Below are 55,309 nucleotides of genomic sequence, written 5' to 3'. Positions count from 1 at the left end.
CTGGGCTGGGAACCGAAGGTCGGTTTCGAGGAACTGATCGCGATGATGGTCGACTCGGACCTCGTCCTGGAGTCCGAACTGGCGGGCAAGGCGCTGACGATCCGGTGAACACCGGTCCCCGGACGAACCACACCACCCGCCACCCGCCAGGGGTGAAACGGCCGCGGGTGGGGTATTCCGTGGCACCGGTCGGGGACCATGTCCGGGTGTCTCGTCGGGGAGGGCTCTCGTGAACCGCAACGCGGTGCCGCCGGGGGACGAATCGGCCGCCACCCGGCGAGCAACACCACACCGCACCACGGGCCGGCGGCCCCATCGCCCCCTCGGTCTCCCCCGACGCGCCCCCGGCGCGCTCGTCGACGAACAGGGCACCGACGAGGCGAGCGTCGCCGAAGTGAGCACCGACGAGGTGGGCACAGACGAGGACGCCGGCCAGGTGGACGCCGGCCAGGTGGACGCCGACGGCCAGTCGGCCGGCCTGCTGGCCGTCATCCCCGGTCCGCTGGCGGACCGGTACCCCCACCACCCCGGCCTCGCTCCCCCGCCACCGGCGGTCGACCGCACAGGTTCCGGCCGTGGTGCGGCGCTGGCCCGGCGGCTGCGGCAGACCCGTGGGACCCGGCTGCGGGGGGCGCTGCGCGGCGCCATCCCGCTGGCCATGGCCGGTCTCGTGGCCAACGCGGCCAACATGGGGGTCACGCTGCTCATCGCCCGCGCGATGAGCACCCGCTCCTACGGCGCCGTGGCCCAGCTCATCGCGATCTTCTTCGTCGTGTCGATGCCAGGCAGCGCGCTGCTCGTCGGCGTCGTCCGCCGGATCACGACCTGGCAGCACAGCGGTCAGCTGGACCTGGTCTCCGGCTGGGTGCGCCGGGTCCGGCGGGCCGGGGTCGCGACGGTTCTGATCGTCGCGGTGCTGGCCGTCGTGGGCCGGGGGATCGTGGCGCACGAACTGTCCCTGCCCGGCCCGGGCGGCGTCGCCGAGATCATCACTGCGGGCGCGGCCTGGTGCCTGCTGTGCGTCGACCGCGGCCTGCTCCAGTGCGCCCGGCTCTACCCGGCCCTGGCCGTGAACCTGCTGGCCGACGCCGCGATCAAGTCCATGGTGACGATCGGTCTGGTACTGGCCGGCCTGGACGAGTCCGGCGTGGCGATCGGCGTCCTGTGCGGCGTGCTGGCGGCGCTGCTGCACGCCCGCTGGTCGTTGGCCCGTCATCCGCACGCCCTCGGCCCAGCTCACGCGGCCGCTCCCGGGACGGCGAGCACGCCCGCCGCGCCACCGGGCCCGGCCGCCAGCCCGAACCCGCTGGCCGTGCCGGCCGTGCCGGGCGCGGGGCCGGCGCCCGCGCGGCTGGCCGCGGAGGTGGGGGCCGCGCTGGTCGCGCTCGCCCTGCTGGCGCTGCTCCAGAACGTCGACGTGCTGGTGCAGGGCCGGCTGGCGCCGGACCGGTCGGGGTCGTACGCCGCCGTCTCGGTCGCCAGCAAGGTGCTGGTACTCGCCGCGGTGGTGCTGGCCGGCTTCCTGCTGCCCGAGGCCGCCGATCGGCGCCATCTCGGGCAGCACGCCCTGCATCAACTTGGCGCAACCATCGCAATACTCCTCGTACCCGCGGTGGGGCTGCTCGGCGCCGCCCTCGCCGGACCCGACAAACTTCTTGCTCTGGCCTTCGGCCCCCGCTTCACCGACGCCTCCGGCGCGCTCCTCCCCCTGGCCGCAGCGATGACCTGTCTCGGAGCTACCGTGCTGTTCACTCATTACCTGCTCGCCCTCGGCGAGCGCGGCGTGCTGCTGGCTCTGGGCCTCGCCGCCGCGGTGGCCGTCCCCCTGCTGTTGTGGGCGGACGGATCGCCGACGTCGACCGCTCGCGTCGACTTCGCGGTCCAGGCGGCGCTGACCATCGTCACCGGCCTGTGCGTGCTGGCCGCGGCCCGCCGGACGGAGCGGGCATGACCGCGCCGAGCAACGGCCGGCGCCCCGGCGCGACGATCCCGCCCACCCCGTCGGGACTGATCCTGCCGGCCGGGCCCGCGGCGCCCGGTAGCGGCGGCCCAGCGGGCAGGCCGTCCGCGACCGGCGGCGCCGCGGTGCCCGCGGGGCTGCTCACCCCGCAGGTCGGCGCGCCCGGCATCGAGGGAATCGGGCCGCGGCGTCCGTCCCTGGCGGAGCTGGTCGAGACCTCGGGCCTGCGCCGGGTGCACATGCTGGCCTGGCGGGACCTCGACGATCCCGAGTCCGGCGGCTCGGAGCTGCACGCCGACAAGGTCGCGGAGCAGTGGGCGCAGGCTGGCGTCGAGGTGAGCCTGCGCACGGCGATGGCACCGGGGCACCCCGAGACGGTGCGCCGCAACGGCTACGCGGTCGTGCGCAAGGCCGGGCGCTACTCCGTCTTCCCCCGCACGGCGTTCTCCGGCGCGGCGGGCCGGGGCGGGCCGTGGGACGGCCTGGTCGAGATCTGGAACGGAATGCCGTTCTTCTCCCCCGTGTGGGCTCGTTGCCCGCGGGTGGTGTTCCTGCACCATGTGCACGCGGAGATGTGGCGGATGGTGCTCTCGCCCCGGCTCGCGAAGGTCGGCGAGACGATGGAGTTCCGGGTGGCCCCGCCGATGTACCGGCGGACCCGGATCCTGACGCTGTCCCAGTCGTCCCGCCACGAGATCATCGAGCTGCTGGGCCTGCCGCCGCGCAACATCACGGTGGTGCCGCCGGGCATCGACCCGGCCTACACCCCGGCGGGTGAGCGCTCGCCGCATCCGCTGGTGCTCTCGGTGGGCCGCCTCGTCCCGGTGAAGCGGTTCGGCCTGCTCATCGACGCCCTCCTGCGGGCCCGCACGGAGCACCCGACGATGGAGGCGGTCATCGTCGGCGAGGGCTATGAGCGGCCGGAGCTGGAGAAGAAGATCCGCGCGGCCGGCGCGGCCGACTGGCTGCACCTCGTCGGTCGGGTGGACGACGACGAGCTGCGCGCGCTCTACCAGCGGTCCTGGGTGCTCACCTCGGCGTCGGCCCGCGAGGGCTGGGGCATGACGATCACCGAGGCGGCGGCGTGCGGGGTGCCGTCGGTGGCGACCCGCATCGCCGGGCACACCGACGCGGTCATCGACGGCGAGACCGGCCTGCTCGTGGAGGCCGACGAGCTCGGCCGGACGCTGGCCGGCGTGCTCACCGACCGGGACCTGCACGCCCGCCTCGCCGCCGGGGCGCTGGCCCACGCGGCGACGTTCACCTGGGAGGAGACGGCCCGGTCGACGTTCGCCGCGCTCGTCCGCGAGGCGGCCCGCCGCAACGGTCCCGGCTCGGCGGCGGCCCGCGCCGCCCACCAGCACACCGTGAGCAGCCCGGCGTTACGTACCACCAGCAGCAGACTCAGCACGATCCGTCCCTGGATCACGTCGTTGTACCGCCACGGATAGATCACCTGGCTCAGCAGCGCGACGGCCAGCAGCGCCACCGCCAGGCGGCGGTCGCGGCCCGGCCAGCCGCCCCGGTCCAGCCGACAGGCCACCGCCGGCGGCTCCCCCGGCGCGGGCAGGGCGCTGACCGCGAGCCCGGCGGCGGCGAGCGCGAGCAGCCAGACGAGGTACTGCGGGCTCAGCACCCGGGCGGTCACCACCACCACCGTGACCAGCGCGAGGGACCGGGCGGCCAGGGTCGCGCCGACCGCGGCCGATTCGTCCGCGTCCCCGCTCCCCGCCGCCACCGGCCGGGAGCGCAGCCACCACCACACCGCGACGAGGATGATCAAGACCGCCTCGACCGCCGAGCAGGCCGTCGCGACGGCGCGGGCCGCCGGGCTGTCGAACTGCAACGCGCCGTACGAGTAGGTGGGCGCATCTCCCCCGACCATGTGGGCGAGGACGAACGGGGTCGCGGCGACCGCCTCCACCTGCAGCCCACGGGCCCGCTGCGCGCCGACGAAGCCGAACACGTCCCGCCACCATCCGGTCAGCGCGACGAGGACGGCGAGCGCCGCCACCGCGCACGCCAGCCCGCCGACGACCCGGACCAACGCGGCCCACGACCAGACCCGGCCCCGCCCGGCCGGCCGCGGCAGGGCGACGAGCAGCAGCCCCGGCCACACCTTCAGCAGCGCCCCGGCACCGAGGTGGACCCCGGCACGACCGGGCCGCCCGGTGGCGATCGCGAGCACGGCGCCGAGGGCCGTCGCCGCCGGCAGCAGGTCGAACCGGGCCAGCGCCACCGGGCCGAGCGCGGTGATCCCGGCCACCCAGAACAGCGCCGCGCCGCGGTCGCGGCGGGCCAGCACGGCCGTCGCAACGGCGTCGGTAAGGATCATCAGCGCCACGAACCCCACCCGATAGGGCACCACCAAGAGGGAGTGCGCGAACTCGGGGAGGACGAAGGCGACGGCCGCCGCAGGCGGGTACTGCCACCGGTCGTCGCCGATCGGCAGCCCGCCGCCGTGCCCGAGCTGGTGGGCCCAGCCGGCGTAGATCCGAAGGTCTCCCTGCACGTTCTGCTGGGCACCGAACGTCTGACCCGTCAGCACGCCGACGACGAGCACAGCCCGGGTGACCAGCCAGGCGATCCACAGCCGCGACGCGCCCGGTCGGGCGGTACCCGGACCGGTCCGGGCTGTGGCCACCGCGAGCCCCGGGGCGCGCGGCGCCGGCGCCGCAGCGGCCGGCGCCGGGCGGCGCGGACGGGCAGTGGAGGACGACCGATCCGCGCGCACGACGGCGACCGTACCGGCCCGTGTGGGTGGGCCGAGGCTCACCCCGCGTGCGCCCGGCGGAGACCCGCCAGTGTCACCTATTGTTTGCGCCATATCGAGTCACTGCCATGGCACGCAACGGAGCGTGTCGTGGCCGGCGGACCCGGCGGCGCGTCCGGCGGCGGAGGGTGGCTCGAAACGCGCCGCGGAGGTGCCTGTGATCCTCGGATCCGGCTCAGCATGGGACACGGCCTGCGTTCAACTGGCGAACGCGGCCCGTCATCTGGGCCTCGACGACGGCCTGCACGAACTGCTCCGCACACCCCGACGGTCGATCACCGTCAGCGTGCCCCTGCTACGGGACGACGGGCAGCTGATGGTGCTGACCGGCTACCGCGTCCAGCACAATCTCGCCCGCGGCCCCGGCAAGGGCGGCATCCGCTACCACCCCGACACCGACCTCGACGAGGTCAAGGCGTTGGCGATGTGGATGACCTGGAAGTGCGCGCTGATGGGGATCCCCTACGGCGGTGCCAAGGGCGGCATCGCCGTCGAGCCGGCGATGCTGTCGCGCCAGGAGCGCGAGCGGATGACTCGCCGCTACGCGGCCGAGCTCGTCCCCCTGATCGGGCCGGAGAAGGACATCCCCGCCCCTGACGTGGGCACCGACGAGCAGACCATGGCCTGGATCATGGACACCTACTCGGCCCACACCGGCCACACCGCCACCGGCGTCGTCACCGGCAAGCCGATGTCGATCGGCGGCTCGGCCGGCCGTGCCGGCGCGACCAGCCGCGGGGTGCAGCTCGCGCTGTTCGCCGCGCTGCGCCAGACCGGCCGGGACCCGCACACGACGACGGTCGCGATCCAGGGCTTCGGCAAGGTCGGGGCGCTGGCCGCCCAGTACCTGCACGACGCCGGCTGCCGGGTCGTCGCCGTCTCCGACGTCAAGGGCGGCGTCCACAACCGGCGGGGGCTCAACCCGGCGGCGCTCATCCGCCACCTCGCCGACGGCGCGGAGACCGTCGTGGGCTTCCCGGGGACGGACTCGATCACCAACGACGACCTGCTCGAACTGGACGTCGACGTGCTGGTCCCCGCGGCCCTCGAAGGTGTGATCACCGTCGAGAACGCCGACCGGATCCGGGCCGGGATCATCGTCGAGGGCGCCAACGGCCCCGTCACCGCCGAGGCCGACCAGATCCTCGAGGACCGGGGCGTGCTCGTGGTGCCGGACATCCTCGCCAACGGCGGCGGCGTCGCGGTGTCCTACTTCGAGTGGGTGCAGGACATGCAGGCGTACTTCTGGTCCGAGGACGAGGTCAACGACCGGTTGCGAACCCTGATGGAACGCGCCTACGGCGAGGTCGCCGCGGTCGCCGCCACGCAGGGCATCAGCATGCGCGGCGCGGCGCACATCATCGGGGTGAGCCGGGTCGCGGAGGCGCATCGGACCCGCGGCCTGTACCCCTGACCCAGCCCACCCCCACAGCGGCCGTGCCGGGTGACGCCCGGGCCTGCGAGCCCTGGACGTCCCCGGCCGGTACCGGTCGCCGAGTTGCCGAGGGTGATCTCGGTCAAGGCCACCGATCGGGCGAACCTTCGGCAACTCGCGCGGCTACCCGCCAGCACCGCTCTGGCCGCCAATACCGCCCGGGGGGGCGCCCCCCGGCGGCCCCCCCCCCCCCCCCCCCGCGCCCCCCCCCCCCCCCCCCGCCCCCCCCCGCCCCCCCCCCGGCGCCCCCCCGGCGGCCATCGGATCGGCGCGGACCGCGGCTGTCGCGGCCGCGGTCGCGACGGTCCGCAGGGCATCGCCGTCGTCCGCCGGCCCGGTGCGGTTACGGCGACGGTGGCCACACCGGTCACAGACGTGCGTGAGCACGGTGTCGTGCGCGCGGGCCTCGACGGCGACGGGCCGCATCACCCCGCCGCAGTCGGCCGCGCGGTCACCGGGATGCACGTCGACGTGCCGGGAACACAGGCAGCGCGGGCAGTGGTTGGTGTAGCCGTCACCGCGCACCGACGCGCCGCAGACGAGGCAGTCGAAGTCCTCGGTCGTGCGGGTGAAGCGTCGGCTCATCGGACCAGCCTAGAACGGTCCCGGCGAGGGCGGTCCCGGTTGCGCGGGATCGTCCCTGTACGGCGCGGGTGGGCCCGCGGCGGCCCATGGAGGGGGACGAGCGGGATTGTCGGACCCAGGGGGTGAAATAGTGGGCGGCGCACCATACCGGGCGTGGCAACTCCACGCCTGGCCGCGCCCGTTGTCCCCGCCGCGTCCCGAGGAGGTCCCGCTGTGCAGGCAGCCGCACCCCTGCCACCCGAGCAGCCCCGCGGGGCCGGTGGGCCGCCCACCGGGCTGTCCGACCGGGACCGCCGCGTTCTCGCCTTCGAGCAGGGCTGGTGGCGCCATCCCGGCGCCAAGGAGGAGGCGATCCGCGCCGAATTCAGCCTGTCCTCCACGCGTTACTACCAGATCCTCAACCGGCTGATCGACTCGGAGGCCGCGATGATCGCCGATCCCATGCTGGTCCGGCGGCTGCGGCGGCTGCGCGACCAGCGCCGGGCGGCCCGGTCCGGCCGCCGGGACCAGGGCGGGGAGTAGAGCAACTCATGACGCACGGCACACACGCCCCGGGACGGCGCCGGTCCCCGTCGCCCGGCCCCGAGCGGCTGCGCGGCGTCTGGGCGGGCGTCATCGCGATCCTCGCTGTGCTCGCCGGCATCCTGCTCGTCAACCTGCTCAACGGCGCACCGGATCCGAAGCACCCGGCCAGCCCGGTGGCCGCCGCGACCCGCACGGCGGACAGCGCGACGCTCGGCGCGACCCGTTCGGCCACACCCTCCGCGTCCCCCTCCCCGCGGCCGAGCCCGTCGGCGACCCGTCCGGCCGAGAAGCCGCCGTCGCCGGCGCCGACGTCCGCTCCGCCGGCAACCGAACGTCCGCCGCCCGTGGCGACCGCGCCGGTCGTCGTGTTGAACAACTCCCGGATCGGCGGCCTGGCCGAGTCCGCGGCCCGCCAGGTCGAGGCGGCCGGCTTCCCCGTCACGCGGACGGGTAACTACCTGGCGACCTACAACGTGCCGGTGCCCACCGTCTTCTATGACGACGCGCACCGGGATGCCGCCCAGGCGCTCATGGACGCCATCCCCGGGATCAAGAAGATCGCGCCCCGGTCGCAGACCCAGATCGCCATCTCCGACCCACTGATCCTCGTCATCACGCGGGACTTCCCCGCCGACCCGGAAAAATGATCATTGCGTGACCGTCCCGCCCTGATCTCCGTGGTGGGCACGATCGCCGGCCCTCGACCATCTCGACGACACGAACCCGGGAAGGCCCTGTGACCGACTCCACCCACCACGACTCCGCCACCTCTGCTGCGGCCTCGCCCGCGCCGCGCACCCCCGCCGGTGGTGCCGGTCTGGCCGCGCTGCTCACCGCGCCCGACCGGGCCCTGATCGCCCTCGACTTCGACGGCACGCTGTCGCCGATCGTCGCCCGACCGGCCGACGCCGCGCCGGCCCCTGGCGCGCTGGCCGCGCTGAGCAGGATCTCCCACCAGGTGGGCACCCTCGCGATCATCACTGGCCGGCCCGTGGACGCGCTGCTCGAACTGACCGGCGTCGAGAAGCTGCCCGACCTCGGCGAGCTGATCATTCTTGGCCAGTACGGGCTGCAGCGCTGGGACTCGCAGACCCGCGAGATCACCAGTCCCGAGCCGCTGCCCGGCGTCGCCGCCGTCCGCGCCGCCCTGCCGGACCTGCTGCGCGACGCGCCGGCCGGCACCGTCGTCGAGGACAAACACCACGCGCTCGTCGTGCACGTGCGCCGCGCCGCCGACCCCGACTCGGCGCTGGGCGCGCTGGCCCCGGCGCTGACCACGCTGGCCGAGGAACACGGTCTGGAGGCCGCGCCCGGCAAGAAGGTGCTCGAGCTGCGCCCACCCGGCCACGACAAGGGCGGCGCGCTGCGCGGGCTCGTCGCGGAGCGCGGCGCCCGCAGCGTCCTCGTCGCCGGCGACGACTACGGCGACCTGCCCGCGTTCACCGCCGTGGACGAACTACGCGCCACCGGCATCCCCGGCATCACGGTGTGCAGCGACAGCCCGGAGGTGCCCGACGTGCTGCGGGAACGGGCGGATCTCGTGGTCGGCGGGCCCGCCGGCATGGTCTCGCTGCTGGAGGTGCTCGCCGACCGCCTCGGCGGCTGAGCCCCTCCACCGCCCGGCCGGCCCGTCGCGTCGCCGGTCCAGCCGGGTCGGCCGGACCAGTGGTCGGCCGGATCAGTGGTCGGCGGCCAACGCGGCGAGCTGGTCGGTGAACCAGGTCCGCGGTGGCAGCCGGCCGGCTACCGCGGCGAGCTCGCCGGCGCGGCGCCGCCGGTCGGCCGGCGCCATCATGAGCGCGTCGTGCAACGCCTGCGCGGTCGCCTGGATGTCGAACGGATTGATCACCAGCGCCGCCGCGCCCAGCTCCGCGCAGGCGCCCGCCTCCCGGGACAGGACCAGAACGGCGTCGCGTCGGGACAACACCGGTCCTTCCTTGGCGACCAGGTTCATCCCGTCCCGGATCGGGTTCACCACGAGCACCTCCGCGAGACAGAGCGCCGCGATCGACCGAGGGTAGTCGTCGGACAGTTCCAGGCGCAGCGGCCGCCAGCCGTCCGCGGCGAACTCGTCGTCGATCTCGGCGGCGAGCCGCTGCACCGCCGCGGTGTACTCACGGTATTCGGGCAGGTCATGCCGGGACGGGTAGGCACAGACCAGATGCACCACCTTCCCGCGCCACTGCGGCCAGGACCGCAGCAGCTCGCGGTACGCGGCCAGGCCCCGCACGATGTTCTTGGACAGTTCGGTGCGGTCCACCCGCACGATCAGCCGCCGGCCCTCGGCGAGTTTCTCCAGCTCCGCGACCCGGGCGGCGACGTCGGCCGCCGCCGCCCGCCCGCGTAGCTCGCCGGCGTCCACGCCCAGCGGGTGCACCCCGATCCGCACCACCCGTGGATCGGGTGGCGGCCCGGTCCGGGGCGCCACCGGGGACGCCACCACCAGTTCCCTCGGCTCGACCCGGACCCCGGGCAGCCCGCGGGCGCACTCCTCGAACGCGTCGGCCCACACGTCGGTGAGGAACCCGAGCCGGTCGGCGCCGAGCATGCCGCGCAGGATCTGCTCGCCCACGTCGTCCGGAAGCATCCGGAAGTACCCGGCCGGCGCCCACGGCGTGTGACTGAAGTGCGCGATGCGCAGGTCCGGACGCAGTCGGCGCAGCCGGCCGGCGACCAGCGTCAGGTGGTAGTCCTGCACGATCACCGAGGCGCCCGGCGCGGCCTCGTGCGCCAGCGCCTCGGCGAACATCGTGTTGTACGTCTCGTACGCCGCCCAGTCGCGGCGGAACGTCGGCCCGAAGACCGGCTGCGACGCCGGCGCGTACAGCAGATGCTGGACGAACCACAGGACGCGGTTGGCCACCGCGTTGTAGGCCCGGTCGAACACCGTCCGGTCGATGTCGAGCATCCGCACGGCCGCCCCGCCGGTGTCGTGTCCGGCGAGGTCGAGCCGCCCGCCGGGAGCGGCGCGAGCCGCCCGCCGATCCGCGTCGGAGAGCGCCGCACACACCCAGACCATCGGCCCGGTCTCGGCCGGGGCGTCGGCCGCCGCCTGACTCAGACCGCTGACCAGGCCGCCGGCGCCGCGGCGCAGCACCAGCTCGCCGTCGGGGGCGGCGGGGGCCCCCCCCCCCCCCCCCCCCGCGGGCGCCCCCCCCCCCCCCCCCCCCCCCCCGATCCGGGGTACCCCGGCGCCGTTCGGCCCCAGATCGAGGGGCGGGAGAACATCCAGATCGATCGCGGCGTCGCCGCCGCGCGTGGTGGACTCGGCCCGCTGCGCCGCCACGGCCAGCCGCTCGGCGTGCAGCTCGTTCAGCCGGGCACACAGTCGCTCCGCCAGCCGGCGGGAGTTCGCGAACACGATCGTCGAGGAGTGCGCGAGCACCAGGTCGAGCACCCGCTCCTCGACCGCCGGCCAGATGGAGGCGCGGGGCGGCGCGGCGGCGGCCGAGCCGTCGGCGGTGGCGTCGGAGACCGGTTCGCCGAGACTCGCCATGTCCTCGACCGGCACCACGACCTGCAGTTCGAGCGTCTTGCTCGACGGCGGACGCACGACCGTGACCGGAGCCGGGCCGCCAAGGAACCGGGCGACCTCGTCGATCGGCCGCACCGTGGCCGACAGTCCGACCCGCTGCGCGGGACGGTCGAGCAGCGCGTCCAGGCGCTCCAGACTGACCGCCAGGTGCGCGCCCCGCTTGGTGCCGGCGACCGCGTGCACCTCGTCGATGATCACTGCGGTCACGCCCCGCAGCGCTTCTCGGGCCGCGCTGGTGAGCACGAGAAACAAGGATTCCGGCGTGGTGATCAGGACGTCGGGCGGGCTCGTTCCGAAGCTGCGCCGGGCGGCGGCCGGGGTGTCGCCCGAACGGATACCGACGGTGATCTCGGGTAGCGGAAGGCCGAGGCGCTGCGCCGCCGCGCGCATGCCTGCCAGGGGGGCCCGCAGGTTGCGCTCCACGTCGACAGCCAGCGCCTTGAGCGGGCTGACGTAGAGCACCCGGCAGCGGCGGGTGCGTTCGGCCGGCAGCGGCGCGCGTGCCAGCGCGTCCAGTGACCACAGGAAGGCCGCGAGGGTCTTGCCCGAGCCCGTCGGGGCGACGACCAGGGCGTTGCCGCCGGCGCGGATGGCCTCCCACGCGCCTCGCTGGGCTGGTGTGGGGGCGGCGAAGGCGGCACGGAACCACTCCCGCGTCGGTGCGGAGAACGACGCGAGCGGGTCCTGCGGGTCGTCCGGGCTGTCCAGGCTCACGTCGTCCAGTCTGCGTCGTGGCTCCGACAGGTTTCCTCGGCCGGCCTTGCGGCGGCTGGTCCGGCGGTTGGTCCAACATCTGTCGTCGGCCGCCGTCGGCCGCCGTCGGGGCGTCCGGGGCAGCCGGCCGCCGTGGACCCGTCGCGGCGGCGGGAGCTTCGGCCAGCGCGGGGGCGGATGTGGTTGACCGGGTCGCTTCCGGCCGGTGCACACTGGCGGGGTGCGGTTGACCGAGTTCTGGGCGAAGATGAGCGACCGGTTCGGCTCTGCCTACGCGGAGTCGTTCGCCCACGATCATGTTCTTGCCGAGCTCGGCGGGGTGACGGTCGAGGCGGCGCTGGCCCGTGGGGACGACGCGAAGGTCGTCTGGCGGGCGGTGTGCGAGCAGTTCGACGTGCCCGCGCGGGAGCGCTGAGGGCCCCCGCCCGGCGTGTCGTTCGCTGGTCGAACGCCTGTTCGGCTAGAGTTATCCCCATGATGCTCCTTGTCCACAGCGTCCGCGTCGCGGCCGTCCACAGATCGGCCCCGGCTCTCGAAACTGTCGGACCCCCGGCCTAACGTCATCTCCGTGGCCAAGAATCGACGACCCCAGCATGGAGTGACCTCAATGGCGGCAGGGCTCGACCGCGAGAAGGCGTTGGAAAACGCGCTCGCCCAGATCGACAAGGCGTTCGGCAAGGGTTCGGTCATGCGGCTGGGAGACGACACCCGGCCCCCGATTCAGGCCATCCCCACGGGTTCGATCGCGCTGGATGTCGCGCTCGGTATCGGTGGGCTTCCGCGCGGGCGCATCATCGAGGTGTACGGCCCGGAGTCCTCCGGTAAGACGACCGTCGCGTTGCACGTGGTGGCCAACGCGCAGGCGCTCGGGGGGATCGCGGCGTTCATCGACGCCGAGCACGCCCTGGACCCGGACTACGCGGGGAAGCTCGGCGTGGACACCGACAGCCTGCTGGTCTCCCAGCCGGACACCGGTGAGCAGGCGCTGGAGATCGCGGACATGCTCGTGCGGTCCGGTGCGCTGGACATCATCGTCATCGACTCGGTGGCCGCGCTCGTGCCGCGGGCCGAGATCGAGGGTGAGATGGGCGACAGCCACGTCGGTCTCCAGGCCCGGTTGATGTCGCAGGCGCTGCGCAAGATGACGGGCGCGCTGGCGAACTCCGGCACGACCGCCATCTTCATCAACCAGCTGCGCGAGAAGATCGGCGTCATGTTCGGCTCGCCGGAGACGACGACCGGTGGAAAGGCGCTGAAGTTCTACGCCTCGGTGCGGCTCGATGTGCGCCGTATCGAGACGCTGAAGGATGGCGCGGAGGCTGTGGGTAACCGCACCCGGGTGAAGGTGGTGAAGAACAAGGTGGCTCCGCCGTTCCGGACCGCCGAATTCGACATCGTCTATGGCGGGGGTATCAGCCGTGAGGGTTCCCTGATCGACATGGGCGTCGAACACGGCATCATTCGCAAGTCCGGTGCCTGGTACACCTATGACGGAGATCAGCTCGGTCAGGGCAAGGAGAATGCCCGGTCGTTCCTTCGGGACAATCCCGACCTGGCCAACGAGGTCGAAAAGAAGATCAAGGAGAAGCTCGGCATCCTGCCCACCCTCGAGGCCGACGCCGAGGCGCCGGTCCCGATCGACCTGTAGCCGATGCCGGCCGGTCGGCGCGACGCCGAACGCCGACCTACCACCGGTCTCGGTGCCGGGCCCGCCGACAACGCCGGCCAGCCGACCGATCCGGTGGCGGTCGCGCGAGAGATCTGCCTACACCAACTGGCCGCGCGGGCGCGCAGTCGCGCCGAGCTCGCCGTGACCCTGCGTCGCCGGGGAGTGTCTGAGGACGTCGCGGAGACAGTCCTCGATCGTCTGACTGCTGTCGGGCTCGTCGACGACGACGCCTTCGCCGCCGCCTACGTCAGTTCCGCGCGGGAGCGGCGCGGGCTCGGGCGTCAGGCGCTGGCAGCCGAGCTGCGTCGGCGCGGAGTCGAGCCGGACGTTGTCGACGCGGCCACCGGGGTCATCGATGAGGCGGACGAGGCGGAGGTCGCTCGCGATCTTGTCCGGCGCCGGCTGGTGAGCATGGATCGGCTACCGGAGCAGGCCCGGGTCCGCCGCCTGGTGGCCATGCTGATGCGGCGGGGCTACTCGGGGGAGCTGGCGGCCCGGGTCGTGCGTGAACAGCTCGCTGTCGCCGATCACGAGGACGAGGTGGAGCCCTCGCCCGAGTGGGACTAGTCCGCGTGGGCGCCGCGGGTAGATTGCGGCGTCGCTGTCAATGTGATGAATTTCTTGACCCAGGAATCCGTCCCGATCTACTCTTTTGAAAAGGTGGCAGGATCCCGCGGTGACGCGGTGTAGATAGCTCGCTCAACTTCACACGCAGGCAGCCGTCCCGCGGGTGCCCAGTTCAGAATGCCCGGTGCCCGGCCGTCGATGATGATCAGGCTGTGGTGTTGCTGGTGCCATTGTGTAACTCTGGGCTTTCGCGTTCTCTGCGGCTGTGATCGTGCCCGGTCGTGGGTCCTTCGCCGCTCCGGTCCAGCTCGCTTCGGCGGGCCTGACGACAGCAGAGGGAGCAGCGATGGAGGGCGTGTTAGTCATCCTCCTGTCGCTGGTGCTCGTCGTCCTGGTCGGCATGGTCGCCGCGGTGGGCTGGCTGATGCGCTCGGAGGGGCGTCCGTCGGCGCAGTTTCACGGCGCGGCGACCCGACGTCGCGCCCGCTCCCTGGTTCCCCTCGCGCCATCGGAGGCCGACGACCTCCTCCGTGACGACTCCGCGTTGGATGACGGGGAGCCCATGGTCCGGGTGCTACCGCCCGCTCCAGCCGGTGAGACCACGACGGCAGACGGAGACGAGCCTGGCGTGGTTCAGCCAGCGGCTCCGATCCCGCGCGAGAAGACGCCGGCGGCTGAGCGGGCTGTGGCGGCCGAGCGGGCGGGCGGTGAACTGCGGGCGGAATCCCGGCGGTCGGTCCTCGCGGCCGAGGCGGAGGCGGCGCAGGTCCTCATCCGTGTGGAGCGAGAGGTGCGAGAGCGCCTCGCCCGTGCGGAGCGGGAGGCCGCGGAGATCCGCCGCCGAGGCGCGGAGGAAGCCACGTCACTGCGTGAGCGCGCGCAGGCTCAGGTGGCGAAGGAGGCGGCCCGGGCCGAGTCGGCGGCGCGGGAGGCGGCGCGTTCCGAGCTGGCCGCGGCCCGCGCGGAGATCGCCGAGGCGCGATCCGCCTTCGAGCGCGACGCCCGGGTCAGCCGTACCGAGCTGCAGGGACGGCAGGCGGCGCTCGACACCCGTGAGCAGCAGGCCGCCGAACGCGTCGCCGACCTGGACAAGCAGGCGCACCGGCTGGCGCGACGGGAGCAGGACCTGCGAGACCAGGCCGCCGAGGTGGAGCGACGCACGGCCGAGGTGGCCGATGCCGAGGCAGCCCGGCGGCAGGCCCTCGAACAGGTCGCGGGTCTGACCGCCACTGCGGCCCGCGCCGAGCTGGTGTCGACCATGGAGCAGGACGCCAGGCGCGAGGCGGCGCTGCTGGTACGGGAGATCGAGACCCAGGCCCAGGAGGAGGGCGAGGAGCGCGCCCGGCGGATCGTCACCACCGCCATCCAGCGCATCGCCTCCGAGCAGACCACCGAGAGCGTCGTGACCGTGGTTCACCTGCCGGGCGACGAGATGAAGGGACGGATCATCGGCCGCGAAGGCCGCAACATCCGTGCCTTCGAATCCGTCACGGGAGTGAACGTCCTCATCGACGACACGCCGGAGGCCGTTCTGCTCAGCTGCTTCGACCCGGTTCGCCGGGAGATCGGCCGGATCACGCTGGCCGCGCTGGTGTCCGACGGCCGCATCCATCCGCACCGCATCGAGGAGGAGTACGCGCGAGCGCAGGTCGAGGTCGAGCAGCTCTGCGTGCGGGCGGGTGAGGACGCCCTGTTGGAAACGGGTGTCGACGAGATGCATCCGGAGCTGGTGACCCTGCTCGGGCGGCTACGGTACCGCACCAGTTACGGCCAGAACGTGCTCGCGCACCTGATCGAAAGCGCCCACCTGGCCGGGATCATGGCGGCGGAGCTGCGGATGGCCCTGCCGCTGGCGAAACGGGCCGCCCTGCTCCACGACCTTGGCAAGGCGCTGACCCACGAGGTGCCGGGTTCGCACGCCATCATCGGCGCCGACATGGCCCGGCGCTACGGGGAGAACGAAGAGGTCGTGCACGCCATCGAGGCGCATCACAACGAGGTCGCGCCGCGTTCGCTGTGCGCCGTGCTCACCCAGGCGGCGGACCAGATCTCCGGCGGTCGGCCGGGTGCCCGGCGGGACAGCCTGGAGTCCTACGTGAAGCGGCTCGAACGCATCGAGCAGATAGCGGGCGACCGCCCGGGCGTGGATCGGGTGTTCGCCATGCAGGCCGGCCGCGAGGTGCGGGTCATGGTCGTCCCCGAGGAGGTCGACGACGCCGCGGCCCACCTGCTCGCCCGCGACGTCGCCCGGCAGATCGAGGACGAGCTCACCTACCCCGGCCAGATCCGAGTCACCGTCGTGCGGGAAACCCGCGCGGTGGGCACCGCCCGCTGAGTCGGTACCGTCCCGACGGTGCCGCGCCCGCGCGCCGGGGGAACGACGTCAGCTGCCGCCGGGCGGGCCGGTCCCGGCGGCGGAATCGATCACCAGGTCCGCGTGCCCGCGGTCGAGGCGGCGGCTCTGCCGGCGGTCCAGCCACCGGGCCAGCAGCGACAGTGAACCGTTCGTGACGATGTATATCAACGCGATCATCGTGTAGATCGGCAGCGCGTAGCGGCTGCCGAGGAACTCCACGGCGCCCCGGCCGGTGCGTAGCAACTCGCTGTAGGCGATCACGAAGCCCAGTGAGGTGTCCTTGAGGAGGGTCACCAGCTGGGTGACCAGGGTCGGACTCATCCGCCGCACCGCCTGCGGGAACTGGACGAGCCGGAAGACCTGCATCGGTCGCAGGCCGATCGCGGCGGCGGCCTCCGTCTGGCCCCGGTCGAGAGAGCCGATGCCGGCGCGGATGATCTCGCTGAGCACGGCGCCGTTGTACGCGGTCAGCCCGAGCACCAGCGCCCAGAACGCCGAGAGCTGCCAGCCCAGAGCGGGCAACCCCAGGTAGGCGAACAGGATCAGCATCAGCACCGGCAGGCTGCGCAGCAGTTCCACCAGGGCGGTCGCCACGGCCCGTACCGCGCGGTACCGGGAGATCCGGGCAATCGCCAACCCGGTTCCCAGCAGCACCGCGAACACCATCCCGACCGCCGCCGCCCGCACCGTGTCGAGCCATCCGTTCCACAGCAGCGTGCGCAGGTCCGGCTGGTCGACGAACACGCTCCACAGCTCGCTGTCGAACTGGCCCTTGTCGGCCAGCCGTAACGCCGCGAGTGTGAGCAGCGCGGCGACCCCGAGCAGCGCGATGACGCTCGCGATCAGGATCCGCCGCCGGCCCCGGGGCCCCGGCGGATCCGCGAGCACGATCGGTGCGCCGCTCACCGCGAGCCCGCCACGCGTCGTTCGGTCACGGTGAGCACTCCCGCCAGCGCCAGGGTGAGGATCAGATAGCCGATGACGCCGCCGAACAGGACGGCGATGACCGAGTCCGGGTTCGCCGTCGTCAGCCGCTGCACCACCCCGGTCAGTTCCTGCACACCGAATGCCGCGGCGATCGAGGAGTTGCGGATCAGCGCGCTGATCACACTGCCGAGTGGCTGGATCACGTTGCGGAAGGCCTGGGGCAGCACGATCAGTCGCAGGTTCTGCGAGAACGTCAGCCCCAGTGCCCGGGCCGCCTCGGCCTGTCCGACATCAACCCCGTTGATGCCGGACCGGACCGCCTCGCAGACCAGCGCCGCGTGGTAGATCGACAGCGCGACGACCGCGAAGGTGAAGTACGAGAACACGACGTCGACCTGCGGGAGGACGAACACGACGAAGAAGAACACCACGGTCAGCGGGGTGTTGCGGACCGTTTCCACGTAGGCGGTGCCGAGCCAGCGCAGCGGCGCGACCGGCGAGACCCGCATCGCCGCCAGGGCGGTCCCGAGCACCAACGCCGCCAGGGCGGCGAACAGGCTCAGTCCGACCGTGCGGCGCAGGCCCTCGGCGAAGATGTCGAGGTTGTCGAGGACGGCGTGGATCGCGGTGCTCCCTTCGTCGCCGTGGTGCCTCCGATCAGGAGGTGTAGCGGTCGACCGGCGGCGGGGTCGGGGTGTTCGGCTCGACCTTGCCGACCGTGTCCTTGTACGCCTTCGCCCAGCGGCCGTCGGAGTAGGCGGCCTGGAGGGTGTCGTTGATGAACGTCCGGAAGGCGGTGTCACCCTTGCGGATCCCGATGCCGTACGGCTCCTTCGTGAAGGTACCGCCGACCAGTTTGAAGGTGCCGGGGTCCTTGGCCATGAGGCCGAGCAGAATCCCGTTGTCGGTGGTCACGGCGTCCACCTGGCCGTTCTTCAGGGCGTCGGCGCACTTGCTGTATCCGTCGAACAGCACGAGGTTGGCCTGAGGGGCCACCTTGTGGATGTTCTCGGCCGGGGTCGACCCGCTGACCGAGCACACCTTCTTGCCCGCCAGCGAGTCCTTTCCGGTGATGTCGGTGTTGTTCTTCGCCACCATGATGGACTGGCCGGAGATGTAGTACGGCCCGGCGAAGTCGACGACCTTCTTGCGCTTGTCGTTGATCGTGTAGGTGGCGGCCACCATGTCGACCCGGCCCTGCTGGATGAACGGCTCGCGGTTCGCCGAGACGGTCTCCACGAAGTTCACCTTGTCGCGCGGAATTCCGAGCGCGTCGGTGATGATTTTCGTGATCTCGATGTCGAAGCCCTCGGGCCTGCCGCTGAGGTTCTTCAGGCCGAAGAGGTTCTGGTCGAACTTGGTGCCGACGGTGATCTTTCCGGCGTCGTGCAGGCGGGCCATCGTCGTGCCCGGGGCGAAGCTCGCCGAGGTACTGGGCACGGCGCTGTCCGCGTCGCTGTCGCTGCCGCAGGCGGTCAGGCCGACGCCCGCGAGCAGCGTGGCGCCGAGCAGCAGCGCGCCGGCCCGCAGTCGGCCGGAGGTGGCCGGCCGGCCGGGGTTTCCTCGTCTGAACGGAGTGCGCATGACCGATCCTCTCGAGGTGCTCCGGCCGTGGAGGACCGGAACGCGGGGCTGAAAACGGATGCGGTTCTGGTCGCGGTCGAGCCGCCGTGGGCGGTGCGGCACGGCGGCAGGGTCCCAGCGCCGCCGGGCAGGGCTCGGTGCCGCCGGGCAGGGTCCCAGTGCCGCCGGGCAGGGCTCGGTGCCGCCGGGCAGGGTCCCAGTGCCGCCGGGCAGGGCTCAGTGCCGCAGGATGCGGGCCAGGAAGTCCCGGGCCCGCTCGGATTGCGGTGCGTCGAAGAAGGCGTCCGGTGGGGAGATCTCCAGGATGCGGCCGTCGGCCATGAAGGCGACCCGGTCCGCGGCGGACCGGGCGAAGCCCATCTCGTGGGTGACCACGATCATGGTCATGCCGGTCGAGGCCAGCGAGCGCATGACATCCAGCACCTCGGAGATCATCTCCGGGTCCAGTGCGGAGGTGGGCTCGTCGAACAGCATGAGCACCGGGTCCATCGCCAGCGCCCGGGCGATCGCGGCCCGCTGCTGCTGACCGCCGGACAGCTGTCGCGGCAGCCGGTCGGCCTTGTCCGCGATTCCCACGCGTTCGAGCAGTTCCCGGGCCCGGGCCTCGGCCTGCGGACGTTTCTGGCCGAGTACCTTCATCGGCCCGATCGTCACATTGTCCAGCACCGTACGGTGCGCGAACAGATTGAACGACTGGAAAACCATGCCGACCCGGGAACGCATGCGGGCGAGTTCCCGGCCCTCGGTCGGGAGTGGTTTATCCTCGAAGAGGATACGGCCGGTGTCAACCGTCTCCAGGCGGTTGATGCAGCGACAGAGCGTCGACTTGCCGGAGCCGGAGGGGCCGATGACGACCACGACCTCCCCGGATTCGACGGTCAGGTCGATGTCCGTCAGTACCTGGTTGTCGCCGAATGATTTTCCGACCTCCTCCAGGGTTACCAGGGGCACCTCGACCTCCCGACCTGGTCGCGAAAACGGATTGAGCCCCGATCATGCCGGTGGCGACACGCGGATGCCGCCAGGCGCGCGGATCAGTCGTGGGCCCGACAGATGTGGCGGCGGATGCGTCCGGTGGGGTCCCGGTCCGCCGATCACTTCGGCGGACGTTAGCGCAAGAGGCGCTTATCCGGCTAAATTTGTAAATTCCACGACATAAGGCTGCATCGCCGGCCGGCCGCGCAACCCCGACGCCGTCCCGCGTCCGCGCCGCAGCCACGTCGGCGGGTCGCGCCGGGCGCGCCGTACGCTGGTGGGCGTGATGGGCCGCAGCTACGAGGTACGCACGTTCGGCTGTCAGATGAACGTCCACGACTCCGAACGGCTCTCCGGCCTGCTTGAGTCCGCCGGCTACGTTCCGGTCGCCGCCGGCGCGGAGGCGGACGTCGTCGTGTTCAACACCTGCGCGGTGCGGGAGAACGCCGACAACCGGCTCTACGGCAACCTCGGTCAGCTCGTTCCGGTGAAGAAGAGCCATCCCGGAATGCAGATCGCCGTCGGCGGCTGCCTGGCGCAGAAGGACCGCTCCACCATCCTCGACCGCGCTCCCTGGGTCGACGTCGTCTTCGGCACCCACAACCTGCACCGGCTGCCGGTCCTGCTCGAGCGCGCCCGGCACAACGCCGCGGCCCAGCTGGAGATCGCCGAGGCGCTCGAGGTGTTCCCCAGCTCGCTGCCGACCCGCCGGGCCAGCCACCACTCGGCCTGGGTCAGCATCAGCGTCGGCTGCGACAACACCTGCACCTTCTGCATCGTCCCCAGCCTGCGCGGCCAGGAGCGCGACCGGCGCCCGGGCGACGTGCTCGCCGAGGTCGAGGCGCTGGTCGCGGAGGGTGCGCTGGAGATCACTCTGCTGGGCCAGAACGTGAACTCCTACGGCCGCTCGCTCGGCGACCCCGGCGCGTTCGCCCGGCTGCTCGTCGCCTGCGGCCGGATCGAGGGGCTGGAACGGGTGCGTTTCACCTCGCCCCATCCGCGCGACTTCACCGATGACGTCATCGAGGCGATGGCCACCACCCCGAACGTCTGCCACCAGCTGCACATGCCGCTGCAGTCCGGTTCGGACGCGGTGCTGCGCCGGATGCGCCGCTCCTACCGGCGCGACCGCTACCTCGGCATCATCGAGCGGGTCCGCGCCGCGATGCCCGACGCCGCTATCACCACCGACATCATCGTCGGCTTTCCCGGCGAGACCGACGCGGATTTCGCCGACACCCTCGACGTGGTCCGCGAGGCCCGTTTCTCCGGCGCCTTCACCTTCCAGTACTCCCCGCGGCCCGGTACCCCGGCGGCGACGATGGAGGACCAGATCGACCGGGCCACGGTCGCCGAGCGGTACGGCCGCCTCGTCGCGCTGCAGGACGAGAGCTCCTGGGCGCAGAACCGCGAGCTCGTCGGCCGCCGGGTCGAGCTCCTGGTCGCGCAGGGTGAGGGCCGCAAGGACGATGCCACCGGTCGGCTGTCCGGCCGGGCCCGCGACGGCCGACTCGTCCACTTCCGGGCCGGGCCGGACGCCGGTCCCCGGCCGGGCGACACTGCCGGTCCCCGGCCGGGCGACACTGCCGGTCCCCGGCCGGGCGACATCGTGGAGACCGTCGTGACGCGGGCGGCGCCGCATCATCTGACCGCCGACGGCCCGCTGCTGAGCCATCGGCGCACCCGCGCTGGCGATGCCTGGGAGGCGTCCCGGCGCGCGCCGACCGCGGACGCCGCCCGGCCGGCGGTCGTCCTGGGGATGCCGGGCGTGCGCCCGGCGGCCCCGGTCGACGCGCCGACGCCGGTGGACTCCTGCGCGCCGGCCGGATCGTGCGGGTCGACCGGGCCGGTCCCGCTGGCCGAGCCGTTCCCCGTCGCGCGGACGGTACGGGCGGCCGGTGGCGAGGACGTCCCGGCCGCACTGCCCGGGCGGCGATGACCTTCGTCGCGGCGGCGGTCTGCCCGCACCCGCCGCTGCTCGTCCCCGAGGTCGGGCGCGGCGAGCCGGTCGCGGCGCGGGCCGCGGCGGTGGAGGCGGTGCGGCGGCTCGTGGCCAGCCGGCCGGACCGCATCGTCGTGGTGGGTGACGCACCGGCGGCGGCGGTCTACGGCCCGGACGCTGCCGGGACCCTGGCCGGATTCGGGGTCGATCTGACCGTCCCGCTCGGCCCGCCGTCCGCCCTCGAGGACGCCGCCGACCCGGTGACCTCGCCGCCGTCCACCGCCGGGTCACCGTCCACCGCCGGGTCGCCGTTGCTGCCGCTGTCGTTGACGGTGGGAGCATGGCTGCTGGCGGCTGCCGGCTGGGGCGGCGCCCGTGCGGCGCTGGGCGTCCCGGCCGCCTACTCGCCGAAGCAGGCTGCCGATCTTGGCGCATGCGTCCTCGAACGGACCGCGCCGCGGGAACGGCTGGGTCTGCTGGTGATGGGGGACGGCTCGGCCCGTCGCACCCTGAAGGCCCCCGGCGGCCTCGACGAGCGGGCGGCGGCCTTCGACGCCGCCGCCGCGGCCGCGCTGGCCGGCCCCGACCCGGCTGGTCTGCTCGCCCTCGACCCGACGCTGGCGGCGGACCTGCTGGCTGCCGGCCGCGCGTCCTGGCAGGTCCTCGCCGGCGTGCTGGTCGCCGCAGCGGGGCCCGACCAGCCGTCCGGGGCCTGGACCAGCGACCTGCTCTACGACGACGCGCCCTACGGCGTCGGCTACCTGGTCGCGGTCTGGGCCAGCCGGGACGCCCGAGGTGATCGGACCGCGCGGTGACCGCGCGGTGACCGCGCGGGGGCCGGTCGTGGCGGTGGTGGGGCCGACGGCGGCCGGCAAGACCGACCTCGGTATCGCCCTCGCCCTCGCCCTCGGCGGTGAGGTCGTCAACGCGGACTCGATGCAGCTCTACCGCGGTATGGACATCGGTACCGCCAAGGTCTCGATCGAGGAGCGCCGCGGGGTGCCGCACCACCTTCTCGACGTGTGGGAGGTGACGCGGGCGGCGGACGTCGCGACCTACCAGACGGACGCCCGCCGGGTGATCGACGACCTGCTGGCCGCCGGCCGGGTGCCGGTGCTGGTCGGCGGCTCCGGGCTGTACCTGCGCGCGGCGCTGGACGACCTGAGTTTTCCGGGCACCGACCCGGTCGTGCGGGCCCGCTGGGAGACGGAACTCGCCCGGTTGGGCGCGCCCGCGCTGCACGGCGAGCTGGCCCGCCGGGAACCGCGGGCGGCCGCGGCGATCCTGCCGACGAACGGTCGGCGGATCGTGCGGGCGCTCGAGGTCGTCGAGCTGACCGGCACCTTCGAGGCAACCCTGCCGGATCACCGGGCGGTCTACGACGTCGTCCAGATCGGGGTCGATCGCGCCGATCTCGACGATCGCATCACGCAACGGGTGGACAGAATGTGGGACGCGGGTTTTCCGGACGAAGTGCGGGAGTTGGAACAGCGCGGACTTCGGGAAGGGCGTACGGCGTCCCGTGCGCTTGGATATGCTCAGCTGCTCGCTTGGCTGGATGGCGCAATGGACTCCGCTGCGGAGGCCAAGCTTGCCACAATTACCGCGACCCGCCGCTTTGCCCGTCGGCAAAGGTCCTGGTTCCGGCGGGACAAGCGGATATTCTGGCTTGACCAACCCGACGTCACCGAGGCGTTGCGGCTGGTGGATTTGCTCTGACGGGTCACCGGTCGTACCGATCGCCGGAGTTCCAGACGGCGCGGGGCGGCGTCGCCGGTGACCGGCGCGCGGCCGACGGCCTCGCTCGGCGTCTGGAGACATCGATGTGACCGTGCCTTCGGCCGCTGGTGGCCCGCCACCTGATCTGACCCTCGTCCCCGCCCTCTACGCCGCTTTCGACGACGGCTCCCTGCGGCTGCATTTCCAACCCGAAGTGGATCTGCGCAACGGGTCTGTTCCCGGGATGGAGGCGCATCCACGCTGGCAGCATCCGGAACGGGGGGTGCTCGGCCCCGCGGAGTTCATGCCCATTGCCGCCGCCGCCGGCCTGGTCCACCAGGTCGACCAGTGGGTCCTGCGGATGGCGGTGACCGAGGCGCGCACCTGGCACCGGATGGCGGTGGGCACCGCGATTCGCCCGCCCCGGCTGTGGGTGAACATCGATGTCCGCCAGCTCGCCAGCCCCGCGTTCCTCGCCGAGGTCGACCGGCTGATGGCCGGTCGGCTGCTGCCGGCCGGCGCGCTCGGGCTGGAGTTCAGCGAACGGGCCCTGGGTATGTCCGCGCCCATCGTTCCCCGGCTGCTCGACGGGCTGCGGGCCCGCGGCGTGGCGGTCGCGGTGGAGTCGTTCGGCACCTGGTTCGGTTCGCTCGCCATGCTCGACCTGCTGCCGCTGGACCTGGTGAAGCTCGACGGGCTGTACCTGCGGGCGACCATGCGTGACCTGGAAGGCGAAGCGGTGGTCGCGGCGATCGTCCGGATCGCGCACCAGCGGCGCCTGACCGTCGTCGCCGACGGGGTGGACACGGCGCAGTTGGCGGCGCGCGTCCTCGCCCTCGACTGCGATCGGGCCATCGGCCCGGTGTTCTGCCCGCCCGTGCCGGTGGAGGACGCCCGGCTGATCGCGCTCGGCCGCGGCCGTCCCGACCGGTGGTACCGGCCGCCGGCGCGGGCGGACGACCGGCTGCGGCCCTGGGTGCAGGCCGCGGCGGGCTGAGCCGGGCGCGTGGCACGCCCGTACGATGGATCCGTGCGGGACGACCAGGAACTGCGTTTCGTCAAGGGCCACGGCACCGGCAACGACTTCGTCGTGCTGCCCGATCCGGACGGCGATCTCGACCTGACCGAGGACCTGGTCCGCGGGCTGTGCGACCGCCGCTTCGGCATCGGCGCCGACGGGGTGCTGCGGGCGGTGCTCGCGGCGGCGGCTCCCGAGGCCGCCGGCCTGGCGGATGCGGCCCGCTGGTTCATGGACTACCGCAACGCGGACGGTTCGCTCGCCGAGATGTGCGGCAACGGCGCCCGGGTGTTCGCCCGCTACCTGGTCGAGGCGGGCTACGCACCGCCCGGCCAGTTCCCCGTCGCCACTCGCGCCGGCCTGCGGGTCGTCGACGTGCCGGTCCAGGGCGACGTGACGGTCGAGATGGGCCCGCCGCGGCTCGCCGCCGGCCCCGGGGTGCCGGTCGCCGTGGCCGGGCGTTCGTTCACCGCCGCCGCCGTGTCGATGGGCAACCCCCATGGCGTGTGCTTCGCTGACGATCTTGATGTCGCCGCGCTGCGCCGGCTCGATCTCACCCGCCCGCCGGAGTTCTCCCCGGCCGACTTTCCCGCCGGGGTGAACGTCGAGATCGTGGTGGAACGGCCGGGCGGCCTGGCGATGCGGGTCTACGAACGCGGGGTGGGGGAGACGGCCTCCTGCGGTACGGGTGCCTGCGCCGTGGCGGTGGCCTGGGCGCAACGCCACGGCCGGCGGCCGTCCGTGGCCGCGCCCGAGGTCGAGGTTCCGGTCGACGTGCCCGGCGGGAACCTGGTGGTGATCTGGCGGGCCGACAACGTGCTCCTGCGGGGACCAGCCGAGCTGGTCTTCGACGGCGTGGTGCGGCCAGGCGCGTTCGCGCCGCGCAGCCGGCCGGCAGCGGCGGACGCCGCCGGGGCCGCGGCCGCCGCCGAGGTCCTGGACGCTGCCGGACTCACCACCGCCGCTGCCTGCTGACCCACCCACCCACCGGCCGCGCCGGCGGGCGAACGGTGTCCGTTTCCGACAAGACCGGCCCTGCTGGGCCGTCCTAGCCTGCGGACATGACAATCGCCTTCAACCTGATCGGCCTGGTCGTCTCGGACATGAGCCGCAGCGTGGCCTTCTACCGCATGCTGGGGCTCGACGTGCCGGCCGGAGCCGAGTCCGAGCCGCACGTCGAGGTGACCCTGCCCGGGGGGCTGCGGATCGCCTTCGACACCGAGGCCACCATCCGGTCGTTCGATCCCGACTGGACGCCGGCCACCGGCGGCTCCGGGCGGGTGGGACTCGCCTTCGCCTGCGCCGACCCCGCCGAGGTCGACGCCACCTACGCGGACCTCCTCACCGCCGGACATTCCGGGCACCTGCCGCCCTGGGACGCCTTCTGGGGGCAGCGCTATGCCACCGTCGCCGACCCCGACGGCAACCACGTCGACCTGTACGCGCCCCTGCCGGTCGCCGCCACGACCACCTGAGCGTCCCTCGGCCGCGGATCGCGGCCCGGCCGGCGGATCACGCCTGCGTGGGCCGCGACGACGCTGGCCGTCCGGGCGCCGGCTCCGGTCGTGTGATCAGGCGGCCTCGGGGCTGGTCGAAACCGGAGTGAGCAGGCCGGTCGCGGTGACGCCGGTGAGCGCTCGCACCTCGTGGGAGAGGTGGGCCTGATCGGCGTAGCCGGCGTCGGCGGCGACGTCGGCGAGGGTCCGACCCGGCCGGGCCGCCCGTACCGCGTCCTGCAGCCGCAGGATGCGGGCCAGCGTCTTCGGGCCGTAGCCGAACATCCGCCGGCAGCGACGCAGCAGCTGACGCTCGCTCAGGCCGGCGGCACGGGCGAGGTCGACCACCGGGGCTCGGCCCTGGATCCCGGCGACGATGGCGGGTGCGAGGGGATCGGACAGGCCGGGATGCGCGGTTCTGCCCGCGAGTTCCGCCGTCAGCGCGGCGACCGGGTCCGCCGCGGCGGCGATCCGCTCGGTGAGTTGGCGGGCCGGCCCGGCGCCCCACAGATCGGCCAGGTCGGCGCGGCTGTCGCGCAGCTGCTCGGCGTCGACGCCGACATGCGCGGGTCCGTGACCGGGATCGAATCGCAGGCCCGCGTAACGCACCCCGGGCATCCAGCGCACCATGGTGGCGGCAGTGTCCGGCCCGGCGACGATCAACCGGCCGTCGGAGTGCCAGATGATGTCGATGCAGCCGTCGGGCAGCACCCGGTGGTCCTCCGGGCCTGGGCGGGCGCTCGCGAGCCAGGCCGTGGCCGGTAACTGGCCGGCCCGTCGTTCGCGGTACACCCCGCCGAGGCTACGCCGATCACACCGATGGCCGAGCCGATCACACCGATGGCCGAACGCGGCCGGCGAAACCATTCGCGATCGGTGTGCGGGCGTGGGACCCTTGCAGGCGACGGGCCGAATCCGCCCGGGAACGCCGCGATGACCTGACGCGGTGCGACCGGCGCCGTGCGGCGGCGGACCAGGCGAATTCCCCGAAGTGGTCGCGCACGCGCGTGACCAGGCCGGATGAAGCAACGCGGAATGCCGCGGAAGCGGGCCGCGTTGAGAACGGATGGTATGACACTTCCTGCCGACGCCCTGGATGCGTCCACTTCCGACAGCTCACTCATCACGCTTGCCGACGGAGATTCGGCCGACCTTTCAGGCTTTTTCGCCGATTCGGGCGACGGGTTTGACCTGGCGGATCGCGCGTCGCTGCGCCGGATCCCCGGCCTGGCCACGGAGCTCGAAGACGTCACCGAGGTGGAGTACCGCCAGCTCCGGCTGGAGCAGGTGGTGCTCATCGGGGTGTGGACGTCGGGCACGCTGCAGTCCGCGGAGGCTTCCATGGCCGAGCTCGCGGCGCTGGCCACGACCGCGGGGTCCGTCGTGCTCGACGCGCTCGTGCAGCGCCGCGACCGGCCGGACGCCGCGACCTACGTCGGCTCCGGCAAGGCCCGCGAGCTCGCCGAGGTCGTCGCCGCGACGGGCGCGGACACGGTTGTCTGCGACGGCGAGCTCACCCCGGGCCAGCTTCGCCAGCTCGAGGAGATCGTCAAGGTCAAGGTCATCGACCGGACGGCACTCATCCTGGACATCTTCGCCCAGCATGCGACCTCGCGAGAAGGCAAGGCGCAGGTCGAACTGGCCCAGCTGCAGTACATGTTGCCGCGGCTGCGAGGCTGGGGTGAGTCGATGTCCCGGGCCGCCGCCGGCGGCGGTGGCCGCGCCCCCATCGGGACCCGTGGTCCCGGTGAGACGAAGATCGAGACGGACCGGCGGCGGTTGCGGGCCCGGATGGCGAAGCTGCGTCGCGAGCTCGCCGCGATGTCCACCGTGCGGGAGACGAAACGGTCGGCCCGCCGGCGCGGCGAGGTGCCCTCGGTGGCGATCGCCGGCTACACCAACGCCGGCAAGTCGTCGCTGCTGAACCGGCTCACCGGCGCCGGGGTCCTGGTGGAGGACGCGCTGTTCGCCACGCTGGATCCCACCGTGCGCCGAGCCACCCTGCCCGACGGGCGGGTGTTCACCCTCGCCGACACGGTCGGCTTCGTCCGCCACCTGCCGCACCAGATCGTCGAGGCGTTCCGCTCCACCCTGGAGGAGGTCGCCGACGCCGACCTCATCCTGCACGTGGTGGACGGTTCCGCCCCGGACCCCGCCGGCCAGATCTCGGCCGTGCGGGAGGTCCTCGCCGACATCGATGCGGCCAACGTGCCGGAACTGATCGTCATCAACAAGGTCGATGCCGCCGAGCCCACGATGCTGGCCGGGCTGCGCCAGCTCGCCCCCGACGCGGTCCTCGTCTCGGCCCGCTCCGGAGACGGGCTGAACACCCTGGTCGACGCGCTGTGCCAGCGGGTCCCGCACCCGGATGTCGAGCTGAAGGTCCTGCTCCCGTACACCCGGGGCGACCTCGTCTCCCGGGTGCACGCCGACGGCGAGGTGATCGACCTCGAGCACACGGCGGACGGCACCCGGCTGACCGCTCGGGTGTCCTCGGCGCTCGCCGCCGAGCTGGAAGCCTTCCGCTTCTGACAGCTCCGCTTCCGACCGGTTCCCGCGCCAGGCCGGCCGCTCACCACGGCCGGCCTGTGCCGGTCTGACCGAGGATCCAGCGGCTCCCCACGGGGAGCCGCTGCCGCAGCGGCCAGACCGGATGCCGGTCAGACCCGGCGCAGCACGGCCACGATCCGGCCGAGGATGGTCGCCTCCTCGCCGGGGATGTCGTTGAACGCCGGGTTCTCCGGGTGCAGCCAGATCTTTCCGTCGCGTACCCGCAGCCGCTTGACCGTCGCCTCGCCGTCGATCATCGCGGCGACGATCTCGCCGTTGTCCGCGACCGGCTGCTGGCGGACGGCGACCCAGTCACCGTCACAGATCGCCGCGCCCGTCATCGACTCACCGACGACCCGGAGCAGGAACAGCGTCCCCTCGCCGACGATCTCCCTGGGCAGCGGGAAGACGTCCTCGATCGCCTGCTCGGCCAGGATCGGGCCACCGGCGGCGATCCGGCCGAGCACCGGGACGTAGGTAGCTGTGCTCTCCTCGGCGGAATCGGGCGCCACCCGGGACTCGCCGCCACGGAACGCGGCCACCACCGCCGCGTTCCCGCTCTCGGCCCTGCGCCTGGGGCGGTCGGGACTGAGCACCTCCATCGCCCGCGGGCGGTTGGGGTCGCGGCGCAGGTAGCCCTTCTCCTCCAGCACCTTGAGCTGGTGCGCCACGCTGCTCGTGCTCGTCAGCCCGACCGCCTCGCCGATCTCCCGCACGCTGGGCGGATATCCGCGCCGCTCCACGGCGGCCCGGATGACCTCGAGCACCTTGCGCTGCCGGGGGGTCAGACCGGCTGCGTCCGCGGGGTTGTCGGGGAAGGCCCGCACGTTGCCGCGGGCCCCGGCCCGGCGCGTACCCCTGCCTTGGGTGGTCATCGCCTACCGCTCTCCTCGTCACGTACCTCGTCGCCGGGCTGCCGCCGCGCGGCCGCTCGCCGGGCAGCCGCGCGGCGGCTGGCCCGCCTTCGCGAGCCCGACACCCCCACGGCGTGCGGCCGACTGCGACCGGGAGACCGCCCGGTCCACACCTGATCGTCTCGACGGTAACCGGACGATCGCAGAATCTCAAACGTCTGTTCGAGCGTGTCCCATTTCCCGATCGGCGTCCGAGTGCGACAATCGACCAACAGTTCGATCGAACGGGAGTTCGGTGGCGTGGTCGCGACGAGCTGTTCGCCCCGGGAGGATGCCGTGGATCCCAGCTACACGACGCAGGTTGTCGATCTCGCCGCCGTCCGCGAGCGGGCCGGCCGGCGCGCCGCCGGCCAGTACTCCCGGGCCCTGGGTGCGAGCCGCCCGCGGTGCGCCGGGTCGGCCTGCTCGGCGTGTGTGGCCTGGTCCCGGTCGGCGGCGGCGCCGCGGGCGCGCTCCGGGCGCCGGCCGTCGCCGGATCATCCCGCCGGCCGAGCGACGGCGGGGCATCGGCGGCCGGCGGTGCTTCCCGAGCCCGGGGGCCGTCCGGTGGCGCGGGAGCGTCGCGCGGCGCGGCGGGAGCCGCCGCTGCGCCTGACCCGGCGCGGCCGCGTGGTCGTCGTCGCGGTCGCAGCGCTGGTCGCCGCCGTCCTGTCGATGGTGGCGGTGCCGCGCGCCTCGCTGGCGTGGGCGAGCGACCCGCCGCGCGGGCACCTGGTCGTGGCCGGGGAGAGTCTGTGGGAGGTCGCGGTCGCGCTGGATCCCGACGCCGACACGCGTGTGGTGGTGGACCGGCTGATGCGCATCAACCACCTGCCCGCTCCGGACGTCACCCCCGGTCAGTTCCTGTTGTTGGACTAGCCGGCCCGGCGATCGGTCTGGTCGGAGTACCCCCGATGGCCCGGACACGGTCGGTCTCCACCGGCCGGCCCCGGTGGTCGCCGTGGTCACGCGCCGGCATCCGGGCTGTGCGGACGGCCGAGCGGTCTCGCGCACGGTCGCCGCTTCCCCGCGCACCGATGTCCTCATGTGGCACGCGAGGGGTCGGTCTCCCCATCAATGGTGTTGTGCGCTAAGTTGGACACAACATCTGGTGCCTATCGGGGTGTACGTCGACCACTGGTTGATACCCACTGGTTGATACCAAGGTCGGCGACGAGGTTGGCGACGAGCACAGGGGACCCGGCGGTGATCCGCGCCGGTTCGGATGAGGAGGCGAAACGTGCGGTGCCCGTTCTGCCGGCATCCGGACAGTCGCGTCGTCGACAGCCGGGAGGCCGAGGAAGGTTCGGCGATCCGGCGGCGGCGTTCGTGCCTGTCGTGCGGTCGCCGGTTCACCACGATGGAGGAGGCGTCGCTGCGGGTGCTCAAGCGCAGCGGCGTGGCCGAGCCGTTCAGCCGGGCGAAGGTGATCGCGGGCGTGCGCAAGGCCTGCCAGGGCCGGCCGGTGCGCGACGACGATCTCGCTCTGCTGGCCCAGCGGGTTGAGGACGCGGTGCGGTCCGCCGGTTCCGCGGAGATTCCCGCGGAAGCGATCGGCCGGGCGATCCTCGGTCCGCTCCGCGAACTCGACGAGGTCGCGTATTTGCGGTTCGCCTCGGTGTACCTGGCCTTCGAGTCTCTGAGTGACTTCGAGACGGCCATCGCCGCGCTACGGACAGAGACGGCTGGCGCCCGCCGGGATGACGATCCGGCCGAGCGGGCCGGGCCCGGCGGTGCGGGAGACCGTGGCCGTCGCGGTGGTTCGAACTATCTGAACATCGTCGAGAGCGGCACCGGCCGCGATCATCCGGCCGCGGGGGAGTACGAGGTCGTCGAGGCGCTCGGCGCGCCCGTCGACACCTAGGCCGAACGGTACGGATCAGGCGACCGGCACCGCGGAACGCGGTGGGGACGCCGGGCCGAGAACCGCCCATCCGAACGACACCTGCCCGGTCGGCGTGCCCTCCTGATCACAGGACGGCCTGTCCCTGCCGACGGGTGTGGAATCCGCGCGACCCGGCACGCCACGGGCCGCCGTCCGCGCCTGCCGTGTATCGGCGTCGGGCGGGCATGTCCCAGAGTGCGCCGGCGTACACCGACCAGAACCGAAGACACGACGAGGAGCGTCATGACCGAAAGTCGCGGCACCAAGGCGGGCAGGTCTGCGGCCAGGACGGGCGGGCTGAAGATCCGCCGCTCGCGCACCACCGCCGGTGTCCACCCGTACGACGAGGTCACCTGGGAGACCAGGGACGTCGTCATGACCAACTGGCGGGACGGCTCGGTCAACTTCGAGCAGCGCGGGGTGGAGTTTCCCGACTTCTGGTCGGTCAACGCGTCGAACATCGTCACGAGCAAGTACTTCCGCGGGGCGCCCGGCAGCTCCGCCCGCGAGTCGTCGCTGCGTCAGCTCATCGACCGCGTCGTGCTCACCTACACGAAGGCTGGCCGCGAGCACCACTACTTCGCGACCGACGCCGACGCCGAGGCCTTCGAGCACGAGCTGACCTGGATGCTGCTCCACCAGGTCTTCAGCTTCAACTCCCCGGTCTGGTTCAACGTCGGAACCGCCGCGCCGCAGCAGGTGTCCGCCTGCCAGCCGTACGACGCCCTCGTCAGCACGCCGGATGGCCTGGTGCCGATCGGCAGTCTGGTGGAGGCGGACGCGGTGGGAGCCAAGGTCCATGACGCCCACGGGCTGACCAGGATCGTGGCCACCAAGTCCAATGGCGTGAAGGACGTGCTCCGGGTCTGGACGAAGGCCGGCCACGCTCTCGACGTCACCGCCGACCACCTTGTCTGGCGATGCTCGGGCAAGGGAAGCGGAGCCTTCGTCGCGGCCGGCGATCTGCGCCCCGGCGACCGGCTCGAATGGCATCGCGTGCACGCTCCCGGCGAGCGCGAGATCACCTCGCGGGAGATCTCCGAGGCCGCGCTGGCGGGTTGGCTGCAGGCGGACGGCTTCGTCGGTCAGTACACCGGGACGAATCGCTCGCTGACCATCGAGGCGATGACGGTCACCGAGGCCGAGCGGGTCTGGGTGACGGCCGCGGTGGACGCGGTTCTGCCCGACGTGCACCGGCACGAGAGGTGGGTGACGACGCAGGACTCGGCTCTCGACTGCCGTCGCCTGCGGCTGTACGGCACTGCGCTCGAATCCTTCGCCGAGGCCTGGGGGCTGCGGTCCCGCGGTGTCGACATGACGGTGCCCGCGCGCCTGTTCGACGCCCCGTTGCCCGTGGTGGCCGCGTACCTGCGCAGCCTGTTCCAGGCCGACGGGTACGTGAGCCCCCAGGAACGCTCCACCCTGGTCGGGCTCGACATGATCAGCGAGCAGTTGATGCGCGGAGTCCAGGCGCTGCTGACGCGGTTCGGCATCTTCTCCCGCGTGCGCCGCAAGGCCGAGCCCCACGCCAACCGGCACGACCTGTGGAGCCTCGGTATCCAGAACCTGGGCGACCGGCGGATCTTCGCCGACGAGATCGGCTTCATCGATCCGGCGAAGGCGGCGAAGCTGGAGGCATCGTTCGACCAGCCTGGCCGCCCAGCCAAGGCGGTGAAGGAGCTGGAGATCGCCCGGGTCGAGCCGCGCGGGCCGATGCCGGTCTACGACATCCAGACCGAGAGCGGGGAGTACCTCTCCGGCGGTCTGCGGGTGCACAACTGCTTCATCCTCGCCGTCAACGACACGATGGAGTCGATTCTCAACTGGTATCGGGAAGAGGGGCTGATCTTCAAGGGTGGGTCGGGGGCGGGGCTGAACCTGTCCCGCATCCGCTCCTCGAAGGAGCTGCTGTCCTCCGGTGGCACCGCGTCGGGCCCGGTGAGCTTCATGCGCGGCGCCGACGCGTCGGCGGGCACGATCAAGTCGGGCGGGGCGACCCGGCGGGCCGCGAAGATGGTCGTCCTCGACGTCGACCACCCGGACATCGTCGAGTTCGTCGAGACGAAGGCCCGGGAAGAGGAGAAGATCCGGGCGCTGCGCGACGCCGGCTTCGACATGGACCTCGGCGGCCGCGACATCGCGTCCGTGCAGTACCAGAACGCCAACAACTCGGTCCGGGTCACGGACGAGTTCATGCGGGCGGTCGTCGACGGCCGCGAGTTCGATCTGCGCGCCCGCCTCGACGGCCGCACCATCGAGACGATCGACGCCAAGGGCCTGTTCCGCACGATCGCCGAGGCGGCCTGGGCGTGCGCCGATCCGGGCATCCAGTACGACGGTACGATCAACGACTGGCACACCTGCCCGGAGAGCGGCCGGATCAGTGCCTCCAACCCGTGCAGCGAGTACGTGCACCTGGACAACTCCAGCTGCAACCTGGCGTCGCTGAACCTGCTGAAGTTCCTGCGCGCGGACATGACCTTCGACGCGGAGGCGTTCGTCTCCGCCGTCGAACTGATCATCACCGCGATGGACATCTCGATCTGCTTCGCGGACTTCCCGACCCCGGAGATCACCCGGGTCACCCGCGCCTACCGGCAGCTCGGCATCGGTTACGCCAACCTCGGCGCTCTGCTGATGGCCAGCGGGCGGGCCTACGACTCCGAGGGCGGGCGCGCCCTCGCCGCAGCCATCACCTCGCTGATGAACGCCACCGCCTACCGGCGTTCGGCGGAGCTCGCCGGGATCGTCGGCGCCTACGAGGGCTTCGCCCGCAACGCCGACCCGCACCGCCGGGTCGTGCGCAAGCACGCCGCCGCGAGCGACGCGGTCCGCAGCGAGCACGCCGAGGACGCGCGGCTGCTCGCCATCGCGTCGAAGGAGTGGGCGCGCGCGCAGACCGTCGGCGACAAGCACGGCTTCCGTAACGCGCAGGTCAGCCTGCTCGCCCCGACCGGCACCATCGGCCTGGCGATGGACTGCGACACCACCGGCATCGAGCCGGACCTCGCCCTGGTCAAGATGAAGAAGCTGGTCGGCGGCGCCAGCATGCGGATCGTCAACCAGACGGTGCCGGCTGCCCTGCGCACGCTCGGCTATGCCGAGGAGACCATCGAGGCGATCGTCGAGTACATCGCCGAGCACGGTCACGTCGTCGACGCCCCCGGCCTGCGCCTGGAGCACTACGAGGTGTTCGACTGCGCCATCGGTGAGCGGGCCATCGCCCCGATGGGCCACGTGCGGATGATGGCCGCGGTGCAGCCGTTCCTGTCCGGCGCGATCTCGAAGACGGTCAACATGCCCGCGACGGCGACCGTCGAGGACGTCGAGGAGATCTACCTCGCCGGCTGGCAGCTCGGCCTGAAGGCGTTGGCCATCTACCGGGACAACTGCAAGGTCGGCCAGCCCCTCACCGACGTCAAGGGCGCGAAGCAGGCGGCGGACGCGCGTGCCGCGGCGGCGCTGCCCGCGCCGGTCGCCGTCGCCGCACCGCCGGCCCCCGAGGTGGAGTACCGGCCCGTTCGCCGCCGGCTGCCGAAGACCCGTCCGTCCCAGACGGTGTCGTTCGCCGTCGGCGGCGCGGAGGGCTACCTGACCGCCGGCTCCTACCCGGACGACGGCCTCGGCGAGGTCTTCATCAAGATGTCGAAGCAGGGTTCCACCCTGGCCGGCGTGATGGACGCCTTCGCCATCGCCATCTCCATCGGCCTGCAGTACGGCGTCCCGCTCGAGGCGTACGTCAGCAAGTTCATCAACATGCGCTTCGAACCGGCCGGGATGACCGACGACCCGGACGTCCGGATCGCGCAGTCGATCATGGACTACCTGTTCCGCCGTCTCGCGCTGGACTACCTCGACGCCGACCACCGGGCCGAGCTCGGCATCTCCACCGCCGCCGAGCGGACCCGCGGCGTCGCCAGCCAGTACGGCGGCGCCCCGGCCGGCGAGGCGGCACCCGCGGGTGCCACCGGGGTCGGCGACTCCGGCGCGGTGACCGCGCCGGCGGTGGCGCAGGGGCTGGTGGTGACGTCGAGTAGCGCCGCGGACGGCGGTTCGGTGACTGCCGCCAGCAACGGGGTCGCGAGTGATCATGGGCCTGAGTTCGTCGCCCGTGAGCTGCGCCTGGCTGCCGCCGGCGAGTCGCTGATCGCCCAGACGGTCGTCGACGCCCCGCTCTGCTTCACCTGCGGCGTGACGATGCGCCCGGCGGGTAGCTGCTACGTCTGCGAGCAGTGCGGATCGACCAGCGGCTGCAGCTGACCTGCTCCGACCGGTGGGGTTTCCGGGCGGGTGTGGGTCGTCCCCACGCCCGCCCGGCCGGCGCGGCGATCGTGCGGCTAACGGTTTCCGGCGAGCAGGTCGATGAGCAGGGCCGCGGTCCAGGAGAAGCGGTTGCTGCCGGCGCCGGAGCCGTCGAGCGGGGAGTAGTACTCGTACATGGCGCCGGAGGCGGCGATCACGTCGATGGTGTTGCTACGCAGGTTGTCGGCGGCGTCGAGCCGACCGTAACGTTCCAGGCCGTCCGCGATCAGCCAGTTCATGTTCACCCACACCGGGCCCTGCCAGTAGCAGCGCGGCAGGAAACTCGGATCGTCCACCGGGACGCTCGCCACGCCGAAGCGGGACCAGTACCGCGGTGAGGCGAGCCGCTTGGCCATCTCGTCGACGTTCTCCTCCGGCACGACCCCGGCATACAGCGGCAGCAGACCCGCGATGGTCTCGTGGCGCAGCAGGGTCCGGGTCCGGAAGTCGCGGCTGTAGTACACGCCGTCGACGGCGAGCTCGGCGATCGCCTCCCGCGTCCGGCGCATCGACCGGGCCAGCCGGGCGGGAACGACCGCGCCGATCTCGGCGGCGATGGCGGTCAGGTGCTCGTTGGCCCGGATGAGGATCGCGTTGAACGCGACGTCCTGCACGAGCGGGACGATGGTCCGGCGAATCTCGCGGAAGTTGTAGTGGGCCCGGCGCAGCTCGCGCACGATCCGGTACAGCGTGAACAGGTCGCCGGAGGTGAGCCGCTCGTCCGGCGGGACCTCCTTGGAATCGCGCCGCAGCGCGTCCAGCGCGTCGTCGCCGTTCAACCGGCGCAGTACCCGCACGCCCAGCGGCGCGACCGGTCTGGTGATCTCCATCCAGGTCGGGGTGTTGTCCATCCCGGACTCCCAGGAATGCACCAGGGAGACAAGGCCCTCGTCGTCCGGGTCCCGCTCGTCGTACAGCCACTGGTGAAAGCGCAGCAGCCCGGGGTAGAGCCGGCGGTAGAAGCCGCCGCGGGCCGAGCTGGACATCATCGTGCCAATCCGGACAGCCGCCTCGGCGATCATCGGTGGCTGGGTGACGCCGGTGCTCTGGACGCCGCCGGCGGTCGCGGTCACCCGGTCGCAACGCCAGCGCTGCGGGCCGGCGTGGTAGAAGTCCGTGGTCTCAGCGAAGATCACGTGCGGGATCATGCCGTTCGGCCACTGACCGCGCAGCAGCGAGAGGATCTCGGCTGCGGCCCGCTCGGTGTCGAGGTGGCGCAGCCCGATGGCGATGAAGCAGGAGTCCCACAGCCACTGGTGTGGATACAGCGTCGGCGAGGGCCGGGTGATGTCGCCTAGATCGTTGCCGCGCAGCACGGAGACCGCGGTCTCGCGCAACTTCGCCAGCTCTGCCGGGACGCTGGGGACGGACATCGTGTGAGAGTAGCCGTCACACCCCGTGGCCACTGGTAGGCCTACGCCGGTGTGGCCTGCCTAACGCGGGTTCGGTCGACGTCCGTGGGGTGGGCTGACGCGTAGGGTGATCGGCAGGCGGGGCCCACGCCTGGCCCGTTCGTGGCGGCGGGTGGTGGGGCAGGCCGGTATTCGTGAGCGGTCGGTGTCGAACGGTGCCTCGGGTCGCTCCGCCGGGGTCGCGGCCCGGGTACCGCCGAACGGGGGTGACCGACACCTCTCGGCACTTCCCTGGGTGGGACCCGGCCCGATGGCGGCGGTGGGCGGGAAATGTGGCGCGGACGGCAGCCCGGCGAGAATGGCTCACGTATTGTGTGTAGATCGCTACCTAGAGGTGAGCTTCGGGCCCCGTGAAGGCTCTCTGGCCACGCGAGAAGGTCAAGATAGTTCGCTGAACACGCCACACGACGGGATCTGACGGGTAGTCTTCGCGACAGCGAGTTCAGCGGCTCGAGGGTCGGGGTCTACACTGCCGGTAGGCCCGGCGATCGCTGATGTCCGGGTGCGCCTGCACGGGGAATGGTTCCGCAACATCGTTCGTTGCCTCCCATGTGCACGGAAACAGACGTCCCACCCGCACCGACCATCGGACTTGCCACTGATGACGCTGCCTGCCCTGGAACTTGCCGAGCGTGCCGACGAGAACCGCCCGCGTAGCCCGCGGCGCACTCGCCGGACCGCTGCAACTGTCCGCTCCGCCTCCAGCCGCTCCCTGGCCGCGGTGGCTGATGACATCGACGAACTCGATGTGAGTGCCGTCGCCGACGTCATCGCTCGCGGCCGCGAGGCCGGCGAGATCAGCCGCTCCGAGCTGCGGGACGCGCTCGAGGCCGCCGACATCGGCCTCGAGCTGCTGCCCGCCCTCATCGCGCGGCTGAACTCCGCCGGTGTCGAACTCCTCGAAGAGGAGGGCGAGCCGGCCGACGAGGTCACCGCCGCCACCCGTTCCACCGCCGAACACGCCGGCACCGCCGACCTCGTGCGCATGTACCTGCGCGAGATCGGCAAGGTGCCGCTGCTCAACGCCGCCCAGGAGGTCGAGCTCTCCAAGCGCGTCGAGGCCGGTCTGTTCGCCGAGCACAAGCTCGAGTCCGCCGACCTGCCCGTCGAGCTGCGCCGCGACCTCGGTCTGCTCGTCAGGGACGGGCACGCCGCCAAGCAGCAGCTCGTCTCGGCGAACCTGCGCCTGGTCGTCTCGGTGGCGAAGAAGTACAGCGGCCGCGGGATGACTCTGCTGGACCTGGTCCAGGAGGGGAACCTCGGTCTCATCCGCGCGGTCGAGAAGTTCGACTACGCCAAGGGATACAAGTTCTCCACCTACGCGACCTGGTGGATCCGTCAGGCCATCGGCCGGGCGCTGGCCGACCAGGCGCGGACCATCCGTATCCCGGTCCACGTGGTCGAGCAGATCAACAAGATCACGCGGCTGCAGCGCCAGCTGGTCTCCACGCTCGGTCGCGAACCGACCGACGAGGAGCTCGCGCTCGAGCTGGACATGCCGATCGAGCAGGTCGTCGAACTGCGTCGCTACGCGCAGGACACGGTGAGCCTGGAGACCTCCGTCGGCGACGACGGTGACTCCGTGCTCGGCGACTTCATCGAGGACTCGGACGCGACCTCCCCTGCGGACGCCGCCTCGTACGGCGCGATGCAGGACGAGATCGACAACGTCCTCGGTGGTCTGAACCCGCGGGAGCGCGAGGTAATGCGGCTGCGGTTCGGTCTCGCCGACGGCAAGCAGCACACTCTCGCCGAGGTGGGCAACCGCCTCGGGCTCACCCGGGAGCGGATCCGTCAGATCGAGCGGGACACGCTGCGCGAGCTGCGCAAGCCCGCCGTGGCCGGCCGGCTGCGAGAGTTTCTGGACTGACCCTGGCCAGTTCGGCCCCGCCCACGTGGCGGGCGCACGTCAGGTCAGGGGTGGCACCCAGATGAGCACGCGGGACCGCGCCGCCCCGCGGGGGGGGGGCCCGCCCCCCCCGGCCCCCCCCCCCCGCCCCCGCCCCCCCCCCCCCGCGCGCCGCGCCCGGGGCCGGGGGGGCCGCGGCCGGCGGCCGGGTGATCGATGAAAGCCGGATCTTCGCTGAGCGCGGCGAAGATCCGGCTTTGCTGTCTCCGGGACCAGGTTTCTGGCCGGTCAGGGGACGTCCGCGGCGGCCCGGGCGCGCTCGGCGATGGCCACGAAAGCCAGCAGGGCCTGCGGGTTGGCGACGGCGTCGAGGCTCGCGACGTCGGTCAGCGTCGCCCCGCCGAGCAGCCGCTTGATCGGAACCTCCAGCTTCTTGCCGGTATGTGTCCGCGGGACGTCGGTGATCTCGATGATCTGGTCGGGCACATGCCGCGGGCTCAACCGCTCCCGCAGGAGGTCCCGGATCCGCCCGTCGAGCTCGTCGGTGAGCCCGGGCCTGGCGAGCACCACGAACAGCAGCAGCCCGCCGCCGCCCGGCGCGTCGGAGGTGTCCACGGCCACACTGTCGACGATCTCCGGCTGTTCGTCGACGACGGCGTAGAGCTCGGCCGTCCCGATCCGCACGCCGGACCGGTTCAACGTCGCGTCCGAGCGCCCCTCGATCACCACCGCCCCCGTCGCGGTGATCTGGACCCAGTCGCCGTGACGCCAGCGGCCCGGGTAGGCCGCGAAGTAGCTCTCGCGCAGCCGGGCGCCGTCCCGGTCACCCCACAGGTACAGCGGCATGGACGGCATCGGAGCGGTCACGACGAGTTCACCGACCTCGTCGACGAGCTCATTGCCGTCGGCGTCGACGGCGGCCACGGCGGCGCCCAGCCCGCGCGAGGAGATCTCGCCGGCCCGCACGGGCAGCGTCGGCAGACCGGCGGCGAGCGCCGTGCAGACCTCGGTCCCGCCGCTGATCGACGAGAGCATCGCCTGCGGGCTGACCGCGTCGTACACCCAGGCGTAGGCCGACGCGGACAACGGCGACCCGGTCGACCCGATCGTCCGCAGCAGGGACAGGTCGGCGTCCTCGCGGGGCACGAGCCCGGCGTCGCGGCAGGCGTGCAGATAGGCCGCGGAGGTGCCGAGGCAGGTCAGCTCCAGCGCCTCCGACAGGCCGAAGAGCGCCCCCAGCGTCGGGTAGCCGGGGGCACCGTCGTAGAGCACCACCGTCGAACCGACCAGCAGCCCGGAGACCAGGTAGTTCCACATCATCCAGCCGGTCGTGGTGAACCAGCAGTATCGGTCGTCGGGGCCCAGGTCGAGGTGCAGCGCGAGAGCCTTGAGGTGCTCCAGCAGGATGCCGCCGTGACCGTGCACGATCGGTTTCGGCGGGCCGGTGGTGCCCGACGAGTAGAGGATCCACAGCGGTGCGTCGAAGGCGACCCGGGTGAACTCCAGCTCGGGCTCGGCGGCACCGGGCGCGGGCGTCATCAGCTCGTCCCAGGTGAGCAGGTTCGCGACGCCGGCCTGGCGGCCGCGGGCGAAGGCGTCGGCGGACAGGTACGGCACGATCACGGTTGCGGCGAGCTCGGGCAGCCCCGCGGCCAGCGCGGACAGCGCGTCGAGGCTGTCGAAGGTGCGGCCGCCGTAGCTGTAGCCGTCGACGCCGAGCAGCACCGTCGGCGCCACCTGGGTGATGCGGGCCGCGAGCGCCGCCGCGCCGAGCTCCGGCGAACAGGACGACCACACCGCGCCGATGCTCGCCGTCGCGAGCATCGCCACCAGGGCGTGGATCGTGTTCGGCAGTACGGCGCAGACCCGGTCGCCCTCGGTCACGCCCAGGCCGCGCAGGCCGGCTGCGGCCAATGCGACCTGGCGGCGCAGCTCGTCCCAGGAGACGACGGCGGCGGCGCCGTCCTCCCGTACCGCGATCACCGCGGCGGCCGGGCCGCGCCGGCTCAGCGCGTTCTCGGCGTAGTTCACCCGCGCGCCGGGGAACCACACCGCCCCCGGCATCGTGGCGTCGGCGAGGGCGGGGCCGGGGCCGCGATCGCCCTCGATGGCGCAGAAGTCCCAGATCGACTCCCAGAAGCCGCCGAGGTCGGTCACCGACCACCGCCACAGTGCCCCGTCGTCCGCGAGGTCGACGCCGCGCTCCGCGGCCAGCCACTCGCGGTAGTTCGTCACCGCGGCCTGGGCGACCCGCTGGGCGCTCGGCTCCCACAATAGGGTGCCGGGGGCCACCGCCGCCCGGCCGGGCCCCGCCGGGCCGCCGTCGCCTGCGGGCGCCGGATCGACTGGTTCCGTTCCGTCTGCTGCCACGGGCAGTGACCCTAGGGCATTTCAGCTGGCCGAATGGCGAACTTGTACGCCCCGGCCGTCGTGAAGTCGGAGTTCGCGGCTGCCCACAGCCGCCCGTTCGGGCTACCGTCGAGACGTGACAGCGTCGGAGCAGGGGCCCTCGAGCGCCCACACGGGCCGGCCGGGAGGGCCCGCCGTGCCGGCGCGGGCGGACGCGGCGCTCGCCGACCCGCCGGTGCTGGCCGACCCGGGTGGACCGGCCGAGCCCACGGTGCTCGCGTGGGACCCGTCGATGGCCCGCTACGACTTCGGCCCCCAGCACCCGCTGCACCCGGTGCGCCTCGAGCTGACGATGGACCTCGCGACGCGCCTCGGCGTGCTGGATGCCCCCGGCCTGCGGGTCGTCGCGCCGACGCTGGCCGCCGACGAGCTGATCGAGCTCGTCCACGACCCGGTCTACCTCAGCGTGGTGCGGGCCGCGTCCGATCCGGCCAGGGCCCGGCTGGCGGCCATGTTCGGTCTCGGTACCTCGGACAACCCGGTCTTCGACCGGATGCACGAGGCCGCCGCGCTGATCACCGGCGGGACGATCGACGCGGCCAGCGCCGTGTGGTCGGGGCCGCCGCGCCACGCCGTGTCGATCGCCGGCGGGCTGCACCACGCGATGGCGAACCGGGCCAGCGGCTTCTGCGTCTACAACGATCCGGCGGTCGCGATCGCCTGGCTGCTCGCCGCGGGCGCGCGGCGCGTCGCCTACGTGGATGTCGACGTCCATCACGGCGACGGTGTGCAGGCCGCCTTCTACGACGACCCGCGGGTGCTGACGATCTCGCTGCACCAGACGGGCCGCACCCTGTTCCCCGGCACGGGCTTCGCCGACGAGGTCGGCGGCGAGGCGGCGCCCGGCAGCTCGGTCAACGTGGCCCTGCCGGCGCGCACCGGCGACGCCGGCTGGCTGCGGGCGTTCTCCGGGGTCGTCCCGGTGCTGCTGCGGGAGTTCCGCCCGCAGGTGCTCGTCACCCAGCACGGCTGCGACACCCACGCGCTGGACCCGCTGGCCGATCTGGCGTTGTCCGTCGACGGGCAGCGGGCGTCCTACGAGGCGTTGCACGAGCTGTCCCACGAACTGTGTGAGGGGCGCTGGCTGGCCTGCGGCGGAGGCGGCTACGCGCTGGACGCGGTGGTGCCCCGGGCGTGGACGCAGCTGCTGGCGATCGCCGCCCACCACCCGCTCGAGCCCGCTACCGAGCTGCCGGCCGACTGGCGCGCGAACGCGCCCCGCCAGGTGCTCACCGCGACGGGGCATCCCTCCGTCGGTGCCGTGGTCGGCATCTCCCGCACGCTCGGTGACGGAGTGGGCGTGCGCTACCGGCCGTGGGACGCCGGCGAGGGTGATCCCGACAGCCCGCTCGACCAGGCGGTCGCCGCGACCCGGCGGGCGGTTTTCCCGCTGCGCGGTCTGGACCCCATCGTGGACAGGTGACCGACGTTCCGGTGCCCTCCGCCGACCCAGCCCCGTCCGCCGATCAGCCTCCGACCGCCGATCAGACACCCCCTGCCGATCAGCCCCCGCCCGTCGATCCGGTGCCCGTCGCCTATCCGGCGCAGTGGGAGGCCGACGTCGTCCTGACGGACGGCGGCACGGCGCACATCCGGCCGATCCTGCCGACCGACGGACCGTTGCTGCGGGTTTTCTGGACGCGGCTGTCCGTCCAGACGATCTACTTTCGGTTCTTCGCCGCGCGCCGGGCGCTCTCCGACGCCGACGTGCACCGGATGACCGTGGTGGACCAGTTCCGACGCGGCGCCCTCGTCGCCGTGATCGGCGACGACCTGGTGGCGGTGGCCCACTGGGAGGGCACGGCGGAGCGTCCCGCGCAGGCCGAGGTGGCCTTCCTGGTCGAGGATGCGCAGCAGGGCCGCGGGCTGGGCTCGATCCTGCTGGAGCATCTCGCCGCGGCGGCCTGGGACCGCGGGATCCGCCGGTTCGACGCCGACGTGCTCGGCGAGAACAGGCAGATGATCCGGGTCTTCCTGGAGGCCGGGTACACCGTCTCGCGGGCCTGGGACTCCGGCGCGGTGCGCCTGTCCTTCGAGATCACCCCGACGGACCGGTCCGTCGGGGTGATGCGGGCGCGGGAGCATCGGGCGGAGGCCGCGTCCATCGGCCGGCTGCTGCATCCCCGGGCGGTCGCCGTGATCGGCGCCGGCCGGTCGGCCTCGTCCGTGGGCAACGCGGTGCTGCGCCACCTGCTCGCCGGTGGTTTCGACGGGCCGGTGTACCCGGTGAACCCGGCGGCGGCGGCCGTCGGCACCGCGGTGGCCTCCATCCGTGCGTACGCGAGCATCGAGGACGTGCCCCGACCGGTGGACCTCGCCGTGGTGTGCGTGGCGCCGGCGGAGATGCCGGCGGTGGTCGCGGCGTCCGGCCGGGCCGGGGTGTGGGGACTGGTGGTGGTCACCGACCAGCGGGACGATCCCGCCGACGAGGCGCTGGCGGCCGAGGCCCGCGCGGACGGCATGCGGGTCGTCGGCCCGGCCAGCATGGGCGTGCAGAACCCCAAGGTAGGGCTGAACGCGTCGATGGTGCCGTGGATGCCGCCCGCGGGCCGGATCGGGTGCTATTCGCAGTCCGGCCCGTTCGGCGGGGCGATCCTGGAGGCCGCCTCCCGGCGCCAGGTCGGCCTGTCGGTGTTCGTCTCCGCCGGGGACCGGGCCGACATCAGTGGCAACGACCTGCTCCAGTACTGGGAGGAGGACGCCGAGACCGACGCGGTGATCATGCACCTGGAGTCGTTCGGCAACCCTCGCAAGTTCGCCCGGCTGGCGCGCCGCGTCGGCCGGCGCAAACCGGTCGTGACGGTCTACTCCGGTCGTTCCGCGCTGGACGACGCGCTGCTGCGCCAGGCCGGGGTGATCGGCGTCGACCGGATCTCCCAGGCGTTCGACGTGGCCCTGCTGTTGACCTCCCAGCCGCTTCCGGCCGGCGACCGGGTCGCGATCGTCGGAGACTCCCGAGCGCTGGTCCGGCTCACCGCGCGCGCCGCCGAATCGGCCGGACTCGCGGTCGAGGAGGTCCTGCTGCCCGCGACCAGCAGCGCCGGCGCCTTCTCGGCGGCGGTCCTGGCCGCCGCGGACCGCGCCGACGCGGTGATCGTGACGGTCGCCCGGCTGCCGATCCTGACGCCGGGGGAGGCCACGGCCGGTGTCGCAGCGGCGGCCCAGCGGGTCGACGTGCCGATCCTGGCGTCCCTACAGGGCGTGGAGCCGCCGGTCGACCTCGTCGGCATACCGACGTACCCGTCACCAGAGGCGGCGGTCTCGGCGCTGCGCCGCGTCGTCGGCTACGCGCAGTGGCGCGCCGAACCGACCGGGACGGTGCCGGCCCTGATCGTGCGGACCGAGGACGCCCGGGCCCTCGCCGGCGGCGGCTCCGGCCCGCTGCCCGCGGACCAGGCCGCCGCGCTGCTGGACTGCTATGGCATCACCGTGGCGCCGGCGTCGGCGGTGACCTCGGCACAGGACGCGGTCGAGGTCGCCGGGCGGCTCGGCTATCCGGTGGCCCTGAAGGTGAGCTCCGCCGCCTACCGGCATCGGCCGGACCTGCGCGGCCAACGCCTGGACCTGCCGGACGCGGCGGCCGTACGGGCGGCGTGGGCGTCCCTGCGCGACCAGGTCGGGCCTGATCTGCCGATCGCCGTGCAGCGGATGGCGCCGGCCGGAGTCTCGGTGGTCGTCGGCTCCGCCGAGCACACGAGGTATGGCCCGCTGGTGTCCTTTGGTCTGTCCGGTCCGGCAACGGAGCTGCTGGGTGACCAGGTGCACCACATCCTGCCGCTCACCGACGTGGACGCGGCCCGGTTGGTCCGGTCGATCCGGGCGGCGCCGCTGCTGCTCGGCTACCACGGGTCCCGTCCGGTGGACGTCGCGGCGCTGGAGGATCTGCTGCTGCGGGTGGGGCGGTTGGCCGACGACCTGCCCGAGGTGGTTCATCTCACTCTTGACCCGGTCGTCGTCTCGGCCGGTCGGGTGACCGTCCTGTCCGCGGAGGTGGTCACCGGCCGGTCCGCGCCCCGGGCCGACGCCGGTCCGCGCCGGTTCTGGGCCGTTGCGCCGCATGAGGAGGCGGCGGCGGTCCGGGGCGGTTCTGCACAACATGGTCACACCGGCCACAATCGTCTCCCATGACCTCGCCGCACTCCGGGCAGCCACCCGTCTGGCCTGCATCCGGCCCCTATGGGGCGCCGCAGTTCGATTCCGCGGGGCCCGTTCGGGCCACGGGTGCCCCGGCTACGGGGACACCCGTTCAGGCGGCGTTGGCGCCGAGGTCCGGCGCCGAGCCGGAGCGGGGTGCCGGCCGGGACGTGCCCGTGCTGCCTCCGGGCTGGCCGATGGTGCCGCGGCCGGAGAACGGGTCACCCTCGGATCCGTCCCGGGACGTGATCGACGGGTTCGGGCCCCGCCGGCTTCCCCCGGACGGCCTGCCGGTCCCGGGCACCCAGACCAACCAGGGCACCGGCCCGGGATTCGGGTCCGGGTTGGGCCGCGGCTCCGCGGCGGCGAGTGGCGCGACCGGCGTCGACCCCGGCCTCGCCACCTACGCGCTGCTCGACGCGCTGTTCGCCCAGGCTCCGGTCGGGCTCGCGCTGCTGGACCGCTCCGGGCGGTTCGTGCGGGTCAACGACACGCTGGCCCGGCTCGACCGTCGGGCCGCCCGGGATCACCTGGGACGGACGGTGAGCGAGGTCCTCGGCGACACCGGCCAGGAACTGGACGCTCTGCTGGGCCGGGTGCTGCACACCGGCGAACCGATGATCGACCTTGAGATCGGGGTCGCGGGTCCTGCCGGCGCACCGGCGCGTGCCTGGCTCGCGAGCTGGTTCCCGGTGACCGACCCGCAGCTCGGCCCGGTCGGGGTCGCCTTCGTCGCGTTGGACGTCACCGGCATGCAGGTCGCCGAACGGGAGCGGATGCGGGCCGAGGGCCGCTACCGCGCGCTGGTCGACGCGGCTGGCAGCGACGTCTTCCACGCGACCGCGGACGGCAGCCTCGACGTCGACCTGCCCGGGTGGCGCACGGTGACCGGTCAGCCGGCCGGCGAACTCGCCGGCGCCGGCTGGCTCGCCGGTGTGCATCCCGACGACCGGGATCAGGTCGCCCGCCTGTGGCGCGGCGCGCTGGAGCACGGCGCTCCGTTCGACGCCGAGTTCCGGCTCTCCACCCCGACCGAGGGTTCCCCCCGGGTCGTCGGTGCCAGGGTCCTGCCCGTTCCCGCCACGGTGCCGGGGAACGGCGGTGAGGCCCGTCCCGCCGAGTGGTTGGGCGTGCTGCGCGACCTGAGCGCCGAGCGCGTGGCCGAGGCCGGCCGAACCGACGCCGAGCAGCGGGCCGACGCGGCGGATGCCCGCGCCATCGCGGCCGAGCAGCGGGCGGGTACGGCCGAGGAACGAGCCGGCGAGGCCGAGCAGCACGTCGACGAGGCGCGCCAGCGCGCCACCGCGGCCGAGCAACGGGCGGCCGAAGCCGAGGAACGAGCCGGCGAGACCGAGCAGCGCGCGCAGGCGGCGCAGCGGCGGGCTGAGGAGGCCGAGCAGCGCGTCGGGTCCTCCGCGGAGCAGGCGGCGTCGGCCGATGCGCGCGTGCAGGCGGCCGTGGACCGGGCCGAGGCGGCGGACCAGCGGGCCGAGGCAGCGGTGGACAGGGCCGAGGCGGCCGACCGGCGGGCCGAGGAGGCGGTGGACCGGGCCGAGGGGGCGGAGCGACGCGCGCAGACCGCGCAGCGCCAGGCGGAGCAGGCCGTCGAGCAGGCCGCGGCGGCCGACCAGCGCGCCGGTACCGCCGGTGAACAGACCGCGGCGGCCAGCCGGCGGGCCGCCGCCGCGGTGGAGCAGGCGGAGGCGGCGGACGCCCGCCTCGAGGCGGGCGGGCGGTTCTCGGTCGCGCTCGCGGCGGCGAGCACCGTCGACCAGGTGATCGCGGCAGTCCTCGACGTCGGCGGCCAGGCGGCCCGCGCGGTGGCCCGCGGGGTCGCGTTGGTCGACCCGGAACGGGACGAGCTGCGGTTTCTCCGCTCGGCCGGCGAGGCCGACGCCGAGACCTCGACCGAGCCGCCCGCCGGATCATGGCCGGATGTCGCGCTCGGCGCCGTGCATCCCGTCGCCGAGGTGGTGCGCGGCGGCCGGGCCCTGTTCCTGTCCGATCGGCGCGAACTGCTCACCCGGTGGCCGGTGGCCGGGCTCGCCGACGCCGTCGCCGCGGCGGGCGAGCAGGCGTGGGCGATGCTGCCGCTCGTCGCCGCCGACGGGGCGGCCTTCGGCGTGGTGACCTTCGGCTTCCCGGCGGCGCGCCCGTTTCCGCCCGCGGACCGGGCGCACCTCACCGGCGTTGCCGCGGCCGCCGCGCGCGCCATCGAGCGGGCCCGTGGCCACGACCGGCTGCTGGCGGATGCCGCCGAGGGGGTCCAGGCCCGAACGGCCGCACAGGCCGAGCGCGCGGCCCGCGAGACCGCCGATCACCGGCTGGACCTGTTGACCCGGGTCACCACCACCGTGAGCGCCGCCGACGATCCACGGCAGGCGCTGCGCGCGTTCGCGGACCTGCTCGTCACCGAGATCGCCGATGTCTGCGCGGTGCACCTGGTGTCCGCGGGACCGGCTACCCGGGCCGCCGTCGGCGAGCATGCCGCGTCCGGCGACGGTGCCCCCGCCGGCGAACCGGCCGCCCCCGCGGCGGACCCCGCTGCCGCCGCGGAGGCGGCGCCCCGCCTGGTCCCGTTCGCGGTCGTGACCGCGCCGACCCTCAGCACCGCGCCGACCCTCGGCGACGCGGCACCGGCGGCGGCGTGGAGCGCGGCGGCGGCCACGCCCACCAGCCCGCTGCGCGCGACCGCGGCGGACGGCCAGGGCCGGCTCCTCGTCCACCCGGACGGCGATGGGGACCTGCCCGCCGACCTCGCCCGCTGGCTCCGCCAGCTCGGCGCGCACACGACCGCCGTGCTTCCGGTGTGGGGCGCCGGCGGGATCGCGGCCGTCGTCAGCCTCACCGCCGCGCGCGACCGAGCCCCGTTCACCACCGCGGAACTGGAGTATCTGGGCGAACTCGCGGCGCGCGCCGGGGTGGCATGCATCCGCCTCGACCGCGACCGAGCCGTCCACGGGGACGTCGCCGAGCTGCACGAGACGTTGCGCGGGGCGCCCCCCGCCGCGCCGAGCGGACTCCAGGTCGCGACCCGCTACCTGCCCGCGGGCGACGACGGCGACGCCGGCGGCGAGTGGTCCGACGTGATCGATCTGGGCGCCGGCCGGTTCGCGCTGGTGATCGGTGAGGCGCGGGGACGGGGCGTGGCGGCGGCGGCGGCGATGGGCCAGCTCCGCGCCGCCGTCCGCGTGTGTGCCCGGCTCGACCTGCCGCCCGGCGAGGTGCTCGCGCTGCTCGATGGCATCGTCGCGGACCTGCCGGGCGAACAGGTCGCCACCTGCATCTACGCGATCGCCGAGATCGACACGGGCGTCCTGACGCTGGCCAGTGCCGGACATCCGCCGCCGCTGGTCATCGCGCCCGACGGCCTGGTGTCGCGGCTCTACATGGCGGTCGGCTCCCCGCTCGGTGTCGCCCGCGCCGATCTGACCGGACCGGCCGACGCCACGGAGTACACCGTCCGGCTGGGCCAGGGATATCTCATCGCGCTGTTCACCGACGGCCTGGTCCGCGGCGGCGGCCGGGCGGCCGACGCCGGGGTGTCCGACCTCGCGGCGGTGCTGGCTCGCGGCGACGGTCCGCGGGCGGACCTCGACGCGCTGGTGACCGCGGCCTGCGTCGGTCTCGGCCGGGACGGCGAGCCGGCATCGGAGGACACCGCCGTGGCGCTGCTGTTCGCCCGGCTGCCTGGTGAGGCGGTGGCCGGCCAGAGCCTTCTCGACGTCACCGTCGACGGGGCGGAGGGGCTGCGGGCGGTCCGGGCGCAGGGCCGCCTCGCCCTGGAGAACCAGGGCGGCCTGCCCGGGGACGTCGTCGACTCCGTCGTGCTGGTCCTGTCCGAGCTGACCAGCAACGCCCTGCGGCACGGCCGGCCGACGTGCTCGGTGCGCCTGCGCCGGTTCGGTGACCGGGCTGTCGTCGAGGTCGCCGACGGTGGCGGCCGGCTGCCGCGGCGCCGGCTGGCCGCGCCGGAGGACGAGGCCGGGCGCGGGCTCGACCTGGTGTCGCGGATCGCGGCGCGGCACGGCGTCAGGATGATCGTCGAGGGCAAGGTCGTCTGGGCGGAGATCGATCTCGTGGCCCGGCCCGACGGCCCGAGCGGGCCATGAGGCCAGTGGCCGACCGGCGGGCGCCGGGCCGAGGGCCAGGTGAGACGGGTTCGGTGGCCGTCCCGGCAAGTGTGGCGGTGTCGGAATCGTCCTGACGGCATCGGCGGGATGCGGTTCGCGTAACGTGAGCCCCATGCCGGACGCGGTGCTGCGCCTCGACAAGGTCAATGTCGTGCGCGACGGGTCATTCCTGTTGCGCGACGTGAGCTGGGAGATCCTTCCCGGCCAACGCTGGGTCGTCCTCGGCCCCAACGGCGCTGGCAAGACGACCCTGCTGCAGGTGGCCTCCGGTCGCCTGTTCCCCACCGCCGGCGGCGTCGACCTGTTCGGCCACCGGCTGGGCACGGTGAACATCCTCGACCTGCGTTACCGGGTCGGTGTGGTCAGCCCCGTGCTCGTCGAGTCGCCCCCGCCGGACGAGCGTGTCCTCGATGCGGTCGTCACCGCGGGGTGGTCGGTGCTCGGCCGCGGCGACGAGCCGTACGACGACGTCGATCTCGCCCGCGCGGCCGGCCTGCTGGCCCAGTTCGGCTGCCGTGAGCTGGGCGACCGGCGGTTCGGGACCCTGTCCGAAGGTGAGCGCAAGCGGGTGCTGATCGCCCGCTCGTTGATGACCGATCCCGAGCTGCTGCTGTTGGACGAGCCCGCCTCAGGGCTCGACCTCGGCGCCCGCGAGGCGCTGCTGCGCCGCCTGACCCGGTTCGCGGCTGACCCGCTGGCACCCGTCAGCGTCCTGGTCAGCCACCATGTCGAGGAGATCCCGGTCGGGATGACGCACGCCTTGCTGGTGCGCCGCGGGCAGGTGCGTGCGGCCGGCCCGGTGGCGGAGGTGCTCACCGCCGCGAGCCTGTCCGACTGCTTCGGAATCCCGCTCGAGATCAGCGTGGCGGCGGGCCGCTACAGCGCCCGCCTCGCGGCCGGGCCGCCCCCGAGACGGCCGGTTTCCGTCGGAGTCTGACGCGGCGGGGTCTGACGCGGCCGGAGCCTGCCGCCGGGGTACCACCCGATCGGCCGCCAGGCGGATCGGCGGCCGGTCGCCGGGCCGGTGCCTCGTGCCCCGCCGGTAAGGCGGTGTGCACGGGCGTTCCCGTCCGCCTCCTCGGCGCGGCGAGGCGTCGCGACGCGATCGGCGGGCGCATCCAGGCGGGTGTGTCCCTGCGTCGGGTGCCGGGATCGGCGGCGTTCACACGGCGGCCCGATGCCCACGTCCCTGACCGCGCCGGTGCGCGGCCCGATTCCGGGACGGGCCTTGCCCGTCAGGTGTGGATCGCACACCGCCCGGGGTCGCCGCCGGGGCCGCACCCCGCACGCTCCTGAACGCGGCTGGGAGGCGCTGAACCGGCCGGGCCCGGGGGAGCCCCCGGTGCCTGGGTCGCGGGCCGGCGAACCGGTGCCTGGGCGCGTTTCGCGGGGATGGCGGACGCGGGTGCGGCCGGCCGGCGGAACCACGGCGGCTCCGGCCGGTTTCGGTGGGCCGCGGTGCGCCCCAGAAAGCCCGAGAAGGCGTCGATCGGTGGCCCTGAAGGTAAATTTGCTCCGTCGACGTTCCACGGCCGGCACGCGCCTTGCGGTCAGCCCGGAACGGTGGCCCGTCCCAACCGCTGCGGGTTCACCGGGACCGGGCGCGCGCCGCCCGCGCCGGGGTCTTTCCGGCACCCGGCGCCCACCGCGTTGCGGAGGTTGGACGCTCAGCCGCCCAGGCACTCCCGTAGCCAGCGCGCACCGCGGGTGTCGGCGCCGAGGGCACGTACCCGTTCGGCGAGCGCGCGGTCCGAAGTGATCACCAGCGGGCCCGGGCCGGCTTCCGCGGCGGCCGCAACAATGGCGTCGTCGCCGTGGCCCGGTGCGTGCATGACGACGACCGTGGGCGGCCGACCCGGGGGCGCATCGGTGGCGGGAGGCGGCGCCATGCCGACCTCGCCGGCCGGGATCCCCGACCGGGCGGCACCCTCAAGAACGACCACGATCCGCGCGGGCAATTCTCCCTGTCCTGACTGGGCGGGATCGGACTTGGCGGCGGCGGTCCACGCCGCGATTTCGGCGACCAGACGCCTGGCCGCACCCGGACGGTCACGCCACCAGCCGTCGGCGCGGGCGCCAATCACGTTGGCACCGTCCACCACCCACGTCCGTGGGTACTCATCCGTGCGCCGAACCTTAGGGGCGGCGCCGGAATCAGGCGTACTCATCCGCCACCACGATCCCCATTGGCATTCGTACCGGTCGGTTCCGCTCGCGGCACGAGCGCCCCAAAGCACCCACCGGCTGATGGTGGCCGATTGCCTGGCAATCGTCCGCGGAGTCGGTAGACGAACACGATCGGTGTCCCAAGGTCAGTGGACATGGTCGCCGGGTGGCCGACGGCGGCCCAACTGTCCGCTTGCGGTCGGCGTTTCGGCTGGGAAGGTGTGATTCGCAGAACATGATCGCCCCCTATCATGCCGAGCTTGGAGGCCGTCTTTGGGTTCCGTACTCCGACCGCCACAGCGTCGCGCGTCTTCGTGTTCGTCGGCCCAAGCCGCGAGTCAGTCGAACCAGCCGCGACAGTTCCAGGTGTTCTCGTGGTAATACTAGACGCGTGAGTTCTGCGGTCCGCTGACCTGAAGGAGTGTGGCATGGCCCAGAAGACCATCGTCTCGTTGATTGACGATCTCAGTGGAGAAGAGGCTGACGAGACTGTCCGCTTCGGACTCGACGGTGCGCAGTATGAGATCGACCTGTCGGAGAAGAACGCGACGAAGTTGCGTGAGTCGCTGGCTCCGTTCGTGACCGCGGCCCGTCGTTCCGGCGGTCGTGCGGCGGGCGGGCGGCGCGGCGTGCGTACCCCTTCGCGGCGTACCGGCGGAACCGACCGCACCGCCGACATTCGTGAGTGGGCGCGCAGCAACGGTTACACGGTGAGTGACCGTGGCCGTATCGCCTCCAACATCGTTGAGGCGTACGACAAGGCCCACTAGTCCTGGCCTTGGCGACTTTCCTAGTCGAGGCTCGAAGCAGTGGACCATGTAGTACCTGGCGCGCCCGCGGTATTCGGCCGCGGGACGCGCGCCCCACTGGCCTGGGACCTGCTGGTCACGTTTTACCAGGGCGGGTTCCTGCCACACCGGTCGGGCCGGTGTGGCAGGAACGATTGACCCCGCCGACGCGGGCTGTCGCCGTCTCTGTTCGTTCCGTCAGTTCGGCAGATGCCGACCCATCCAGTTTTCGACGTCTTCCGGGGTTCGGGGAAGCGCTGCGGACAAGTTCCGCCATCCCTCCCTGGTGACCAGGATGTCGTCTTCTATCCGGACCCCGATGCCGCGTAGCTCCGGGGGAACGGTCAGATCGTCGCCCTGGAAGTACAGCCCGGGTTCCACGGTGAGCACCATGCCCGGCTCCAGTGCCGCGTCCCGGTAGGTCTCGTCCCGCGCCTGCGCACAGTCATGAACGTCCAGGCCCAGCATGTGCGACGTGGAATGCAGGGTGTACCGCCGGTGCAGACCCGCTCCCGGCGCTTGGGGATCAGTGGCGAGGGACGCTTCGGCGCCCTGCGGAAGCAGGCCCCAGTCGTCCAGCGCGGCGGCTATGACGCGCATTGCCGCGCGGTGCGGGTCCATGAAGGACGCTCCCGGCCGGACCGCTTCGATACCGGCCTGCTGGGCGCGTAGCACCACGTCGTAGACCTTTCGCTGCAGCTCGGTGAACCGGCCCGTGATCGGCAGGGTGCGGGTGACGTCGGCGGTGTAGAGCGACGGTCCCTCCACGCCCATGTCCAGCAGGGCCAGCTCCCCGGCGCGCACCGGCCCGTCGTCACGTACCCAGTGCAGGGTGGTGGCGTGGTGCCCGCAGGCGACGATGGAGCCATATCCGACGTCGTTGCCCTCGACTCTCGCCCGCCGCCAGAAGGTGCCTTCCAGCCACCGCTCCCCGTTGGGCAGCTCCATCGCGTGGCCGATTTCCCCTACGCACTCGGTGAAGCCGCGGGTCGTCGCCCCGACGGCCTCCTCCAACCGGGCGATCTCGAAGTCGTCCTTGAGCAGGCGCAGCTCGGAAAGTACCTGGGCGAGCCGTCGATCCCGATCCTCCGTCGATCCGGGATCTGACCAGCGCAGCACCGAGCGGTCGACCTGCGGATCGATTTCGCGCAGCACTCGGGTGTTTCCCGGCGCGAGCCGGGCCAGTCTGTTCGGAAGGTCGGTCAGCGGTCGGCACTCGATCTCCAGTGCCGACTGTGTCTCCCGAACCCCCGGGCGGGGGCCGACCCAGAGTTCCCCGTATCGACGGTCGGTATAGAACGCCGAGCTGGACCGGTCCGACCGGTCGGGGACGTACAGCGTCGCCGTGTGCTCCCCGGCCGCGTTGGGTAGCAGAACCAGCACTGCGTCAGGTTCATGACAACCTGTCAACCAGAAGAAGTCACTTCCCGGACGGAACGGATAATCCGTGTCGTTTGCCCGCACCCGCAGACCACCGCTGGGCACCACCAGGGCGTCGCCCGGGAAGCGGGAGCCCAACAAGGCGCGGCGTTTCGCCGTGTAGGGTGCGCAGTCATCGCGAGATGGCAGAGCGTTGTCAATCGGCGCCCAGCCGGTCGCCATAAACCGCCGGAACGCGGTCGGTGGTTCCTCATCGTGGTTGGCCTGGCCGGGTTCACGCCCGGAAGACGGCGTGGGATCCGGGTCGCGGTCAGTCGACCCGGTGGTGGACGCAACGGCCGAATCCGGACCTGTCCCGCCGGAATCCAACGTCGCGGCGGTGGGATCCGGCTGGCTCCGGACAACGTCCGCGCCGCCGGCCGGGATGGCGTTCTGGCCTTGCGCACCCGCGGTTGCCGCGGGTACCCCCGCGTTCGGCGCTCGGGGTGTGCTTTGGTCGGGCTGGGCACTCATACCGCTAACGGTAGGGCGGCCGGGCTTCGGCCGGTAGTGCCGCGCCGCCGGGATGCCGCTCCGGCAGCGCGGAACATCTTCTGTCCGGCCGCGCCGATATTTGCCGAAGCGGTGGTCGGGATGAGCGAGGTCGCCTTGCTCCTCGCCGCTCGCGGGCCGCGTTGGCAGAACGTGCGCGGCCTCATCGTGATCGGTGCGACCGCGGCGCGGAGTGACATCACGGTTGCCATCCGGCGGTAACCGTGAAGGTACATGTCGGCGGTCGGCCGTTAACAGGAGCGCGCGATCTGTTGTCGCGGATCTACACTATCTGCCGATTCGTAACTTTCTGTCGTCGCATGTTGACGACGGCTCTGTGTCCGGGAGATGGGTCGGCGCGGCATAGCCGCCACCGTTGGTCCGGATGCAGAAGGTGGTCCGGATGCAGAAGACCGGGCAGCGCGCAAACCGGGTGACCGAAATGTGATGTGTTCATGGGGGGCGGGTCGCCGCCCGCCCGGATCCCGGATGACGCGAAGTCCACTCGGCGGGCGAGTCGAGGCGTCACCGGTACTTGCGGGGGCGTCACCAGGAATATTCGCCGTGTTCACGGTCGCCTGGGCGCGGTGAATCCGCTGGTGCGTCCCGAAACGGCGGTCTGGCCGCGTCCCCGCCCGCCCGGCCAGCCGGGGCCGGGGCCGGTGCCGGGGGTGACCATGGCCTCACCGCGTCGCCGATCCGACAGTCGCCGGCAGCGGCGATGGTGTCGCTCGTCCGCGATGAATGAGAGGCTGTTCGGGAGTGTTCCGTTCGTCCGCCCACGACGGGCGTGACCGGCTCGGCGGGTGACGTGGCACAGGACACCGCCACCGGCGCGGACGCTCACCTCCCGGTGGAAGTAAGGAGGGGGAGGCTCCATGACCTGGCCGCCTGATCGGCCGGAACGGCACGGACCGCCCCCGGCGGATCGCGGTGGCCGCGGCGAGGGGTCGCCCGGCGCCCGGCGCGATCCCCGCCGCGGTGCGTCGCCGGAGAACTGGCCCGCGGGCCAGTGGCAGCGCCGCGATCCCGGCGCGCCGCCGGCGGGCGGCGCGGGGGGCGGGGCCCCCCGCGCCCCCCGCCCCCGCCCGCCGGGG

Annotated in this window: 38 protein-coding genes and 2 pseudogenes; 27 read left to right on the top strand and 13 right to left on the bottom strand. The window is 73.1% G+C overall.

Annotated elements, in window-relative coordinates:
* The first annotated feature begins 658 nt into the window (after positions 1 to 658).
* Positions 659 to 1,951 (top strand): hypothetical protein, encoded by a 1,293-nt coding sequence (locus MXD60_RS14165; protein WP_518467950.1) that lies wholly within the window; start codon positions 659 to 661, stop codon positions 1,949 to 1,951.
* On the top strand, positions 1,948 to 3,411 hold the full coding sequence (locus MXD60_RS14160; RefSeq protein ID WP_248819518.1) for a glycosyltransferase family 4 protein: 1,464 nt from the start codon (positions 1,948 to 1,950) through the stop codon (positions 3,409 to 3,411). The genes MXD60_RS14165 and MXD60_RS14160 overlap by 4 nt, the downstream gene beginning before the upstream one ends.
* A gap of 338 nt (positions 3,412 to 3,749) precedes the next feature.
* On the opposite strand, the pseudogene MXD60_RS14155 reads toward MXD60_RS14160, so the two are convergent.
* Positions 3,750 to 4,787, bottom strand: a pseudogene (locus MXD60_RS14155) (glycosyltransferase 87 family protein); the annotation flags it as partial.
* Between the two features lie 103 nt (positions 4,788 to 4,890).
* Between MXD60_RS14155 and MXD60_RS14150 the strand changes: the two are divergent.
* A complete protein-coding gene (locus MXD60_RS14150) occupies positions 4,891 to 6,147 on the top strand; it encodes a Glu/Leu/Phe/Val family dehydrogenase (RefSeq protein ID WP_248819517.1) in 1,257 nt (418 codons plus the stop codon).
* Positions 6,148 to 6,291: 144 nt separating this feature from the next.
* Here MXD60_RS14150 and MXD60_RS14145 read toward each other — a convergent pair whose 3' ends face one another.
* Positions 6,292 to 6,753 (bottom strand): RNHCP domain-containing protein, encoded by a 462-nt coding sequence (locus tag MXD60_RS14145; protein ID WP_248819516.1) that lies wholly within the window; start codon positions 6,751 to 6,753, stop codon positions 6,292 to 6,294.
* Between the two features lie 213 nt (positions 6,754 to 6,966).
* Between MXD60_RS14145 and MXD60_RS14140 the strand changes: the two genes are divergently transcribed.
* The 3 genes from MXD60_RS14140 (at position 6,967) to otsB (ending at position 8,884) form a co-directional block, all read left to right on the top strand.
* A complete protein-coding gene (locus MXD60_RS14140; protein WP_248819515.1) occupies positions 6,967 to 7,275 on the top strand; it encodes a DUF3263 domain-containing protein in 309 nt (102 codons plus the stop codon).
* An 8-nt stretch (positions 7,276 to 7,283) separates the two neighbouring features.
* On the top strand, positions 7,284 to 7,925 hold the full coding sequence (locus MXD60_RS14135; protein ID WP_248819514.1) for a LytR C-terminal domain-containing protein: 642 nt from the start codon (positions 7,284 to 7,286) through the stop codon (positions 7,923 to 7,925).
* Positions 7,926 to 8,014: 89 nt separating this feature from the next.
* On the top strand, positions 8,015 to 8,884 hold the full coding sequence (otsB, locus tag MXD60_RS14130) for a trehalose-phosphatase (protein WP_248819513.1): 870 nt from the start codon (positions 8,015 to 8,017) through the stop codon (positions 8,882 to 8,884).
* 72 nt (positions 8,885 to 8,956) lie between these two features.
* Here otsB and MXD60_RS14125 read toward each other — a convergent pair whose 3' ends face one another.
* Complete coding sequence (locus tag MXD60_RS14125) at positions 8,957 to 11,527, bottom strand: trehalose-6-phosphate synthase (protein WP_248819512.1); 2,571 nt, start codon at positions 11,525 to 11,527, stop codon at positions 8,957 to 8,959.
* A gap of 220 nt (positions 11,528 to 11,747) precedes the next feature.
* On the opposite strand from MXD60_RS14125, the gene MXD60_RS14120 reads away from it, so the two are divergent.
* The 4 genes from MXD60_RS14120 to rny all read left to right on the top strand — a co-directional run bounded on the left by MXD60_RS14120 (position 11,748) and on the right by rny (position 16,098).
* Entirely contained in the window at positions 11,748 to 11,942 is a 195-nt protein-coding gene (locus tag MXD60_RS14120) for a DUF3046 domain-containing protein (protein ID WP_248819511.1), read from the top strand.
* A 192-nt stretch (positions 11,943 to 12,134) separates the two neighbouring features.
* Positions 12,135 to 13,175, top strand: a complete 1,041-nt coding sequence (gene recA / locus MXD60_RS14115) for a recombinase RecA (RefSeq protein WP_248819510.1) — start codon at positions 12,135 to 12,137, stop codon at positions 13,173 to 13,175.
* A gap of 3 nt (positions 13,176 to 13,178) precedes the next feature.
* Complete coding sequence (gene recX, locus MXD60_RS14110; RefSeq protein WP_248819509.1) at positions 13,179 to 13,763, top strand: recombination regulator RecX; 585 nt, start codon at positions 13,179 to 13,181, stop codon at positions 13,761 to 13,763.
* A gap of 346 nt (positions 13,764 to 14,109) precedes the next feature.
* The gene (gene rny / locus MXD60_RS14105; RefSeq protein WP_248819508.1) at positions 14,110 to 16,098 is read left to right on the top strand and encodes a ribonuclease Y; all 1,989 of its coding nucleotides are present in this window, start codon (positions 14,110 to 14,112) and stop codon (positions 16,096 to 16,098) included.
* 48 nt (positions 16,099 to 16,146) lie between these two features.
* On the opposite strand, the gene MXD60_RS14100 is transcribed toward rny, so the two are convergent.
* From MXD60_RS14100 to MXD60_RS14085, 4 genes are all read right to left on the bottom strand, one after another.
* Positions 16,147 to 17,025 carry an amino acid ABC transporter permease gene (locus tag MXD60_RS14100; protein WP_248819507.1) on the bottom strand — a complete coding sequence of 293 codons (879 nt, stop codon included), beginning with the start codon at positions 17,023 to 17,025 and terminating at the stop codon, positions 16,147 to 16,149.
* Positions 17,022 to 17,642: an amino acid ABC transporter permease gene (locus MXD60_RS14095; protein WP_248819524.1), complete on the bottom strand. Its 621-nt coding sequence runs from the start codon at positions 17,640 to 17,642 to the stop codon at positions 17,022 to 17,024. The genes MXD60_RS14100 and MXD60_RS14095 overlap by 4 nt, the downstream gene beginning before the upstream one ends.
* A 61-nt stretch (positions 17,643 to 17,703) precedes the next feature.
* Positions 17,704 to 18,630, bottom strand: a complete 927-nt coding sequence (locus MXD60_RS14090; RefSeq protein ID WP_248819506.1) for a glutamate ABC transporter substrate-binding protein — start codon at positions 18,628 to 18,630, stop codon at positions 17,704 to 17,706.
* Between the two features lie 216 nt (positions 18,631 to 18,846).
* On the bottom strand, positions 18,847 to 19,581 hold the full coding sequence (locus MXD60_RS14085; protein ID WP_308222475.1) for an amino acid ABC transporter ATP-binding protein: 735 nt from the start codon (positions 19,579 to 19,581) through the stop codon (positions 18,847 to 18,849).
* 307 nt (positions 19,582 to 19,888) lie between these two features.
* Here MXD60_RS14085 and miaB point away from each other — a divergent pair, with 307 nt between their 5' ends.
* The 6 genes from miaB to MXD60_RS14055 all read left to right on the top strand — a co-directional run bounded on the left by miaB (position 19,889) and on the right by MXD60_RS14055 (position 25,759).
* Complete coding sequence (gene miaB, locus MXD60_RS14080; RefSeq protein ID WP_518467941.1) at positions 19,889 to 21,544, top strand: tRNA (N6-isopentenyl adenosine(37)-C2)-methylthiotransferase MiaB; 1,656 nt, start codon at positions 19,889 to 19,891, stop codon at positions 21,542 to 21,544.
* Positions 21,541 to 22,362 carry a class III extradiol ring-cleavage dioxygenase family protein gene (locus MXD60_RS14075; protein WP_248819504.1) on the top strand — a complete coding sequence of 274 codons (822 nt, stop codon included), beginning with the start codon at positions 21,541 to 21,543 and terminating at the stop codon, positions 22,360 to 22,362. The genes miaB and MXD60_RS14075 overlap by 4 nt, the downstream gene beginning before the upstream one ends.
* A complete protein-coding gene (gene miaA / locus MXD60_RS14070) occupies positions 22,346 to 23,266 on the top strand; it encodes a tRNA (adenosine(37)-N6)-dimethylallyltransferase MiaA (RefSeq protein ID WP_518467948.1) in 921 nt (306 codons plus the stop codon). Before MXD60_RS14075 ends, miaA begins: the two co-directional genes overlap by 17 nt.
* A gap of 106 nt (positions 23,267 to 23,372) precedes the next feature.
* Positions 23,373 to 24,263: an EAL domain-containing protein gene (locus MXD60_RS14065; protein WP_248819502.1), complete on the top strand. Its 891-nt coding sequence runs from the start codon at positions 23,373 to 23,375 to the stop codon at positions 24,261 to 24,263.
* 33 nt (positions 24,264 to 24,296) lie between these two features.
* Entirely contained in the window at positions 24,297 to 25,259 is a 963-nt protein-coding gene (gene dapF / locus MXD60_RS14060) for a diaminopimelate epimerase (protein WP_248819501.1), read from the top strand.
* Positions 25,260 to 25,345: 86 nt separating this feature from the next.
* A complete protein-coding gene (locus tag MXD60_RS14055) occupies positions 25,346 to 25,759 on the top strand; it encodes a VOC family protein (RefSeq protein ID WP_248819500.1) in 414 nt (137 codons plus the stop codon).
* A 96-nt stretch (positions 25,760 to 25,855) separates the two neighbouring features.
* On the opposite strand, the gene MXD60_RS14050 is transcribed toward MXD60_RS14055, so the two are convergent.
* The gene (locus MXD60_RS14050; protein WP_248819499.1) at positions 25,856 to 26,572 is read right to left on the bottom strand and encodes an AraC family transcriptional regulator; all 717 of its coding nucleotides are present in this window, start codon (positions 26,570 to 26,572) and stop codon (positions 25,856 to 25,858) included.
* Positions 26,573 to 26,851: 279 nt separating this feature from the next.
* Here MXD60_RS14050 and hflX point away from each other — a divergent pair, with 279 nt between their 5' ends.
* On the top strand, positions 26,852 to 28,312 hold the full coding sequence (gene hflX, locus MXD60_RS14045) for a GTPase HflX (RefSeq protein WP_248819498.1): 1,461 nt from the start codon (positions 26,852 to 26,854) through the stop codon (positions 28,310 to 28,312).
* Between the two features lie 128 nt (positions 28,313 to 28,440).
* Here hflX and lexA read toward each other — a convergent pair whose 3' ends face one another.
* Positions 28,441 to 29,205 carry a transcriptional repressor LexA gene (lexA, locus tag MXD60_RS14040; protein WP_248819497.1) on the bottom strand — a complete coding sequence of 255 codons (765 nt, stop codon included), beginning with the start codon at positions 29,203 to 29,205 and terminating at the stop codon, positions 28,441 to 28,443.
* A gap of 315 nt (positions 29,206 to 29,520) precedes the next feature.
* Here lexA and MXD60_RS29400 point away from each other — a divergent pair, with 315 nt between their 5' ends.
* The 3 genes from MXD60_RS29400 (at position 29,521) to MXD60_RS14025 (ending at position 35,368) form a co-directional block, all read left to right on the top strand.
* Positions 29,521 to 30,102 (top strand): LysM peptidoglycan-binding domain-containing protein, encoded by a 582-nt coding sequence (locus tag MXD60_RS29400; RefSeq protein ID WP_248819496.1) that lies wholly within the window; start codon positions 29,521 to 29,523, stop codon positions 30,100 to 30,102.
* Positions 30,103 to 30,463: 361 nt separating this feature from the next.
* Positions 30,464 to 31,087: a transcriptional regulator NrdR gene (nrdR, locus tag MXD60_RS14030; RefSeq protein ID WP_248819495.1), complete on the top strand. Its 624-nt coding sequence runs from the start codon at positions 30,464 to 30,466 to the stop codon at positions 31,085 to 31,087.
* A 264-nt stretch (positions 31,088 to 31,351) separates the two neighbouring features.
* Positions 31,352 to 35,368, top strand: a complete 4,017-nt coding sequence (locus MXD60_RS14025; RefSeq protein ID WP_248819494.1) for a vitamin B12-dependent ribonucleotide reductase — start codon at positions 31,352 to 31,354, stop codon at positions 35,366 to 35,368.
* A gap of 77 nt (positions 35,369 to 35,445) precedes the next feature.
* Here the strand turns inward: MXD60_RS14025 and MXD60_RS14020 are convergent, their stop codons facing one another.
* Positions 35,446 to 36,783, bottom strand: a complete 1,338-nt coding sequence (locus MXD60_RS14020) for an amylo-alpha-1,6-glucosidase (protein ID WP_248819493.1) — start codon at positions 36,781 to 36,783, stop codon at positions 35,446 to 35,448.
* A gap of 640 nt (positions 36,784 to 37,423) precedes the next feature.
* On the opposite strand from MXD60_RS14020, the gene MXD60_RS14015 reads away from it, so the two are divergent.
* A complete protein-coding gene (locus MXD60_RS14015; RefSeq protein WP_248819492.1) occupies positions 37,424 to 38,692 on the top strand; it encodes an RNA polymerase sigma factor in 1,269 nt (422 codons plus the stop codon).
* A 267-nt stretch (positions 38,693 to 38,959) separates the two neighbouring features.
* Here the strand turns inward: MXD60_RS14015 and MXD60_RS14010 are convergent, their stop codons facing one another.
* Complete coding sequence (locus tag MXD60_RS14010; RefSeq protein ID WP_248819522.1) at positions 38,960 to 40,963, bottom strand: acetoacetate--CoA ligase; 2,004 nt, start codon at positions 40,961 to 40,963, stop codon at positions 38,960 to 38,962.
* A gap of 292 nt (positions 40,964 to 41,255) precedes the next feature.
* On the opposite strand from MXD60_RS14010, the gene MXD60_RS14005 reads away from it, so the two are divergent.
* The 4 genes from MXD60_RS14005 to MXD60_RS13990 all read left to right on the top strand — a co-directional run bounded on the left by MXD60_RS14005 (position 41,256) and on the right by MXD60_RS13990 (position 50,284).
* A complete protein-coding gene (locus MXD60_RS14005) occupies positions 41,256 to 42,503 on the top strand; it encodes an acetoin utilization protein AcuC (protein ID WP_248819521.1) in 1,248 nt (415 codons plus the stop codon).
* A gap of 101 nt (positions 42,504 to 42,604) precedes the next feature.
* Complete coding sequence (locus MXD60_RS14000) at positions 42,605 to 45,208, top strand: bifunctional acetate--CoA ligase family protein/GNAT family N-acetyltransferase (protein WP_248819520.1); 2,604 nt, start codon at positions 42,605 to 42,607, stop codon at positions 45,206 to 45,208.
* A 128-nt stretch (positions 45,209 to 45,336) separates the two neighbouring features.
* Positions 45,337 to 49,326 (top strand): SpoIIE family protein phosphatase, encoded by a 3,990-nt coding sequence (locus MXD60_RS13995; RefSeq protein WP_248819491.1) that lies wholly within the window; start codon positions 45,337 to 45,339, stop codon positions 49,324 to 49,326.
* Positions 49,327 to 49,459: 133 nt separating this feature from the next.
* On the top strand, positions 49,460 to 50,284 hold the full coding sequence (locus MXD60_RS13990; RefSeq protein WP_248819519.1) for an ABC transporter ATP-binding protein: 825 nt from the start codon (positions 49,460 to 49,462) through the stop codon (positions 50,282 to 50,284).
* A gap of 730 nt (positions 50,285 to 51,014) precedes the next feature.
* On the opposite strand, the gene MXD60_RS13985 is transcribed toward MXD60_RS13990, so the two are convergent.
* A complete protein-coding gene (locus tag MXD60_RS13985; protein WP_248819490.1) occupies positions 51,015 to 51,446 on the bottom strand; it encodes a hypothetical protein in 432 nt (143 codons plus the stop codon).
* 495 nt (positions 51,447 to 51,941) lie between these two features.
* Here MXD60_RS13985 and MXD60_RS13980 point away from each other — a divergent pair, with 495 nt between their 5' ends.
* A complete protein-coding gene (locus tag MXD60_RS13980) occupies positions 51,942 to 52,283 on the top strand; it encodes a histone-like nucleoid-structuring protein Lsr2 (RefSeq protein WP_248819489.1) in 342 nt (113 codons plus the stop codon).
* A gap of 216 nt (positions 52,284 to 52,499) precedes the next feature.
* On the opposite strand, the gene MXD60_RS13975 is transcribed toward MXD60_RS13980, so the two are convergent.
* The gene (locus MXD60_RS13975; RefSeq protein WP_248819488.1) at positions 52,500 to 53,903 is read right to left on the bottom strand and encodes an aminopeptidase P family protein; all 1,404 of its coding nucleotides are present in this window, start codon (positions 53,901 to 53,903) and stop codon (positions 52,500 to 52,502) included.
* A 1,187-nt stretch (positions 53,904 to 55,090) separates the two neighbouring features.
* Here MXD60_RS13975 and MXD60_RS13970 point away from each other — a divergent pair.
* Positions 55,091 to 55,309: pseudogene (locus MXD60_RS13970) on the top strand (hypothetical protein); the annotation flags it as partial.

The organism is Frankia sp. AgB32 (assembly GCF_023243045.1).
In the GTDB taxonomy this organism is placed as follows: domain Bacteria; phylum Actinomycetota; class Actinomycetes; order Frankiales; family Frankiaceae; genus Frankia.
The sequence above is the reverse complement of the archived record's forward strand: the minus strand, read 5'-3'. Positions and strand labels throughout refer to the sequence as shown.

What these genes read in the sequence shown, in the direction of transcription:
- MXD60_RS14165 (WP_518467950.1), top strand. Translation starts at nt 659, where the DNA reads ATGGCCGGTCTCGTGGCCAACGCGGCCAACATGGGGGTCACGCTGCTC.
- MXD60_RS14160 (WP_248819518.1), top strand. Translation starts at nt 1,948, where the DNA reads ATGACCGCGCCGAGCAACGGCCGGCGCCCCGGCGCGACGATCCCGCCC.
- MXD60_RS14145 (WP_248819516.1), bottom strand. Translation starts at nt 6,753, where the DNA reads ATGAGCCGACGCTTCACCCGCACGACCGAGGACTTCGACTGCCTCGTC.
- MXD60_RS14135 (WP_248819514.1), top strand. Translation starts at nt 7,284, where the DNA reads ATGACGCACGGCACACACGCCCCGGGACGGCGCCGGTCCCCGTCGCCC.
- recA (WP_248819510.1), top strand. Translation starts at nt 12,135, where the DNA reads ATGGCGGCAGGGCTCGACCGCGAGAAGGCGTTGGAAAACGCGCTCGCC.
- recX (WP_248819509.1), top strand. Translation starts at nt 13,179, where the DNA reads ATGCCGGCCGGTCGGCGCGACGCCGAACGCCGACCTACCACCGGTCTC.
- rny (WP_248819508.1), top strand. Translation starts at nt 14,110, where the DNA reads ATGGAGGGCGTGTTAGTCATCCTCCTGTCGCTGGTGCTCGTCGTCCTG.
- MXD60_RS14090 (WP_248819506.1), bottom strand. Translation starts at nt 18,630, where the DNA reads ATGCGCACTCCGTTCAGACGAGGAAACCCCGGCCGGCCGGCCACCTCC.
- MXD60_RS14075 (WP_248819504.1), top strand. Translation starts at nt 21,541, where the DNA reads ATGACCTTCGTCGCGGCGGCGGTCTGCCCGCACCCGCCGCTGCTCGTC.
- MXD60_RS14055 (WP_248819500.1), top strand. Translation starts at nt 25,346, where the DNA reads ATGACAATCGCCTTCAACCTGATCGGCCTGGTCGTCTCGGACATGAGC.
- hflX (WP_248819498.1), top strand. Translation starts at nt 26,852, where the DNA reads ATGACACTTCCTGCCGACGCCCTGGATGCGTCCACTTCCGACAGCTCA.
- lexA (WP_248819497.1), bottom strand. Translation starts at nt 29,205, where the DNA reads ATGACCACCCAAGGCAGGGGTACGCGCCGGGCCGGGGCCCGCGGCAAC.
- MXD60_RS14025 (WP_248819494.1), top strand. Translation starts at nt 31,352, where the DNA reads ATGACCGAAAGTCGCGGCACCAAGGCGGGCAGGTCTGCGGCCAGGACG.
- MXD60_RS14020 (WP_248819493.1), bottom strand. Translation starts at nt 36,783, where the DNA reads ATGTCCGTCCCCAGCGTCCCGGCAGAGCTGGCGAAGTTGCGCGAGACC.
- MXD60_RS14015 (WP_248819492.1), top strand. Translation starts at nt 37,424, where the DNA reads ATGACGCTGCCTGCCCTGGAACTTGCCGAGCGTGCCGACGAGAACCGC.
- MXD60_RS13990 (WP_248819519.1), top strand. Translation starts at nt 49,460, where the DNA reads ATGCCGGACGCGGTGCTGCGCCTCGACAAGGTCAATGTCGTGCGCGAC.
- MXD60_RS13980 (WP_248819489.1), top strand. Translation starts at nt 51,942, where the DNA reads ATGGCCCAGAAGACCATCGTCTCGTTGATTGACGATCTCAGTGGAGAA.
- MXD60_RS13975 (WP_248819488.1), bottom strand. Translation starts at nt 53,903, where the DNA reads ATGGCGACCGGCTGGGCGCCGATTGACAACGCTCTGCCATCTCGCGAT.